The following is a 57,671-nucleotide window of genomic DNA, read 5'->3' on the forward strand; positions in this document are numbered from 1 at the left end:
ACAGTTTTCACCTGATCCATAAAGTCCGGATGATGCGTAGGACGGAAACGGGTAAAAATAGGTTTACACACATGTGATGCAAACTGATCACAAAAGGTTATAACAAGCACAATCGCCAGCAAAATCAGAATAGATTCCCGCCACTTCTTCTTATACAGTAATACAATCAGTATAAAAGCGGCTAACGGCAGCCATACTGCCTTTCCGGAATACAACCACATAAAGCGGTCGAGGAAAGGAGAATCGCTGCCGTTAAGCATAAAGAACAAATCTCGTTCGTAAACTAATATTTTTTCTACCATCAGATTCTTTCAATGTCTTTGGTTGGCATCCAACCAACGTTTCCGTCTTCCAACGCAATTTCACTCCAATCACCTAACGTACTTTTAACGGAAACTCTAGTTCCTTCATGCAAGACGAACAGATCTGTTCCACTGGCATCAGGAGAACTTTTCACTGTAACTGTAGGAGCAAATACGATCGCATACGAACGGTTTACTAATTCAGCCTTCTGATTAGCAGCAAATATGTTTGTCATGATTACGCAGAACAACAAAAGTAAGCCTACGTAAAAACCGGCTTTCTTCAAACGGACCTGTCTCGAGAAGAAGAACAGGATCAAACAACCAATGAACAGAATAAAACAGACTATTCCCATTTTAGCCCATGAATCGGCTGCTCCCATATTTTGAACCGAGTCAAACCATCTTGCCAGGAAAAAGCCGTCGACTGGTTCGATCTTATCGACAGTATTCTGACGAGCCATCTGCAGGTTGAAACGGATATCGCTGTCTCCCGGATCGAGCACCAATGCCCGTTCGTAATTCAGAATTGCAGAAGCGGTCTTACCGGCTTTATAATAGGCATTCCCCAGATTATAATATATTTCAGGAGAATCTCCGTTACTTTTCAATATGCTTTCATACAATTCAATCGCTTTCCCATAATCTTCCTTCGTATATGCAGTTTCAGCTTCTTTGATTACCGCATCCTGTGCGTAAGCAGTCCATGCCAGACACTGAATCAATAGGAAAAACAATATCTTTTTCATATTTATATTCGTCTTCATCTTATTGTTTTTTTATTGTATTCTCCATCTTACCAATGGCGTCTACGGTTAATTCATATAATTTATCCATAGCATCTGAAGCCTGTGCCGGAGCATAACGGGCAAACTCACAAGTATTCAGGATATCCATAAACTCATTCGTCAGCGTATCGTCTACACCATATTTCGACAGTTCGGTTTCCACATTGTCTTTAGTAAGACTAGCCTGCGGGATATTCAGCTTATCACTCAAATAGCCCCATAAAGCGCGGAGAACTTCATCGTAGAATTCTTCCTTTTTGTTTTCCTTCATCAGCTTGCCGGCATTTTTCAATCTCCTTACGGCAATCTTGTTCGCTTTCTTAGTTCTAACCAACGCTATATTAGAGTTTTCTTTTACCTGCTTGCGATAGATAAAGAAGAAAACGATAAACAATATACCCGGTACGATGTAACACATGTAATACATAAAAGAGCCGAAGAAAATATCGTTATTGGCAATGAAGTTAAAGTCCTTCACTTTCAGGTAGCGGATATCCTTACCCAGATATTTCACACTTTCCCGATTACTGAAATTAGATACAGCCGGAGAAGAACCGCTTCCTTCTTTACCTTGTTCTACATGCAGTTTATAAGTTTCGGATTTCAGAGTCTTATAAGTTCCTGACTTCGGATCGAAATAAGAGAAAGAAATAGCCGGTATTTCGAAATCACCTGCATAACGGGGAATAGCCATGTATTCAATCGTTTTGCTTCCGCTCACGCCAGCTTCCGTTGTCTTGGTATCCGTCTCTACCTTCGGGTCGAAAATATCAAAATCATTAGGGAAAATAACTTCCGGATTTTTGATCAGTTTGATATTTCCATTACCTGAGATCTTTAACTTAATGGTAACAGCATCATTCGTTTTTACGTTTGTCGAATTGATATCGGACGTCATGTTGAAATTACCAACCGCACCGGAGAATGAAGCCGGTTTACCGGATGGCAACGGTTTCACATCGATCGTTGCAGGATTCGACACCAGCGTCTTCTGTACATTATCATACATATCCCTGAATTCATCAAAAATACTACGTACTTTCCGTTGTGTCGGGACACTGATTACTGCATCGAATTTACCGCTCTCTATGGTAATTTTACCTGCACGTTGCGGATAAAGAACCGTCTGTTTCATTACAACTGTAAAATAGTTGCGACCGTTGTAATGATCCTGCGACCATTGTGGATCCGGTTGTTCTATCTCCTGCGCCAAGAAACCTTCAAATTCAGGAAATTTGACACTCGTTATATTACACATTCGGGCAGCGTACAACTTAAATGATACCAGGAAACCTTCCTGTTCGTATACATTCCGATTGGAAACTTCCATCCTTACGAAATAATCATCCTTACCGATAGAAGCAGCCTGTCCGCCATTTCCACCATCCGCTTCGGCTGCCTTATCCGGCGGAAGCACTTTAATCGCTAATGCATTGGATGTATAATTGGCACCTTTTACCTTGATTGAAGCCGGTTCGATATTAAATGTACCCTCTTTCTTCGGCATCAGAATATAAGTAAATGTATAAGCGACTTCTGATGATACATTTCCATTAATAATCTGAGTACTTGAACTTGTAGCCAAAGAAGGTCCCATCAGTACATCAAAATCCGGAAGTTCCGGCACACGCAAGTCACTGGCTTTCGCCTCTGCGTTTACTGTATACGCTAATCTGAATTGTTGCCCCATCACGACAGCATTCGGAGCAACAGCCTTGAAGGTCACGTTACTGGCGGCCTTTGACATCACTCCTGCTGTGAGAAAGAGAACGAATAAGAAAGCTAATCTTCTCATTATATTGTTGTTTTTTCTGTTTTCAGTATCCAAATTACCATTCTTTATCTGTCTTACGACGTTGTTGTTGTTCAGCCTGAGCCTTCTTTACCTTTTCCTGTGTATTCTTTTCATCTTGTAGGAAGGCATCCAACATTTGCTGCGCATTATCCTGACTCATCTGTTCGTTCTGTTGCTGTTCCTGCTGAGTCTTATCTTCTTTCTTGTCGTCTTGCTGCTGCTGTTGTTGCTGTTGCTGCTGATCGTCTTTATTTTCCTGATCTTCTTTTTTATCCTGGTTCTGCTGATCCTGATTTTGATCCTGGTTTTCGTTTTGTTGATTTTCCAGCAACTTCTGGGCCAAAGCCAGATTATAACGCGTCTCGTCATCTTTCGGATTCAGGCGCAAGGATTGTTTAAATGCTTCTACACTCTTCTGATATTCCTTGCTCTGCATACTGATATCTCCCAAGTTATGGAACACGCTGGCAAGACGGGCTCTTCCCTCTTCGGTTTCAACCATCTTTTCTGCCTGACCAGTCAACAATTGATATTGCTCAGCAGCTTCCGGAAACTTCTTCTGCTTATATAAAGAGTTTCCTAAATTGTAAGTACCTTCAACGGAACGGGGATTTACTTCCAGGCTTTTGCGGTAAGCGATTTCCGATTCGGTAAATTTTTCCTCGGTGTACAACTTATTACCCGCACGTACATTTTTACGCTCAGCTTTCTGGGCAAATACAGCTCCTGAGCAAAACAGAAGCGCTCCCATCCATATCATTGATTTTCGTATACGTCTCATCTTATCCATAGAATTAAGAGAACAATTTTACTTTTCTGAAAATACGGTTCTTCCTGTCTAATGTAAGGAAGTCAGCAATCAGCAGGATCAGTGCGATCCATGCCAAAGTCTGAAATTGTTCGTTATATTCGGAATATACTTTACTGTCTAATTCCGACTTATTCATCTTCTCTATCTCCGTCTGCAATGCTTTCAATGCAGAGTTCGTGTTGTCGGCACGGACATACATACCATGTCCTGCTGCAGCAATCTCTTGACACATTTCTTCGCTCAACTTGGTGATAACGACGTTGCCGTCTTTATCCTTCATATAGTTGTTTGCTCCTACCGGAATAGGCGAACCTTTAGGGTCACCCATACCGACAATGTTGACATGAATATTTTTTTCCGCAGCAGCGGCAGCCGCTTTTACGGCATCGCCCTCATGGTTCTCACCGTCAGTTATCAGGATAATCGTCTTATCCGATGTTTCGCTCGGAGTAAACGAGCGCATAGCCAAATTAATAGCAGAACCGATAGCCGTACCCTGGGTCGAAACCATCGACGGGTTGATGGATGACAAGAACATCTTCGCCGAAATATAATCGGAAGTGATCGGTAACTGGGTAAATGCATCACCTGCAAAAACGATCAGCCCCATCTTGTCATCTTTAAATCCATCCGTCAGTTTCGACAACATCTGTTTTGCCTTATCCAAACGGTTGGGCGAAACATCTTCGGCCAACATCGAATTAGAGACGTCCAGACAAACCATTATTTCGACGCCCTGACGTTTTACGGTTTCCAGTTTAGAACCAAATTGCGGCCCCGCAATAACAAAGATAACCATTGTAATGGCTCCGAACAATAGCCAAAACTTCAGATGCTGGCGTTTCGGAGATACCTCCGGCATCAACTCTGCCAGCAATTCGGGATTACCATATTTCTTTATTGCTTTTTTCTTCAGGATCATTGCATACACATAGAATGCAATAAGTACCGGAAGGATAAAAAGCAAGTACAAAAAGTCCGGATGTGCAAAACGAAACATAAGCCTTTATATTTACGGTATATTTCTTAACAATGTATTTCTCAATAAAATCTCAACCAGAAGCAACGCGAATAACAACAGAGCCCAGTTCTTATATTCTTCCTGTTTCTTGCTGTATTGCTGTACGCTGATCTTGGTCTTTTCCATTTTGTCGATCTCTGAATAAATCTCCTTCAGGCTGGTATTATCCGTTGCACGGAAATACTGTCCGCCGGTTGTTGCCGCGATCTGCTTTAATGTCGGCTCGTCGATCTCGACAGGAACATCCTGGTATTGTATACCGAATGCTGTCTGGAAAGGATAAGGAGCCATGCCCTTTGTCCCTACACCGATTGCATACACGCGGATACCGAATGTCTTGGCAATTTCGGCTGCCGTAACAGGGGCAATTTCACCGGCATTGTTCACACCGTCGGTAAGCAGAATGATCACTTTCGATTTGGCCTGGCTGTCTTTAATACGGCTCACCGCATTGGCTAGTCCCAAACCAATTGCTGTTCCATCCTGGATAATACCCGGCTGAACATCCTTAAAGAGATTCAACAATACAGTATGGTCGGTAGTAAGCGGACACTGCGTAAAACTCTCAGCCGCAAATACAACCAGTCCGATATTATCGTTAGGACGGCCATTGATGAAAGAAGCGGCCACATCTTTGGATGCTTCCAAACGGTTCGGCTTCAGGTCCTGTGCCAACATACTACTCGAGATATCCATTGCCATCACAATATCAATACCTTCCGTAGAAGTATTCTGCCAACTGTTTGTAGACTGCGGACGTGCCAGTATAATAATAAGTACTGCTACTGCCGCCATTCTCAGGATAAAAGGGACATGCCTCAGATACACCTTCCAGGAAGTTGTTCCCGGTGCATCGAATGCTTCCGAAGATGATACCTGCAAACTTGCCTGACTTTTACAGAGCTTCCAGATATACCATCCTATCATCGGGATAAGCAGCAATAACAAATACAGATATGTAGGATTTGCAAATACCATTTTATTCTTTTGTTATATTTGAATCGTTAGTATCAGTTGCCTCTTTCTCTTCTGTTTCCGGAGTTACAACTTCTTCAATCTTAGTCTGGTTGATGAAGAGATAGGCATTCATCAAACTCAGGTCGTTTTCATCCGGTAGCGGGTTCATCTTCGCGAACTTCACATAATCGGACAAATTCAATATTTGTTTCAGATTTTCAAATACGGAATCAGCGTCATGTTGCTTACGGATAATATCAAGAATTTCACCGGAAGTCATTTCCATTGCGTTGATATCGAAACGTTCTACGATATAGCGACGCAATGTTTCCGTGATCAATGTGTAATACTCTTTATTACGACCCTGCTGCCACAGCTTCTGCTGTTTGATCTCATCCAATTCCTTAATAGCCTGTTCGTGAGGCGGAAGCTTGGGTTCCGGTTTCTTAAACGGAATAAGGGATTGTTTGTTACGCAAGCGCTTGATAATGTATGCAATCACACAGATCAGGAAAAGAGCCAGTAAAATGCCGTAGATTATCGGATAATAATCAGCCAGCACGAAAGGCGGTTTCCAGATATCTTTTATATCATAGAACTCTTCCGGTTTGTCTACATTCACAGGAATGGTCGACACTTTCAACGCAATCTGGTTCGAATAAATAGTATCTACTCCGTCTATCACTTTGAACGGGGGCAACAGATACAGTGAAGAGTCGAAAGAAGTGACCAGAATATCCTGCTTGATCAACAGGCGGTCATTCTCGATCACTGACGAATCGGCCTTCGAAAGTTCGAGCACCTCTACCCCACGCATCAGTGTGTCGCCCGGTATCACGATCTGAACCGGCTTATCCTTATCTGTCGTAACCGTCAAATGTAAAACAGTCTGTTCTCCGATCAGAATGGCAGCAGAATCGACCTTTACATCGATTAAGGTCTGCTGCGCAAACATCTTCCCTCCTGCCAGCAAAAACAGGAGAAGGAACAGAAAGCTTTTATTTATAAATTTCTTTTGCATGCTTAATTACGTTTATCAAAAAGAGCAATCAGAGCTTTCACATAATCATCTTCCGTACGAATAGAAACGGAGTCGACCCGGCATTTCTTGAACGAATCGTTCATGGCAGCCTGCCTGCGATCCCACCATTCTTTATAAGCCTCGCGTACACGGGCCGAAGAACTGTCGATCCAACGTTCTGCTCCAGTTTCTGCATCCTTCACTTTCATTAATCCGACTGACGGCAGTTCTGTCTCACGACGATCGTACACCTGGATAGCCACAACATCGTGTTTACGGTTGGCTATTGTCAGCGCATCTTTAAAACCACCTTTATCGATAAAGTCGGATATCAGGAAGGTCGTACAACGTTTCTTTATGGCGTTAGTCAGAAATTTCAATACCTGGCTGACATCGGTCTTCGTATCCTGAGGCTGGAAGTCGATCAGTTCGCGAATGATATAAAGAATATGTTTTTTCCCCTTCTGAGGCGGAATAAATTTCTCGATCTTATCAGAGAAGAAAACCACACCGATCTTATCGTTATTCTGTATGGCAGAAAACGCCAGTGTAGCTGCAATCTCCGTAATAACCTCTTTCTTCATTACGTTCACGGAACCAAAGTCTCTACTGCCGGATACGTCGATCAGCAACATCACGGTCAGTTCGCGCTCTTCTTCGAACACCTTTATATAAGGGCGTACGTAGCGGGCGGTCACGTTCCAGTCGATATCGCGGATATCGTCGCCGTATTGATACTCGCGCACTTCGCTAAACGCCATACCACGGCCCTTGAAAGCCGAATGGTATTGTCCCGCAAAAATATTGCGAGACAAGCCGCGAGTCTTTATCTCAATTCGACGAACTTTTTTTAATAGTTCACTTGTTTCCATCGTAATCCTTTTAATTTTTTAATCACTATTCCTGGATTATTTCTTCCGACCGGAAAAAGTATTCCTTCCGGGAGAAAAGTCAATTGCATTCGGAAGGAATTTTATTTCCTCTCGGATGGGATTAAAATTAAGGCACTTCTACCTTATTAAGGATTTCACTGATCACCTCTTCGGAGGTCAGGTTGTTTGCTTCCGCTTCATAGCTCAGACCAATACGGTGACGCATCACGTCGTGGCATACGGCACGGATATCTTCCGGGATCACATAGCCTCTGCGTTTGATAAATGCATAAGCGCGGGCAGCCAGTGCCAGGTTGATGGAAGCACGGGGAGATGCACCGAAAGCGATCATGTTCGACAAGTTTGCCAGTCCATGTTCCTGCGGGAAACGGGTTGCAAATACGATGTCGACGATATAACGTTCGATCTTTTCGTCCAGATAGACTTCACGAACCACTTTGCGGGCTTCCAGTATTTCATTCTTTGTCAGGATCGGTTTGATATCCGGTTTCACGCCTGAGATATTCTGACGGATGATCAACTTTTCTTCTTCTTTCTTCGGATAGTTGATAATCACCTTCAACATGAAACGGTCGACCTGTGCTTCAGGCAGCGGATAAGTACCTTCCTGCTCGATCGGATTCTGGGTTGCCATAACCAGGAAAGGTTCCGGCAATTTATAAGTATTTTCACTGATTGTCACCTGACGTTCCTGCATGGCTTCCAAAAGAGCACTCTGAACTTTAGCCGGAGCACGGTTTATTTCATCCGCCAACACAAAATTAGCGAAGACCGGGCCTTGTTTTACCTGAAATTCTTCGCTTTTCTGACTGTAAATCATTGTACCGATCACATCGGCCGGCAGTAAGTCCGGGGTAAACTGTATACGACTGTATTTGGCATCGATCAGCGACGCCAACGTTTTAATGGCAAGCGTCTTTGCCAATCCGGGAACCCCTTCCAGCAGGATATGCCCGTCGGAAAGCAGACCAATCAATAATGATTCCACCAAATGCTTTTGTCCAACAATTACCTGGTCCATCCCCATCGTAATCATGTTTACAAACGAACTTTTACTCTCAATTCGCTCGTTCAACTCACGAATGTCTACTGTCTGACTCATAGATTTTCTTATTTATATTGTTATTGATTCTTGCTTGTTTTTATAGCTGCACAAAATTAGAAATGTTAAATTCGTATTCTTCACTTTTGCAGTTAAATAATACTAACCCAACAACAACTATTTTGTTTTATTTTACTTAAAAGAGTGGAGTTTTGTTACAAATTTCCAGCCAGTATTTCCGTCTGGCGTGCAGCAGCTTTGTCTATTGAAGCACGACTATGTTTATCGATACCATACAACCTCGGAGCAGGTACCTGAATCTCAGTGCCAACCGGGATGTTATTAGGATCTTTAATCACTGCCTTATTATAATCATACAGATAGACCCAGAATATTTTGCTGCCATAATACTCCAGTGAGATCAGGGTCAAGCGGCTACCTGTTTCTATTTTTACTGTTGCCAACACCTCCGGGGTTTCTGCCGGTGCTTCGGGAGCTATTGCAGGTAATTCAGCTGTAATAGTATCTTTGTCTTCCTCGATTTCTGTATTAAGTTCTGGTTCCTGAAGTGTATCGACCGAAGCAACTGCCTGATCGGGTAAAGATCTACCAGTTAACGCTTTCGTCGGTATTTCAGGTCCTAAGAAAAAACTCCGGTTAAGATACAGCAATGTACTACCGGCAACAATGATGCCAACAATGCCAGCCGCCACAACCCATTTTATCCAAGGAGAAGTAGACGGTTCTTCATCTTCAAACTGATAATCGGTATCCGAGAAACCATTAGCCAAAGGAATCGGCATAGGTTCTTCTACCGGTTTTTCCGCAATAGGCTCTACTATTTCAGATGGTGAAGGCTTGCTTTCGAATGGTGGCTCCGGCTCAGCATCCGAAGTATCTTCCGACTGTATTTCTTCTGATTTAATCTCTTCCGGTATAATTTCCTCTTCTGACGATTCCGGCACTTCTGATGACTCAGCTATTTCTTCCTCTTTTTCATCTGTGTTTTCCGGAGCAGGTAGTACTTCCGGCTCTTCAACAGGTGAAGTGTTTTCCGGGATAATATCCTCTACCGATTCATCTTCGGCTTCTTTCTCTTCTATCTCCGCTGACACATCCAGATCTGTAAAATCTACGTTTTCATTCAACTCGGTCGTTTCAAAGAATGAAAATGGCTTATTTACTAATTCGCGCAACTCCTTATCAGGAAGAAAAGAGAACTTATAATGTGCCGGAATCAAAAAGCGTTCTCCTGTATTCACATGAATACTTTCCCGTTTCTCTACCAAAACAACTTTAAAGGAACCAAGTCCCTTCACTTTAGCTATCTTATCGGTAAAGACACCTTTTGATACGATTGCAATAAATTCTCTTAGAAACAGTTCAGCACTGCTCCTGTCCTTTCCTGTACGTTCGGCTAATAAAGCAGCCAGATCTTGTATTGTCAGCCGACTATTCATTGTCGCTTAATTCTTTTAGTTTAGATTTGATGGTAGCTCCCGGTTTAAATACCGGAACGAGCTTGGGAGGTACCAGATAACGTTTTCCATTTGCCGGATTGACAGAGATGCGTTCTGCCTTCTTCTTTATCTCAAACAGGCCTAATCCTTGCAAATAAATAGCATCATTATCTACCAGCTTCGAACCAACCACAGAGCTAAAAGCAGACAGCATTTCGGTTACTTCCTGTGCAGTCCACCCCAGTTTTGCAGACAACTCTGTTATTAGCTCCTTGTTTTTCATACTTACCTCATCAATAGATTCAGCAGCGATATTAGTTATTTTTTTGTAAACAGACAAACTTATTAATGGTTTTTATATCAAAGAAACACTTTTCCGTAAAGGTCAAAAGCCTGTGATTCTTCGATAATTACGTTATAAAACTCTCCTGGATTTAGCGATAGTTGTTTAAAAACAACAACTTCCGGATCGACCTCCGGAGAGTCGAATTCGGTACGTCCGATATAACAATCTTCTTCCTCCCGGTCGATTATAATTTTAAAGGTTTGGCCTACTTTGGCCTCATTTATCTCGTTAGAGATCCTTTCTTGTATCCGCATCAGGTAGTCTAAACGTTCCTGTTTAACTTCATCGGAGATATCATCCGTATAATTCTTGAATGAATAAGTTCCTTCTTCATGACTGTAAGCAAAAGCACCCATACGTTCGAAACGCGCTTTCTTTACAAATTCGACCAATTCCTCGAAGTCCTGCTCCGTTTCACCCGGATGTCCCACCATTAATGTCGTTCGGAGATGGATGCCCGGAACTTCTTTCCGGATACGTTCAATCAATGCGTATGTTTCTTCCTTCGTGATATTACGACGCATCTTCTGTAACATATTGTCGCTGATATGTTGCAAAGCGATATCCAGATATTTACAAACATTATCACGCTCACGCATCACCCGCAACAGATCATAAGGGAAATGGGAAGGATAGCCATAATGCAAACGAATCCATTCTACTCCGGGGATATCCGAAATACGTTCAACCAGTTCGGGTAATGCATATCTTTTATATATATCCAACCCGTAATAAGTCAGATCTTGGGCGATAACCTGAAATTCCTTTACACCTTGTGCAACAAGCAGACGTACCTCCTCTTCTATCTGTTCCATCGGGATGGATTGATAGTGCCCGGTACTAATAGGAATGGCGCAATAGGAACAGATACGATTACATCCTTCTGCAATTTTTAGGAAAGCATAATGTTTCGGGGTGGTCAACACACGGTCGGAAGCTAATTCACGATGATAGGATTTGCCGATATCGGATATGAGTTCCTTCCAGTTGAACTTTCCGTAAAAATGGTCTACTTCGGGTAACTCCTGCTTCATTTCTTCCAAGAAACGCTCGGTAAGACATCCCATCACATATAATTGACCGATCTTTCCTTTCTTCTTAGCTTCACCCAATTCCAGGATCATATTGATCGATTCTTCCTGGGCATCACCGATAAAACCGCAGGTATTTACCACAACGATCTCTCCGTTTATCTTATGTGGGTCATGTTCAACTGTATAACCGTTTGCGACAAACTGACGCATCAACTGCTCCGAGTCAACCAGGTTTTTCGAACAGCCCAGCGTGATAATATCTACTTTATTTTTTCTCATCTTATCTATTACGAACAAAGAGTAACTAATTCCCCTCTTGAGAGGGGGAAGGGGGTGTGTAAAATCAGTATCAAACACGCTATAATCACACACACCCTGCCCCCTCTCAAGAGGGGAAAAGTTACTCTTAAATATTATTCTCCAAATAATGAATTTACAAATTCCTTCTTGTTAAAGACCTGCAAATCTTCAATACCTTCACCCAAACCGATATATTTTACCGGAATACGGAAATGGTCGGAAATACCGATCACCACACCACCTTTAGCTGTTCCATCCAATTTCGTGACAGCCAATGCATTCACTTCGGTAGCTGCAGTAAATTGTTTAGCTTGTTCAAAGGCATTCTGTCCTGTTGAACCGTCCAATACCAGCAAAACTTCGTGAGGAGCATCAGGAATAACCTTTTTCATCACGTTCTTTATCTTGGTAAGTTCATTCATCAGGTTTATTTTATTATGCAAACGACCGGCTGTATCGATAATTACAACGTCGGCATCATTTGCCTTGGCAGAACTAAGTGTGTCGAACGCCACAGAAGCCGGGTCGGAACCCATTTTCTGCTTTACGATGGGAACACCTACACGTTCACTCCAGATCACCAACTGCTCCACTGCAGCTGCACGGAATGTATCGGCAGCACCCAGGTAAACATTTTTACCGGCTTTCTTGAATTGATATGCCAGTTTACCGATCGTTGTTGTTTTACCTACTCCGTTCACACCGACAACCATGATAACATAGGGCTTCTTATCTTCCGGGACAATAAAGCTTTCAGCATCTTCCGTGTTGTTTTCGGTAAGTAATGTCGCAATCTCGTCACGCAACAAGGTGGTGAGTTCCTGAGTAGTGACGTACTTATCCCGGGCTACACGCTTTTCGATACGTTCGATGATCTTCAACGTAGTATCTACACCGACATCGGAAGTAATAAGTACCTCTTCCAGGTTATCCAATACTTCATCATCAACCTTACTCTTTCCGGCAATAGCCCTGGTAAGTTTAGAAAATACATTTTCTTTTGTCTTAGATAACCCTTTGTCTAAAGTCTCTTTTTTTTCTTTACTGAAAAAGCTAAAAATACCCATATATTAATCCGCTTAATTTATTTCTGCTTAGAATGAGGCTGCTAAGTTACAACTTTTTTAGTTGACAGTTGACAGTTGGCAGTGGAAAGTTATTTAAAAACATCTGTCAACTCAGCCGTTTCTTCCTTTATAGTCTTCGTAGCCGAACGTCCGATAAAGTACCAATTCATCGTCTTTACTCCAGAGAGCCAGTGATGGATGCGGTATCCCGTTAAACATCGAAGTCTTCACGATGGTATAATGAATCATATCTTCAAAAATGATCTTATCACCGACTTTCAGAGGTTCGTCAAACGACCAATCCCCCATATAATCACCACTCAGGCAGCTATTTCCCCCAATACGGTAAGTCGGCTTTCCTTCCACCCTGTCGGTTGCATTACGAATAACCGGCTTATAAGGCATTTCCAGGCAATCCGGCATATGACAGGTAAATGAAGCATCTATAATGGCTGTTTTTATCCCATGATTTTCTACGATATCTACCACAGTAGTCAACAGGAATCCCGTTTGCCAGGCAAAAGCGCTTCCAGGCTCCATAATAACCTCTAAATTAGGATACTTAGCCTTGAATGATTGAAGTAAAGCTATCAGATGTTCCGTATCGTATCCTTTACGTGTCATCAAATGTCCGCCTCCCATATTCAGCCATTTGATATGCGGTAAAAAACGGCCGAAGCGTTTCTCGACTTCCGATAATGTTTTCTCCAGATCAAATGAAGTAGACTCACATAACGTATGGAAATGCAGCCCTTCTACCCCTTCCGGCAATTTGTCACCTAACAGATCGGCAATGATTCCCATCCGCGAACCGGGTGCACAAGGATTATACAAATCGGTTTCAACATCCGAATACTCCGGGTTAATACGTAAGCCGCACGAGATACGATTCCCGTCTGCTTGTACCATTGGATAAAAACGCTCAAACTGCGATAATGAATTAAATGTGATATGACTACTGTACTTTAGTATAGCAGGAAAATCAGCTTCCGTATAAGCCGGCGAATAAGTATGTGCCGGACTTCCCATTTCCTCGAAAGCCAACTGAGCTTCAAATTTCGAACTGGCAGTCGAATAGGGTATATATTCGCGGACGATAGGAAAAGATTTCCACAGGGCAAAGGCTTTAAAAGCAAGAATAATATTCACTCCGGCCCGTTCCTTTACGCTCTTGATAAGAGCCAGGTTGTTACGGAGTAGCTTCTCTTCCATCACATAGCATGGAGATGGTATTACGTTGAAATCGATCATCTAGTTTCTTTATTCATAAATAAATTGCAAAGATAATGTTATATTCAGAATATCCCAGTATTAGCAGGGAGGAAAGAATGACATGTGTTGGCGGCCGACAATTTTACACTTTTCCTCATGTGAGACCTTAACCTTCACCGTAACTGCCAGTCTATCAGCAAGCTTACATCAGGGAAAGGTAAAACCTATTCCTTTAAATCTAAAATGTGAGGCCTATTTTACTATTGTTAAGCGGGCAAACTTCAATAATAATTGTTTTTGTCCGAAGTGAGTGAATGCCACCGTTGCTTTGGCATTGCCTCCATCTCCCTCGATAGCTATAACCTCGCCTTCACCGAAACGATCGTGCCGAACCTTAGCCCCGACAGATAAACCGGAAAGGTCGGATGAAGGTGTTGCAGACGTGGCCGGAGCCGAAGTTGCTGTTTCCACCTTTGTAAGACGTTGACGTTGCGCGGCCTGGGCAACAGGAGAAACAAAAGAGGGCTCCTCTTTTTCTACTGCCCGTGGTTGCTGGAAAGGAGATGCAAATGCCGGACGCTGGAACTGTTCGCGAGCCGCAGCAAAAGTATCTGACGACGTATCTGTCGGAAGTTCCAGGAACTGGACATCGATATCTTTCAGGAAACGACTGGGGGAACACATGGCACTCTGTCCGTTCCGAAAACGGCTCTTGGCATAGGTCAGGACGCAATTCTCTTCGGCACGGGTAATCGCAACATAAAACAACCGGCGCTCCTCCTCCACTGCACGAGGATTATCTTTCGCCATTTGCGAAGGGAACAGATCTTCTTCCAGGCCTACCACAAAAACATTCCTGAACTCCAATCCTTTGGCAGCATGAACAGTCATCATAGTGACTTTATTAGCTTGTTCATCTTTATCATTATCCTGATCCGTCAACAGGGAAACTTCAGAAAGGAAGTCTGCGAGAGACACTTGTTCTATTCCTTCTTCGCGACGGAGTTCACAAAACTCTGCAATACCTTTCAGTAACTCTTGTAAGTTTTCCTGTTTACTGATCCCTTCCACCGAACGATCCTGAAAAAGTGTACTGACAATTCCACTCTCCTTGACTACCATAGCAGCCATTTCTTCGGCAGACAAACGAGTATTCTGTTCAATGAAACGTTCGATCATTTCGCGGAAATCACTTAATCTTTTGGCTGTACCGCTATTGATCTGCAAACCGTAATCGATGGGAGCATTCAATACCGTCCAGAGGCTGACATTATTTTCAGTAGCAGCACTAACCAATTTGCCGACAGTGGTATCGCCGATACCACGTGTAGGATAATTGATAACCCGCTTAAAAGCTTCTTCATCATGCGGATTAACAATCAAACGCAGATAAGAGATAATATCTTTCACCTCTTTACGCTGATAGAAAGACAGACCGCCGTATATCTTATAAGGTATTCCTCTTTTGCGAAGCGCCTCTTCCAAAATACGAGACTGGGCATTTGTCCGGTACAGGATGGCGAATTCAGAATAATCATAATCTTTGCGCATCCGCATTTCATTGATCATAGCGGCCACAGCGTATCCTTCTTCATAATCCGAATAGGAAGAAGAAACACGGACCTTATTTCCCTGTTCTTTCTCCGAATACACATTCTTGAATATCTGTTCTTTATTTTTATGGATCAAGCTGTTTGCTGCATTCACAATATTCTGTGTAGAACGATAATTTCGTTCCAGTTTAAAGATACGGCAACCCGGATATTGATTTTTGAATTGCAGGATATTATCGATATTGGCTCCGCGGAAAGAGTAGATGCTCTGAGCATCATCTCCCACCACACAAATACGGCGGTGTTGCTCACAAAGCTTCTGGACGATCAAATGCTGGGCAAAATTGGTATCCTGATACTCGTCGACCAATACGAACTGAAAAAAGCTACGGTATTTATCCAATACCTGCGGATGATCGCGGAACAGGATATTCGTCTGAAGCAACAAATCGTCGAAATCCATCGCTCCTGCCTGTAGGCAACGATTCTGATAACGCTTATATATTTCACGCAACAAAGGGACTTTCGAATCTATATCGTGTTGCATCAACTCCTTGGACTGCTCGTAAGCCTTCCAGGTAACCAGTGCATTCTTAGCATTCGAAATACGGCTTTGTATCATTCCGATACGATACACTTTGTCATCCAGCTGCATCTCTTTGATAATAGCCTTCAATAAACTTTTCGAATCGGCAGCATCGTAAATAGTGAAATTGGAAGGATAACCGATATGTTCTGCTTCATAGCGAAGGATACGTGAGAAGATCGAGTGGAACGTTCCCATCCACAACCGGCGTGCCGTCTGGTCACCGGTTATCTTGGCAATACGTTCTTTCATTTCACGTGCCGCTTTATTGGTAAAAGTAAGTGCCAGAATGCTTTGAGGTGCCAACCCCAGATGTACCAGATAAGCAATCTTATAAGTAAGTACTCTTGTCTTACCGGAACCGGCGCCGGCAATCACCAGCGACGGACCCTCGTTATATATAACAGCTTCGCGCTGACTCTCATTCAGTTGATCCAGATATTCTTCCACGTACCTTCTCTTTTTAGGAATACAAAGGTACTAATTTTTATTTATCCGAACACTCCAGATCGTCGGGTTTGGCAGCAACAACACTTACTTCTGAAAGTTCGATTTTTTACTAATATAAAATTGAATATCTACTACCACTCTATCACTTATTAGCCACAGGTTTTGTTTTTCAAGCCTAAAAGGCATGATAGTCGCCTTTTTTATCTATCACTCATCTATCACGACACTATCACACTTTTACTTATTACAGTTGTTTTGTTTTCCTTGATCCTTTCAGTATTATTTAGGCTTGAACCTCTGTATCTATACAATTATTGTATTTTACTATATACATTTTTCCCGTAGGTCTATTACTTTTCATGCAGGAATGCTTACTTCTTGTGCTTGAGATGCCCATCTTAACACTGTTTACACCTGGGTCTCAACGATTCTCACACCCGGGTCTGTATAATATCGACACCCGGGTGTCGGACAACATAAGTCCATATTCCATTGAAAATAAGTCATATACTTTTATAAAATAGATTCAGACCTGGTTGTTTCAAAACGAGATAGTGATAGTTGCGTGATAGATGAGTGATAGATAAAAGAAGTAACTATCACGCTTTTTTGGCTTAAAAAACAAAGCCTATAACGAATAAGTGATAGAGTGATAGTCTGATATTTATCTGACATTTGTATGACAATTCGTTATTTAACGAATTTCATGAAAATAGATGCGATTGTTACCGGTCCGGATTACAATAAATTCTTATCTTCGGGCGTTAATAAAAGAAAAACGATGAACACACGGTTAGCAGCAAATCTATCGGTTATTTTTACAGCCTGCATGCTTGTACTATCATTCAGTTTCGGCTTTCACAATTATTCGGAAACACAGAAAGCAATCGTTTCGGATCTGAACCAGGCATTGCAGCAGACCATTATGCAAAATTCCGAACAATGGATGAATCAGGATACACTCAAGACTTATTCACGCTTGTCTACCCTTTTCGGAAATCCGGTTTCTATCGAGAGTTATAATAAAGATTTTGCCGAAGCATTGAAGTTTGAGCAACTGAAAGAGAAAAGCGGTATTATCGTTCACGTAAAAAATAAGAAAGCGACGGATAAATCTATTGCATACGTAACTCCTGAAAAAGATCAGACACAGAATTACCTGGCAAGCGATACCGTTATCTGGCTGAGCGCTAATCTGAATCTCCCCGAAGCATCACAGGAAGAATTAGGAATCTCTTTTCAAGGATATATCAATTATTCGACTAAGGATATTCTGGCACTTACAGATAAACGGACTCCTTTAGTACTGCTGATAGCTGCTATCCTGTCCGGTGCCCTTTCTTTCTTTTTATTTCGTCGCAGAAGCACAAGTCTGCCACAAGAAGAGAAAACACTGGTTTTCGGTAACCTTACATTCTCTTGTCGCCATGCCTGCTTCTATAAAGAAGACCGGGAGAAATTGAAACTTACCCCGCAACAATACAAAATCATGGAAATGTTTTTCCTTTCCTCCTCTCATATCCTGCCCAGAGTAGATATCTGTGATACGCTATGGCCGGGTAAAGACAATGCCGACGAAACGCTGAACACTTTGATCCGCCGCTTGCGTCCGTTGGTGGAGGATAACAGCAATCTGAAAATAACGACCGACAGAGGAAGAGCTTATCAGTTGGAAATAAAAGAAAGCCTTGCGGTATAAAAGTTATTCATTTTATATTTATGAAACACATACGTATTATTCTTTTCGCTCTTTGCAGCCTCTGTTGCCTAACTGGTTTACAAGCACAATCAGAGCAATTAAAAGCCAATATTCAGGAAATTATCAAAGATAAAAAAGCCCGGATAGGTGTAGGTATCATATTAAATGGTAAAGATACTGTTACCATTAATAATGAAGACCCGTATCCGATGATGAGTGTATTCAAGTTTCATCAGGCATTGGCGGTACTCAATTACCTGCAGCAAAATAATCTACCTCTCGATACCCCAATACGGATTGAGAAAGAGGATATAATTGAAAACACTTACAGTCCGTTACGCGATAAATATCCCCAGGGCAATATTTCCCTTCCGATCAGCGAGCTTTTGAAATACATTATTCAGCTAAGTGACAATATTGCCTGCGACGTCTTATTCAAATATATAGGCGGTCCTTCAGTTGCGGACAAATATATCCGCTCATTAGGTATACAGCAATTCTCCATTGTAATCACCGAAGATGATATGCATCAGGATTTATCTGCTTGCTACCTGAACTGGAGTACACCATTAGAGGCTACCCGTTTATTAGAAATTCTACTTACCCGGCCATTATTTAAAGATGAATATCAGGAATTCCTCAAAAACATCATGATCGAATGTGAAACCGGAAAAGACCGTCTCCCCCAGCCATTATTAAAAACAGACGCAGTGATAGGACACAAAACCGGTACTAGTGATCTGAATGCAAAGGGACAATTCATTGGAACAAACGATATCGGTTTTGTTCTGCTCCCGAATGGAAGCAGATACACTGTTGCTGTATTCATCAAAGATTCGAATGAGAGCATGGAAACAAATGCAAAGATCATAGCCTCTATATCTGAGGTGATTTATAAATATTTTACTGAGTCTTATAACTAATTCAGTACACGCTTAAGCCTGCCCAAACCATCGATCAGAAGTGCTCTCGGACAAGCGATGTTGATGCGGATAAAATCTTTACCAGCTTCACCATACATATTCCCGTCATTTACCAACAGCTTTTCCTTATCCAGCAAAGCTTTCACAATTTCTTCTGAAGATTGTTTCAGGGCAGAACAATCTACCCAAACCAGATAAGTGCCTTCCAATGGTAAAACTTTCAAATGGGGAAGATACTTTTCAAAATATCTTTTCAGATAATTGTAATTATCCAGCAGGTATTGTTTAAGTTCTTCCAGCCATTCTTCGCCCTCATTGTAAGCAGCTATCAAGGCTTCAACACCAAAAGGATTCACATCGCAGACCTCGTTGGCATTGATGGCCTTGTCTATTTTCATACGTACATATTCATTAGCTGAAATAATGTTTGCTATCTGTAATCCCGCCAGGTTGAATGCCTTACTCGGTGAAATGCAGGTAACGGAATTCATCAGGAAGTCTTTCGAAATGGAGGCAAAAGGTGTATAAGTATGCCCCGGAAAAACCAATTCGCAATGAATCTCATCGGCGACAACCAATACGTCATTCCGAAAACAAATCTCGCCGATACACGTCAGTTCCTCCCGAGTCCAAACCCTGCCTGCCGGATTATGCGGGTTACATAAAAGTAATAATTTGACTTTTGGGTCGGAGGCTTCTCTTTCCAAACCTTCGAAATCAATCCGGTAAGTTCCATCGATATAAAGAAGAGGACTGACGACCACTTCGCAACCGTTATTTCGAATAGAGGAGAAAAAGCAATTATAAACCGGTGTCTGCACCAATACACGGTCACCCGGCAGGGTGAGTGCTTTGATTACGGCAGACAAGGCCGGAACTACCCCTGAAGTATAAATAATCCAGTCTTCCTCTATTAGCCAACCATGCTGTCTCATAAACCAGTTCGTTACAGCTTCATAATAAGCGGCCGGCACTTTGGTATAACCGAAAATACCATGTTCCACCCGCCTGCGCAATGCATCAACCACACAGGGAGCCGTACGGAAATCCATATCGGCTACCCACATGGGCAGGACATCCTCTTCTTTCGCCGTATCCCATTTATAGGAGTTACTTCTGCGACGGGGAATCAACTCGTCAAAATTGTATTTCATTGATTGAAGCAAGTTACGTTATCCCACAGTTTCAGTTCACAGTTTGCCGGCTTCAGGATGTTTTCATCGATGATGATTTCATTGTAATATTCAGCCGTGATACGTCCGGTACGCGGATTCTTCACACTATGTATCGGGCTATTAATAGTTGCCTGCACACTGCTATATTCAAAACAGAGATCAGCATCATCCGCCATTGTACAGTTCTCCATTACCAGGTCATGTGCATAGCAAAGGGCTTGTGTCCCGGATATCTTGCAATTTACCAAGCGTAAGTTGCGTGAGTGCCATCCCAGATATTCACCGGTCAGTTCGGAATCATACACGGTCACATTTTCAGTGTTCCAGAAAGCATCTTTCGAATTGATAACGGCATTACGGATTTCTACATTCTTACAATACTGGAATGAATAGTTTCCATTCTGACTGTAATTCTCAATATGGATATTCTCTCCGTGCATAAACAGGTAATCTGCTTTATCGATCTGTACATTCTTCAGTTCTACGTTACGGCAATGCCAGAACGTTTCCAACGCATTGGATAGTCGCACATTCTCTAACTTGATCCCATCCATATCACGGAACATCTTCGGAGCTTCCACAATAGTGTCACTCATTTGCAGGTTCCGTGAATACCACAGGGCAGCGCGTGCACCATCGGTAAAAAGGCAATTCTTCACGATAAAACCATCATTATGCCAAAAGGGATATTTACCCTCGAAACGGCAGTTTACCGCAATGATATTACTGCATTCTTTTAAAGCAGATTCGCCAGTATGAATCGTTACATTTTCCAGTTGTAAATCGTGTGCAGCAAATAAAGGACGTTCGCCTTCATACTCTTTGTTCTTAATAATTTCCATAATTTAATTAATTATTTTTCATGTTACAAAAGTAGCTGGTCACAAAGAGATTATTTGTAGACGAATTACGGGTAATATAACCCAAATTACAGATTGTGTTCTCTCAAGTTCTCCGGAAAAGGTTACAATACATATTAAAGAAATCGCTTTCTTCTGACATAAATAATCCCCATAATAAGAAGACAAACACTAACAGTAAACCAAAAGATCGCTCTACGACTTATTACAGAGCGATCTTTCTGTGTATAAACTTGCTCAACCCTGCATCCGGTTTCTCCCCTCCTTTTTCAATGAAAGATGCAGGAAACGACGCCGCTTATACAAAATAGCCTGATCGAAAACCAATCCCGAACTTTTCAAACGAGAGAGCAGCTTCTCCGGACCTCCGACAACATAACAATCCGCAGCTTCCCCTTTCCGGTGCTGGCTCGCAGGAACGCCACCCGCCAGACGGTTTACCGTTTCACTGCGATATCCGCTCAGGATAGCAATCGGAGCTTTATATAATTGGCGTAAAGGCTTCTGGTAACCAATTTAAACTTCATTGCCATAATACTAATATATTTGTAGTTTTATGCCCGATACCGGGACACACTGACAATATATAAGAGTAAGAAAAACATATCCTGCCATAATAAAGACAACTCAACACTTTATTGTCATATAAACGGATAAATGCTACCTCAAAACTGCTCTTCATTGTCATTATTGTAGTGTCATCATCTTCGGCTTTATTAGATTTATTTCACACAATGTTTCCGTTTCCAGGGAATCCGATACTTCAGTGAGGCTTTTTACCTTTGTTTTTTATAGACTTTTTATAGTCACGATGAAACTTATCTCCCGGATCACTACCCAGAAGCGTCTCTTTATTCAATCGGAGAAGATCCTCCGAAGTAAGAATTTGTGTCCGCAACTTATCCCCCAGGTACCCGACCGTCCAGGAATAAGGAAAAACCAGCAACAGAGAAAAGGCCAAATGAAGAAAAGAGGGATTCGGGCTGTTCTCCGGATTTTCCAGTTGCCCGATAAAACGCTGGATGATCTCAGGTTCCTGCAAATCGAACTGCAACGTGCCGAGCACCGTCTTTTCCAATAGGAAGTTAAGCGTACGCTGCCAGTCACGGGTAAACAGATGGGTCAAAAACAAACGATAGCGGACGTTCATCACGTCCCATTCGCAAAAAGCTGCCTTGTAAGCCAGTTGGAGATAATACAAACGCTGGGCGGGTGACAACTCATTCAGAATTTTTTGAAACTTACTAACCGATGGGGTCTCTTTGCCGAAAAGGGCTTTTAATTGTTTATACATATATTATATGTTTTACCGGCAAGGGGAAATTCCCTCGCCTGCCCCGGCTGACAGGTACACGAAAAAAGCAGGAAAGTATGTCAAATGTTACTTTGACACACCTTCCTGTCAGGGTTGTGGCTTCAAAAGTTTTTAGGAGGAAGTTTAGGATGTTGGTTCTTTAGGATAAGACTCAGCTTTACCATCTTTACCAAATTGGATATAGATATCTTCTACTCGCTCTTCAGACTTATCGTCAAAATTCGCACCTTCCGGTAAGGTTAACCGAAAACCGTTTCCATCTAATATATAGCCCTCAGGGATTTTCAGGCTTGAAAGTTCATCCTCGTCACTCCAATCCACATGGGTAAAGAAATTTATATGGGTTCCATCATCTTTCTCGACAATTAAATCAGGTATTAAATTCTCTAAAGCTACACCTTCAATGCCTTCTTCTACATTTTTCAATGCCTCTAACAACCTCTTTGCATCCTCTTCTGTATAAACACCCGGTACGCGATATTCAGAAACACCCTCCATTGGGTTGGTATCCCAATCTTTTATCGTATATCCTCCGCCGACACCGCCACCATCTTGAAGCGTCAAATGCAACTCCATACAATCTCCGGCAAACAGTTCTTTTTGGGAAGTAGTTCCGGACAAAAGCTCCAAATCATCCAAAGTTCCGGTATAAGATTTATTCCCATCATCATCATCATTGATTGTAACAATAAAAAAACCTAAATCATTATGAATGCCGATATTTCCCTCTTCAGTTTTCGAATCAACCTCTATTTCATCGTCCAGAGAACCAAATTTAAAAGGATGTACATAGAAGGAATCAGCAAGTGCATTGGAGGCTCCATCTTTCTGCCACTGCCATGTAAGGCTTTTCTCAGCACCCTTCTTTATACAATTTCCGGCATCGGTATCATCGGTATTCTCCCAGCCAAACGGATTAAATGTCGCAGTTTTAGATAAATTAGGAAATTCAATAGTACATTTATAAAATGGTGTTTTAGTTCCATTGCTTGTATAATGTGTCACTGTCAACAACTTTATCTTGCTTATCGGGCGTTTAAAATACAAGGCAACGTCCTTTCCCGACTCTTTATAAACAATCGGTCCCTTTTGCGTGATAATAAAATTTTCGAGTTCGGTTTCTGTATTTGTACCAAAAGAGACTGTACTTTTTAGTCCTCCTTTAGTATCTTCTGTTAATACCCCAGTCAGACTTCCATTTAGACGTTTAACTCCTTTTGGTTCCGTCCAGGCATAAAAAGTATGTTTTGAAGTCTCATCTTTCCACATAAGTTTATTCCCATCTGCAACACGTAAGACACCGGCTTCACCGGAAGGCGCTTTATAAGAACTAAAATCGTATTCCAAACTCTCTTCTGAACCAATCTCCATCCAAATATAAAATGTACCAAAATCATGTTCGTTCGAGTTCAAGACAAAATAATTGTCTAAATTCTCACTTGCGCGTGTCGATATACCTTTCGATTTCTGTACCGCACCGGTGAAAAGAATCTCTTCCGGATTATCATTCACATTCTCCGGAAGGATCTTCTCTTCTTCACTACATGCTACCAACAGGCAGCTTAATAGCATACATATATATAATACGTTTCTTTTCATTCGGTTTATTCCGTTTTATGTGATTATTTTATGTAATTAAGATCGCCTGCATCGGGAACACTTTCGTCTTCTTCACCCACCATATTTAACGTTGTAGATATTTCTATTGTATTATTCTTTTCTTTAACCTCATCAGGTGCAACCCCAGCTAACCAGCCTACTATACAAAAATCATCTATGGGGTTAATGCCATTATTCACCCTTACATACACCCTGTTATTATTCACATCTACGTCGGTATCTTTGTTTTCATGACGAATACAACCAAATGCTCCTCCTATTGTATAATATGTTTGGGACGATCCTGTTTGTTCTCCTATTGTCGAATTTACTTCGCCTTGAGCCGTACAAGAACTAGTATTAGCCCCCAGTGAATAACCGATCAAACTTCCGGTCGATGAATGTCCAATAGATGATGATCCCCCTAGATAAGCATGACATATTCCACCATGTACATTGCCATCATACTGGGAGTCTTTTATTTCTATATGTATATGTTCATCCCCTCCGGTAGCCCCCAAATGATGACCACGCATGACACCTGCCAATCCTCCGGTATAATTCCATACGCCATCGGCTTCGGAAGCATCTACACCTGCCCGAATCTTACAATTCTCAATGCTACACCAGGAAAGACCGACCAAACCACCGGTATAATTATGTCCGCTGGAAACTTTCATACCATTCTCTACTGTTATTATACTTTCACCATCAAGCATGGACACACCCCTTAACGATCCATTTTCACCCCCGGCATTCTGTCCGATAAGTCCTCCAAGCATCAGGGTCGATGATGTACCGGGATCTTGTTCTTTTCCGGTTATACTGACAGTTATTTTTCCAACGGTAATTTCCGATATATGAGTATCGGAACTGTTTCCGACTAAAGCACCAATGGCTACTTCTCCATTGGGTAAGTCTGATGTAAGATTCACATTAATGTTTTCCAACCGTATACCTTCTATCGTCGAACTCTTACTTTTAAAGGCTAAAGCTCCTATAGAATTTATGCCATCATCCTGCTCAACAGTTTCATACAACTGAACCTCTTCGAGTCCCAGATTCTTCACTGTAGCTCCACGGATTATACTAAATACAGGTTTATCCTTTATATTCTTAAAATAATGCTTATTACCATCAAAACTTCTACCCATTTCCAATGCTACCGGATTGAATTCCTGATTGGCAAAATCAATACATTTCAACAGCACAACCTCATTATCTATCACATCTAACAATTGAGTTTCTTTTTCATCTTCTCCTATTTGACATGAATACTCTTTACCGGCACTTATAGCGTTCAAAAATTCCTGCAATTCAAACGAGTTTAGCTTAACAACGTCATCCCCATCCTGTTCCCAATCATCCGCATCGCCATCCATTGTAATATGCCCTCCCAAATCATTCATAGAAACCACATACGATTTTCCGGCTTCCAGTTTTTGCAAACCCTCGCCACAAGTAGAAGCGTTTACATCCTTCCAGCTAAGCAAAGGACGACCCGGACGAAGGCTTAATGTCGCCGTACTGTAATCACCCGGTGGCAAAAAGAAAACAATGGCATCCTGCCCTTTTGTACCTTCTGTATCTCGGGTTGTTGAGGCTATCTGATTTCCCCTAACCGTAATCGATGTTTTATCAGTATTATTGCCAGACTCTTCTCTTGTAGATGGGCTTGCAACCAATTCTTCGGTAAAAGCAAATTTAAAACTTTGAGCACCTCCCTCTGTTCCTACTGCCATAAGCTGAAAAGTATTCGTGAGCGGTTCCTTATCCCCATTCGGATTTGCAATTTCACTAGTCAGCCACAATTTGTCGGGGATATAACCGGTGTTTAAAAAATCTCCAACATCCGTCAATACCAATCTGGTGCACTTATGTTCGAATTTCAAAGAAACAGCATGGCCGTATTCGTTTACAGTGACCTCTTTTGTCATTAGCGGATCCGATTGAATAGTCAACGTATCCAGCGAAACAGGCAGAGTCGCTTCATTCATCCTGAGCATACCGTCGAACCCGGGATAGTAAAATGCAGCAAACACGGCTGATTCCGAATCGAGTGGCCAGCACAAAACTTCACCCGAATTATTCACCCATTTATCTCCCTCCTGATTATATTCCAGGAAACAACAAACAGAACTTATAAATTTTCCGCTTTTAACACCAGGATCATTTTCCGTTTTTCCGTAAAAATTAGCAATTATCTGGATTTTGTCTCCATCCTTAAATGCTACTTTTTCGTCAAACTCAATAGAACTCCCTCCTTCCTCTCCTGTCCGGGTCAAAAGAGTGCGTTGGGGTAGTTCCATCACAAATTCCACCGGAACACCCTCGTTCTGTCCCGGATTCCTTTTTTCAGCCCATGGTTCATCTGTACAACCCAACAGGCTATAGCATATTATGCTGTATATGATTAAAATATATTTTTGCATATCAATTTGTATTTTCTTCTGTATTCTCCTCTACCTTTTTTGATTTATACACAAAGAGATTAGTTTTGATTGGAGCAGCACTAAAGTCATCGACCCCCTCTTTCTTTCCCCAAAGATGTTTATCATCATGAATCGCATCTACACCTAAATACAAAGCTCCCTCAAATCTACATGTTTTTGCAGAACCACTAGAAACCGTTCCGGCCAAGGCACCTACATTTCCTGCATCACAAGAGATATTTATATTTGTCACTGTACAATTTTCAACGGTACCCCCTGCGATGGTTCCGGCGATAGTACCAATATTATCGCTACTGGTCAAATTGTCCTTTTCTATGGTTATACCATCTATTTTCAACCGTTTCACGGTTCCGCCTTCAGCCAACTTACCGATAAATCCGATATTATTATCATCATTACGAGTTGTACTTTTCTTAAACTTTAAACCGCTTAGTGTATGATTGCGACCGTCTAATGTGGCGTTGAATGTTTTAATAAGATACTGATAAGATTCTTCCAAGCTGGAACAATCTATATCTTTGTTGAGATAAAAAGTCCACTTGCCGCCGTTATTTTCTCCATATTTAGACAAATTTTCATTATTACCATCATTATTACCATCATTATATGCCTCCATCCAACCTTTCAAATCCTCTAAATCATCGATACCCCTACTTTCTATTTTTACCGTCACATCATCCCATTCCACAATCTCATGCGGATAAATAGCCGGTTCCACTCCCTCTAATTTAACAGTTATCGGATATCGGGTACCTCCGGTCAAAGGTTTATGAACCGCTAAATCTTCGGCGGGTCTTACATACTGTACCGTACCGTTATCATCAGTCATTTTGATATAATCAATTTCTGCCTCCGGAGGTAATATCACAGAGTAAACAGTTTTGCTTTTACTCCAGGATGTTCCAGCCAACTTATACGCATCACAGCGGTTGGTTGGAAATTCTAAATGATCATCAGCACCTGTTTTATCCATAGAAAGAGAAAAGTTCCCTCCTTTTTTATAAGTCACACGTGCATTTATGGAGTGTTTTAAATAGACTGTTACCTCCTTGCTTAAAGAAGAACCTCCACTAGCATCATCATTCTTGGTTCCGCCTTCAAGAGGAGTATTCAAATGCTCAAATCCTTCTCCCGGAAAGATCAGCAACATGGAACAAGCATGTTTAAAACTAAAAATGAACTCTCCGGTAGATGTAACGGTTCCGCTATTGACTGCAACTAACAGGTCTATTACTTTATTCTTGTCGTCCTTATTTAGATTTGTAAAACCATCTTCATAATAAAGACTTATCGGGTATGAAAAATCACCAGATGATTCATCTATACCAGTAGATTCATCAGCGCCCTTATTATGTTCATTATAAGGATAATAAGCCAATGTGCGTCCCAGGTTAGTCATAGAGGGTATCTTAATATCTTCATTTTGAAAATACCCCTTTTTACCTCCGACATGTGTTAAGGGAATATTAATCAACCGATCTTCATCCGTAGATCCTCCAACGCCATAAAGTGAGTATATTCCGATTTTAGCCTTATCTCCTTCTTTAAAACCTCCATCTTTATTGGATGTGGGAAGATATGAGTAAAGTTTATCCATCTGTGTACCATATATATCACAGGGAGGTGTTGATCCAACGTCTTCAGCCTCACCACCACCGTCACCTTCAGTTTTCGTTTGTACCGTCGTCGCATCACCTATCGTGGCAATAGCTCTCAGATAGGTGTGCGTTCCATCTATAATTTCTGTATCCGACTCTTCTGTACAAGCCGTACAAAAGAAAAAGCCGAAACAAAAGAGTAATCCGTATTGTAGTATTGGTTTCATAATTATTCAGTATCTTTTTTAAAACTAGATTCTCCTTTTTCATTAATTGTATGACCATTCCATTGAAACGTATGAGACGACGATAACGATGTCAAGAACTCATTAAATGCCTCATCACAAACATCCGTTAAGTCTTTCCAGAGATAAAAAGTCCAACTGTCTCCATTTTGCACCCCATATTTCCTCAAAATCCAAATGTTCTCATCTGAACTGCTTAAACTTGAGATCTTACTAAAAGCGTCCATGCACTCTCTCAATTCCTCAGTAGTACGAATACCAACCTGACCAACCGATAAATCTTTATCCGGCAACACATTCCATTTCTCAACCAGAACTGGTTCAAAATAAATATTACGATCATTAAAATTCCCTAATTCAGCTTCAATAATCAAATGATATCCGGCAAGAAACTCTAATGGCTTCGTTATGCTATTCTCTATTTGCATAGATGCATTTAGTGGACCAGTATAAGTTACACCACCAACTTGAACACTTAATTTGGGTCTATCCTCATCTCCAAATATTTGAGGTGGAAATATCCAGGCTTTTGTAATATATGAGCCATTTTCAAACTCACCGTTGAGCTGCTGATCTGATTTACTCTTTCCGGCAATCACTTTTCCTGTCAACCGATTAAACGAAGCAGACTTTAAAATCACACCGGATAACGTCACATTTACACCACTTTCTTTCAAAGAAGATTGAACTTTCTCTTCTTCTGAGAATATCACAAACGTCACTTTAGACATCTTATGCTCCAATTCAAAGTGTAGTGGATTTAATATCTCTCCTTGTTGTTTACTAACCTCCAATTGCCCCCATAAAATATCATTACCAGTTCCTACTATCTCCGGAGCTGGAGCAGCGTCATACTTGCTGTACCCACTGCCGTCGTCCCCAGTTGGAAAGCTTATAGTTTGTGAAGACGTAGGTTTTTCTCTTACATTATATTGAATATTATCCAATATAAAGTGGCGACTTTTCAAATTAATATCACCCCATGTTAATTGATCCTGAGGCTCCTTAGTTTTATAAGGACGCCCTTCCCAATCCTTATCGCTTACATTGTTTTCAGTTCCTGTTACATCAATAGTTGTATAGAAGTTGTCTGCACTACTCTTTTCTACATACGAAAAATAATAAGTAACCTGAGCTTTATCGTCTGTATCTATATCAACATCATCCTTTATTTCTCCATCAGCTTTAGTTTGTTGTTCCTCGTTGATTGAAACGATTATTTCCAATGCATTTTTTTCATCTACTACCGGACCATACGGCCTCTCGTCCGAGCAAGCAGAAGCGAACAAACAGATACCGATTGCTACGATCATTTGTATTGTTTTCATATTTCTCCTCCTCCATCTGGTGTTTTCGTTTCCGGATGTAAATTCGCACTTCCTGTCGCATTATTCCAGTCTTTTATCTCAGCTGACAAAGGAATTGCAATGTTTCCATCTTCACTTAATTTCAACTTTAAGGTTGTTATACAAGACTGCTTCAATGGTATAGCTTCCTTCGGAACAAACCTATATGTATTTATACCGCCATTAGATTTTACTTGAAAATGTAGAAAATCCCTATCGTTTATAAGATTATTTTCAGGTAAAGGAATGATAGCTAAAAAGACATAGGTTTGCTGATCATTGGATGTTAACGGCGACGACTGCTTCCACATTGTCACGTCTGTCGGATCTCCTTTTCCTACCACCGTGCGCAAACCATCATTCGTTATTGTTTCAGAATACTTTAGTTCATATTCAGTCTGTACATTTTTCAAAGTAGCCGATAGCAATGCATCCCTATCCAATCCCCCGAGACCAATAGGAACAATGATTTCCGCTTTTACCATAACAAATACATGATGGAAAATCAGTCTTATATCATTATATTTCTCGTCCAGCAGCATACGGTGGTGTGCCAGCAACAGATCTGCATTTTTAAAACCAACTCCATCATCGTTACCTTGATCTGTCGGTATTACCGGCAAATAAGAATCATTCCCCTCTTCTATGCTTGAAGAAGGCCGGTTCGGGACATAAGCCGCCTCAAACACATAAGCCAAAGATGTCGGTTTGAAGTCCTCCCAACTTACGGGATCCTCTTGGTCATCACCAGACTCTACACCACCCGTTGTTTCGGAGTCACCGACAGATTCGAATGGATAGTCATTGCCTTCCATATCTCCTCCATTATAAACAAAAGCCTGTGCTTTATCAAACTCCGGTTCAGAAAAGAACACTGTATTGACAAGTCGTATTTGATCTCCCTCTTTAAAAGTTGTATTCAGATAACTTTCATCTCCAGCACGAGTGGATATAGCCGATCCAGCAATCGATGCCGACAATCGGACCTCTGCGTCCTTGACTTTATCTCCCGGCATCATTTCTTCAGAGGTACACCCCCCCATCGAAAATAGCCAGACAGACAGGATCATATATTTTAGTTTATCCATACAATTTACTTTTTAAATCATTTATATTAATCTTTCGAAGTAGCCTGATCGTCTTCAACTTCTTCCCAGGATCCCTCTACACACTCTTTGCCCCAAATTTTTATTTCCGCCCAAATGGCACTCGTACTAGAACCGTCATCTAACTTGTTTACATTCACATTTAGAATAACATGAGTGCTGCGAATTAGGGATTTCAGACCCTTGATTTCAGCAGTGTAGTCCATTGAAGGTCCCCCCTCCGGTCCCATTCCGAACGTGATGGTATAAACTTGTTCGTCAGCCTTGCTTTTAAACGGATCTGTATAATAACTTTCATGCAAATAAATAGGGCCGTATGTTGTTGTCTCTTTTGCTTTTGCTTTTACTTTTAATTCAAAATCCCGTTCATTCACCGCTGGTTGATGAAAATCCTCTTCACCACCTAGAACATCCGGCACTTCATAGTCTGTTATATATTCATCCATATTCACCCCATCCTCTGGTAAGTTGGTCATAAAATCAATCCAGTCATTCCATGCTTCATCATTACTGAGATGTGGCAACAAATAAGACTTTGTTGCAATCGAGGATATTGAATAAGAGTTAATGACCAAATCTTGTTGGGTGTTATTCTTAAAATTGAAAGTAAACTTGATTGCAGCAATTGCGATATGACATTCCAAATTTACATCCGTATCTTTAACATATACTTCATACCGTTTGGATGTAAAAGGAATCGGACTCCCCAAATCTTCAAAAACAAAATTATCCAATAGTTCTTCATTCCAAGTTCTACCAGTCCTGATGTCCTTCAAATTCAATGACGATATGCTTTCTGCATTTCCTAACAGATAAACCCATTTCGTTCCATCTTTTGTCACCGGAATGTCATAAGAGCTTTTAGGACGACTAAAAGGAGATAATGCGTTATATTCAACCTCTCTAGTATCCTTATCCACCACTATGATACGTAAGTTCGTTATTTCCTCCCGTTCAGGAATATCTTCAGCCTTTGTCTCCATCCCTGGTATGACTGCTTGTATCCTCAGGTTGACCATCGAATCCGGCAACACTTGCTCTTCTGCTTCTTCCTGCGAACAAGAAGAAAAAAGCAATAGAAGGAGCCAGATCCAACAAGGGCAAAGGATATGTATTATTTTTCTACTCATAATGCCGACAAATTATTCAATCGTACAACCCAATCATTGATAATAATATGAGCATTCACCCACAGATGATTCTCATCCAGGAAGAAGATCATCGACCATTCGCTTTCGCGATCCAGGAACTCCTGATCCTCCATCCCCGCATACAAATCACTCTTCAATAACAACAGATAGTCATTCAACGGTATGTTGACTACTTCACTGCCGTTCTGCTTGTTCGTGATAATCAAACGCGGATGATTCCCTACTGTCAGGCGAGATGTGGAAAACTCAGCATAAGCCACAGTTACCTTCGAAGCGTCACCTCCGGTATCCCCTACCGTGCGTTGTCCCTGTGCCCAGGGCAAGTAGGTAATAAATCCGTTCGTCAACAGGCTATTATCGTAGGCAAACAATGTATTGTCGTCATTCACAATCCGGAATGTGAAATCATCGTCCGACACCGGCTGGCCGTTCATCTGCTGAAGAATGATGCGGATATTATTCGTATTCTTCATCATATAGAGAGTCTCTTCCTTATAGTCTCCCTCTTCTATTGTCATATCCAGATCTCCGAAAAACAGACCGTGCAAAGCCTTGTCGGAAGTCAATTTATTATGTTGCATCAGGACAGACAAGTCGGAAAGTCGGTTGTTTGTTGCATCCGGTTCAGCCGTTACGCTAAAAGAATGGTCGGCACAAGCCAGACCTCCATAAGCCACAAAATGATATTTACCGGCTTCCAAATCGATCGGCATGCGATAGTTTTCATCGCTAAGCACATCGGTTGTCTCAGTGTGGGTAGCAACATAATTCCCCTCTTCATCATAAATATAAAGTGTCAGGCAATCCACCTTACTTGGGAAAGCATTGGCATATTCCATGTTGTAATCATACACAAAACGCAACAATACGCCGTGCGGACATGGCTCCGGATCGTCGTCGTGAATAAAGTTACACGAAGTGAACATGACAATCGGTAACACCCATAAAAATATTGAATATAAATGTTTCATTGTTATTATTCGTCTAATGATTATTTGTTTACTGTTCTTGCTTATCACCAAAATTTATTTCATATTCACGCACTACCCACGGAAGAACCTCCACTGTCAGCTTTAAATGCGGAGTTGGATCCGGTTTAGGTTCCGGATCAGGGTCAGGGGTTGGTTCGGGATCCGGGTCAGGATCAGGATCGGGTGTTGGATCAGGGTCTGGTTTTTCCGGATCTTCCGGATCAACTTCATCCGGTGTATTCGGGTCCGGATAAGTACCCTCGGGATAACCGAACCGGTAGATAGCATCCACCTGGAGTTTATACACATTATTACGTACGACGGCAAATTCCATCGGGCCCATAACGGCTGCTTTCCGATTATCGTTATGCCGGTTCCAGTAATAATAGTAAGTATAATAATTCCCGTCCCGAGTATCAGGGGCATAAACGGTGAATCCGGCCTGCTTCAATGAAGAACCGGAGTTTACAGCTTCGCAAGCCTTTTTCAATTCCTCGTTTTCTCCGGTGGCCGCTGCCTGTTCTACGGCTTCCCAGTCACCATAAAGTTTGTTGTCGAATACATAGATCTTTCTTCCGGCTTCCTGCATTTTTTCCAGTGAACTGCCTTCGGCTGCCTTAATGACTGCCTTGAACATTATGCCGGTAGTAATTCCGTTTCGCTGCCGTTCGACATTCGGTATGGTGTTTTCGGATGCATATCGCCAGATATGATACCCGTTATGCACCTGGTCGTTGTTCCACGATTCGTCTTCATCTTCTTCATTGTCAGCTATATCGCTCAGACGGGTAAATACCCGGTCGGCCGGTGACTCCAGGTTATAGAAAAAGTAGTCGGTCTTGTCCGGCCAATTCTTCTTTGTGTATGAACGTTTCCGGGTTGCATCTGTATCGACCACATAGTTGACTGGCGTTTCCGTTCCGCTGATTTCCGGGTTGGAGATACCGTCGGCTGCGTTGGAGACACGTCGCCAGTAATAAAAGCTTTTGCTCATGTTGACCAGGGCAACATCGGTCAGCTGGATATACACTTGCGGATTGCGACTGTAAGCAGTCGAACCATCTGTTTTGTCATACACACGATAGATATTGTTCGACATCTTCGCCCTGTAATCGAAACGAGCCACAGAACGTTCCACCCGAATGGTTCCCAGGCTCCAGGGTGTACCTTCATCCCGGTAGTCAGGCCACGAACCGGGGAAGTAGGCTGTATGGGGAATAGCATTCGACATGAAAAAACGATTATCCTGCCATGCCCGGCTATCTTCGCTCTCACCCTCCGCGATCGTGTACGATCCGTTCAGGAAATCAGTCATTGCCGTTCCGGCAGTCAACTGTCCGGCAGCACGCTTCAGCGCATCGCCCGGGTTACAAAACAGGTAGACCCGGATATCTCCTGCCCGGTTATACTCTTCCAGCCGTGCCAACGACATACTGATTACATACGTATTGGAAGGTTTCTGTGTGATGGGATAATTCCCGGAATGGATATATTTTCCCTCCTTGTCGGCAAAAAGCAACAGGATTTCTTGAATGTGGTTTTCCCGGTCTTTGCCGATCTCCTTGCCGTCTTCCGACGTCACATAATCGTCATCATCCGGATCTGTCGTAGCACTCCGCGTCGAAGTCCCTTCCGAACGAAATCCGACCGTGAATTTTATATATACAGGATCCGTCACTTCCGATGTATCCTGACCATCCGACGACATCTCATCGCTGCAACCGAACCCGATCAGGAAAAGCAGTATCCATAAGAATGATGTACTGAATATTTTCATTTTTATTTATACTTTTCACGTTCACATTTTGATGTTATTCATTCCGCTTGGCAGCGATCTGTTTCAGATTTTCTTCCGCCTGTCCGGAAACAGACGTGTTTTTCAGATCCGACAGTATCGTCTCCGCTTTATCCAGTTTCCCCTCTAACATGGCGATAGCTGCCAAAGCCAACTGTTTCTCCGGAGAGTCAACGGTCTTACTGAGATAGCGTTTTGCCTGTTCCAATTGACCGTTGCCGATAGCCGTATTGGCTGCATTCAGATTCGAAACGGGATCGTCCGGATACATGCGAACAGCGATCTCGAAGACCTCATTATACTGCCGGCTGCCCGGTTCGTAGGTTTGTGCAACCTGGAACATTTCACTCAAGCTAAGCTGCTTCGGATCAGTGTAAAGTAACTCTTTCGCCTCTTCGACCGTGAAGTTGCGGATCGTGTACTTCACCGCATAGTCCGAATGGCGAAGGGCCGGATAAACATCACGCAACAGGATCTTATAAGAAGTACCCCCGTTCAGCGTCTTGAGCTTCCATTCCTTTTTATCCAAATCAGAAGGTTCGTCCGCGCGGATGATGGCAAGCAGTTCGGCCTTGTCCGGCAACGACATCGTTTCCAACCGTTTCTCCAGCCCTGCCCAGTCTTCCGGTTCGAAGTCGACCGTAAAGGCGGCCTGGTCGAAATGATACAAGCCTTTTACGTAATCACGCAAGGCCTTGGCGCGGTTCTCTGCCAGGTAGGCATTGTTGGAGTAGCTGCCTTCGGGTGAAGCGTATCCTTTGATATACACCTCGGTGATAGTGGCGTACTTATCATTCCGTACCGACTCGACCGTCTCCCGTATCGCTCTCAACTCCTGCGGGTTATTGCGATAATCAGGATAAATGGTGATCTTGTTGACCGGGAAATCGAGAAAAGCGCTTCCCTCTTTCGCTCTGGCTTTTACTGCTTCGACTTTTGGCGTTTGATAGCAAAGGAAGGGTTTCAGGACAATTGGTTCTGCCAGGTTGATGGCGAACAAGGGGGAACGGGTACTTTGCAAGGAGTCCCACCCGCAACCGCATTCATCGGTGATAAGGGCTACTTCCGACTTTTCCATCCAGCGGGCAAACGGAGTACGGGTCTGGTAGTCCACACTCTGTTCCTCACCGTTGCGGCGGCGCAACTCGATTTCTCTGTTTTCTATAAAATTACGGCCTGTACGTTCATATAATATATGACGGCTGCGGCCATTGATGATCACCGGGGTGAGTGGTCGTATGCTGTCATCGCGGACGATCACCGGCGTACAGACGATACTGCGGTCGCCTGCCACTTCGATCTGACTGAGGTCGAGTGTCATGCCGATCACCAGCGATGTATCGGCCTTTTCCACGATCTTGTCCCGGACAACGATTTCCTGTGCGCCGGCGGTTAAGGCTGAAAGTAGCAGGCCGGCGGTTATAAAGGGTATGTTTTTCTTTTTCATGCGTCTTAAAGATTTAGAATTGATAAATCAAGCTGACAGCCGCTTGTGTAGGACCGAAATAGTGTTTCTTGACGGTCTCGATCTTGTTGCCGCAGTTGGTGCAGGGATACTTATCCGATTCGAGGTAGAGATAACCCACACCGACAGTCGCTTCCATATTCCAGTGCTTGGAAAGGATCCAGGAATACCCGTAGCTGATGCCCACACCGGCTCCCCAACCCTGGTGACGTTCGTTCTCCGTTCCCAGGAGCTTGATGTCAGAGACGTTGTACAACAGGTATGGTACATGCAATCCGATAAAATGTTTATAGAATGTTTCGCAGAACCAGTAACGTAGTTCCGGATGAACGCGCAGATGCTTAAGGGATTTGCCGTAGCTGCCGTCATCGTGCTTTCCGTCGAACGGATTCAGGCCGACCTCGGCTTCCACGCTCCAGTGACGGGCCAGGCGCACTTCCGCACCCAGGTTAAATGTTGCCGTACCCAAATAGGGAATGTTGGTTTTGATACCGGCAACCGATCCCATGCTCTCCGACAGTTCGTTTTGTGCCGAAAGGCCAAAGGCCAGGAGGCTGAAAATCAGTAAAAAGAAACTCTTTTTCATATAGTTTTGTTTTATTGGTTATTATTCTTGTTTTTACTTTTGGATATGGCTGTCTTTATTCAGCCGTTTTTTCAGGTCGCTGCCTACACAGAATTTGACGGTGGCAGAAGGCTCCAACATGCAGGGTTCCCCATTCTGGGGATTGCGGACGGGACGTGTTTTTTGCCTTTTAGGCAGGAATGTTCCAAAGCCTCGGATGGATACTTCTTCGTTTTGTTCCAGTGCTTCCGTTATGGATTCCAGCAACGTATTGATGAACAGGTTCACTTTGTATTGAGGGATCCCCAATTTCTCAGATACTCTTGATTCCAGGGTTCTTTTATCCATACTAGTGTGTGTTGTTTTGTTTGAACTTATTTATGAAATAAGTTTTATCAGCCCGGAAAAACCACACTGAGAAAGAAAGACTGAAAGACAATAGGATAGTTTTTCTTTTATTTTATCTTTCAATTGTGTTTAAAAGAGTATAAATCCACTGTTACTTTCACATAACAGCTGTTAAAACACAAGGAAGGGTGACCGATCATATTCTCATTTTATCAAATTCAATATAAACAAGCTATTACCGGCAAAAAAATTGTAAATTACAGACAAAACGCTAATACCAGATTTTCTTTACTACCCATACACATAAAAAACATGATGATTTTTTCTTTATTTTTTCTAATCTTCTTACCTTTGTGGACATCTAGTATTAGGTATTAAGACAAAAGCGAATAAGAATCAATGTTCATTTCGTAATTGTTCTTATTTCATAAATAAGTGACCTCTTATTTCATAAATAAGTAGCTTCAACTCCCCGCCAATTTATGCGTTTCTGCTTATCCAACAGTATTTTACAAATCTGGTTCGTTATCTTTTGATTCGCCTGATCGAGTTCCGGCTGGTCGAGTCGGTTGAAGTAGCCCCGCGTCGTTTTTTCGTTCGTATGCCCTAATGCCTGACTGATCACGGCGATATCCACATGCAACCGACGGGCTTCGGAGGCCCAGGTATAACGCATCACATACGAGGTAAGGTTATTATGGATACCCAATAACTGCCCCACCTGTTTCAATGTTTCGTTATGGGAAGACAGCATGGACTTATACTGCTGGTAAGTAGCCGAGGCAAACATCACAGGGAAAAGGTAATCGCTCCCCGGTGATTCATATTTACGGATTATCTGCCACATGCCAGAAGTGATCTCGACACGTATCTCGATACCGGTCTTATGACGGTTGTACACGATAGCCTGTCCATGGATATTCTTCCGCGTCAGGTGCACCATGTCTACAAAAGGCATGCCATACGCCATAAAGCTGAATAGAGCCAGATCCGTTGCCAGGGTCAGATCGGGACGGTCACGAAAATCGGCTGTCGCCATCTTTTTCACCTGCTGGTCCGACAATGGCTTTTTAACCGTCATATCGCGTTTCAGTCTCAGTTTGTGGAACGGATGCAGTTTTCTTTTAAACGGTTTGTCGTCGAAAGCAGCATTGTATATCGCCCGGAGACTGCTCAGGTAGCTGTTGATCGTATTGATCTTTAATCCTTTTGCCTGTAAGTAAGCCTGAAAATCGTTCACCTGAGTCGCTGTTACGTCACAGACCCGAATATCCCTGTTTCCCAGGAAGACAAAGAAATGATGACCGGCTGCCTGATAAAGATCAGCCGTACTGTCTTTTCCCATCAGTCGCTTGCTTTCTGCCCGTCGACCGACATATTCATGCAGAAAAAGCCCTTTTTTCTTCTGATTGTTTTCTTTTGTTATTGCCATACATGATTGGTTATATTAGTAAATCAAAATGTTATACTTTTACAGGAATTAAAATCAAATATATCATTTTATTCCATTATTTGTAACATCACTTTTTCCATGGAGAACGCTTTCAGGGTAATTTCACCCTGTTCCGCTCCCATTTCTTCCCCTATAAACCTTTTTTGCACGGTCATAGTTCTCTTCACCCGGCTCATAATTTATTTTTTCCGGCAGCTGATACAGATTTACCCGGCAGAGAAATTGAATTACCTGCCGGGTGACGGGAATACACCGGCAGGTAAAAGCAAGAAATGGTCTCTTCGGATAAGAAAACGGATCGAAATCTTCCCTTTTTATCTCTATAACGAGAAAAAACCGAACTCAACATCTAATGACAATATGTTTGTCTTTCGGTGGTAAAGGCTAACAGGTACTTTAATTTTCCGGCAGGTCATCAGCAGATAAAGAACAAAAATTTATCAGTTCAGCTTTTAGGTTATCTTTCTGTATTTACTGAACGCCGGGAGAAACGCATAAAAAAAGATATCCTTAACCAAGCCTTCATACAGAAGACTGGCTAAGGAGATAAAATAGCAAAATGTAAATATGAATTAGTTATTCTTCCAGCAATCCTTCCAGGTAACGTTCCGGTGACAAACCGATGCGTTGCATAAAACCGGCAAGGGCACTAAAGTTCAATTCTTCTTTTTCACTGTCGAGCAAAGTGACTTTACGGATAGCATTCAACGGCAAAGAAATGGGAACGAAAGGTCTCAATTGTCCATCCTCATACCGGTAACCGGCATCGACCGGACTACGAAGGACTGCCAGCCTCCATTCTTTCTCCGGTGCACACGACGGTTCCTTTACTTCCAGACAAGCATTACATAAAAGCGAAAAGAAGCGGGAATCGGATGTAAAGCCACTGTGCTCATCATCGAAAAAGAACTTATCGTATTCACGTTCCATCTGCACAATAAAGTTATCGAGTATCTGTCTTTCATCGTATTTACAACGAACCAGAAACATGTTTTCGAAAAGGCAATGTTCCGCCAGTTGCTCATAATCGAAAGACAAACGCAGGTAGGCTTGTTTAGCGGATTTTACCATTTCCGGGAGCTCCGTTTCATTTTCATAGAAAGACAATTTATAAATATCCATTTCCGGCCCGATCAGCATACGACGCTTCTCACGAAAAAAAGGAATAGCCTGTTTGCTCTCTTCTGCCGGAATCCCTTTTTGTATTTCATACTCTCCTATCGCCTTCCGAAGCAGTGACAATCCATATTGATATTCTTCCTGAAGAACGGTATATAATAAATTATCAGCCTGTAAAATAAGTGCCGGTTCCCCGGTTGTCCCCATGCATCCTTCGACGAAGGAATGCAATGATATATAAGCATATAAATCCATTAAATTAATATTTTTTACGGGCAAAGATACACTATAATTCAGAGAATTACTACCTTTGTTACATCTATAAACAATTCTAATAACCAATTACAACAAAATGAAACGTCGTGATTTCTTAAAGACCAGTGTAGTAGCTGGTGCCGCATTATCCATAGACTTTAAAGGGCTGCAAGCAGCATTGTCAACCAACACAATGGCAGTAGAGCAGGCTCCCGAAATGGTAGCTGTGATGGGTGGCGAACCTGAGGCTATGCTCGATAAAGCATTGGAGACCCTGGGGGGAATCGGTAATTACATCAAGAAAGGGCAAAAAGTGGTTATCAAACCGAACATCGGATGGGACCGTACACCGGAACTGGCTGGAAATACCAACCCGCAACTTATCAAAGCATTGGTAAAAAAATGCCTGGCAGCCGGAGCAGAGAAAGTAACTGTTTTCGACCATACCTGCGATAATTGGCAGAAATGTTATGAGAGCAGTGGTATAGCTGCAGCCGTGAAAGAAGCCGGAGGTATCATCATGCCTGCCAACGATGAGAAATATTTCAAAGAAGTATCCATCCCCAACGGAGTAAAAGTAAAGTCTGCCAAGATACACGAAGCACTGATCGAAGCGGACGCCTGGATCAATGTGCCTATCCTGAAGAATCATGGCGGGGCAAAACTTTCCTGTGCCATGAAGAATTACATGGGTATCGTATGGGACCGTCGTTTCTTCCATCAGAACGACTTGCAGCAATGTATCGCCGACATCTGTACCTGGCAAAAGAAACCGGTTCTGAATATCGTGGATGCTTACCGTATGATGCACCAGAACGGACCACAGGGCAAAAGTGCAGCCGATGTAGCGACATTGAAATCAATGATTGTATCTCCTAACATCGTTGCAATCGACACGGCAGCCCTCGCTTTATTCAACCAGGTAAAGAAACTGGACATGGAAGCAGTGGGCCATATCGGCAAAGGCGAAGAGCTTAAACTGGGATCTACGGATTTGAAGAAAATCAATATCAAACGTATTAAAATATAAATGAAGCGACCTAATTACTTAAAAGGACTGCGGGTATTCCTCGCAGCCCTGTTTTTCATACCTATACTTCTTTTCTTTCTGGACTTCACAAATAAGATGCCGGTCGGTGTACACAAGTTACTGCATGTACAGTTATTGCCGGCTATCCTTGCGGGCATGTTCGGAATTGTAGCCGTATTATTTCTCCTGACATTGGTATTCGGACGTATTTACTGTTCGGTATTATGTCCTGCGGGAGTTTTCCAGGATATCATCAACCGCCTGTTCTGCATAGGGAAAAAGAAGAAAAAAGGGGTACGGCGATTTAAATATCATAAGCCATTGAACTGGGTACGATATGTGTTGCTGGCGGCAACTGCGATAACAGCCCTACTGGGATTCTCCGGTTTATGTCTGTTGCTCGATCCGTATAGTAACTTCGGACGCATTGCGGCAAACCTGTTCCGTCCTTCTGTTATGTGGGGGAATAATGTATTGGCCGACTGGCTGATGAAAATGGATAACTATTCATTGTTTCATGTAACGATCAGTACAGTAAGTATTGCCGGCCTGGTGTCAGGTATTGTGACTCTGGTTATTTTTGCCGTTTTGGTTATTTTCCGCGGACGTTTGTTTTGTAACTCATTATGCCCGGTAGGTGCATTGCTTAGCCTGGTGTCACGTTATTCATTCTTCCGTATTTCATTCGATAAAGAGGCTTGTACCCATTGCGGAAACTGTGAACATACCTGCAAAGCAGAAGCGATCGACGCTAAGAATCTGACTGTCGATACTTCTCGTTGCGTGGATTGCTTCAACTGCGTTTCTTCTTGTTCCAAAGGTGGTCTGCAATATCGTTTCAACCCTCCTTTCCGGAAAGAAGAGAAAGCGATTACTGAAGCTGCAATGAAAATGGAACAGCAACCGGCAGTAAACAGCCGCCGTACTTTCCTGGCAACCGGAGCAACTGTTGCAGCCACGCTGCCAATCGTATCGGCTATTGCGGAAGGTGTCGAACAAGCTAAAGGTCATGGAAACGGAAATGGTAACAGAAAGAGAAAAGGACGCAAAAAATGGCCGCCCATCACCCCTCCCGGATCATTGAGCCTGGAACGTTTCAAAGACAAATGTACGGGATGCCATATCTGCGTCGTGAAATGTCCGAGCCAGGTATTACGTCCTGCCGGACTGGAATATGGTTTCGATTATCTGTTGAAGCCACGTATGGCTTACATCAGCAGTTATTGTAATTATGAGTGTACGATATGCTCGGAAGTTTGTCCGGCAGAAGCTCTCAAACCAATCACTGTGGAAGAAAAGAAATCGTTACAGGTGGGTATTGCAACCTTCTTTATCAACCGGTGTATTGTGAAGACGGAAGGAACTGATTGCGGTGCCTGCTCCGAACACTGTCCGACACAGGCTGTACACATGGTGCCTTATGAAGGGACACTGACCATTCCGCAGGTAAACCCTGACTTATGTGTAGGTTGTGGCGGATGCGAATCGATCTGTCCGGTGCGTCCGATGCGGGCTATTATCGTAAAGTCGAATGTAGTGCATCAGACCATTGTTTTACCGGAAGAGGAAGAAGTCAAAAACGTAGAAGTCGATGACTTCGGATTCTGATAGAAAAATACTACCTTTGCTGCAAATTTTGCAGAATGAAATTCGAATTACAACACAACGATACTAAAACAAATGCAAGGGCGGGCTTGATTACTACCGATCACGGGGTAATCGAGACGCCCATTTTTATGCCTGTCGGAACACAAGGCACAGTGAAAGGCGTCCACATGACCGAGTTGAAAGAGGATATCAATGCCCAGATCATCCTCGGTAACACCTATCATCTTTACCTGCGTCCGGGTCTTGAAATCCTGGAGAAAGCAGGCGGATTGCACAAATTCAATACATGGGACCGTCCTATCCTGACCGATAGCGGAGGTTTCCAGGTGTTCTCGCTTTCCGACAATCGCAAATTGCATGAGGAAGGAGCCGAATTCCGTTCGCATATCGACGGTTCGAAACACCTCTTCACCCCGGAAAAAGTAATGGATATCCAACGCATCATCGGTGCCGATATCATTATGGCTTTCGATGAATGCTGCCCGGGAGATGCGGATTACGATTATGCAAAAAAATCTTTGGGGCTGACCGAACGCTGGCTGGACCGTTGTTTCGAACGCTTCAACTCTACCGAATCGAAATATGGTTACGGGCAATGCCTCTTCCCCATCGTACAAGGTTGCGTATATCCTGACCTGCGCCGTCATGCTGCTGAAAATGTGGCAAAGAAAGGTGCTGACGGAAATGCCATCGGTGGTCTGGCTGTCGGCGAACCGACAGAGAAGATGTATGAAATGATCGAGGTAGTCAATGAAATACTGCCCAAAGACAAACCCCGTTATTTGATGGGAGTCGGTACGCCGATCAACCTGCTGGAGGGAATCGAACGTGGTATAGACATGTTCGACTGTATCATGCCGACCCGTAACGGACGCAACGGACAGATCTTCACGCAATATGGCACGATCAACCTGCGCAACAAGAAATGGGAAAACGACTTCTCCCCCGTTGATCCGGATGCACACTCGTATGTGGATACGCTTTACAGCAAAGCATATCTGCATCACCTGATCAAAGTGAACGAACTGCTGGGCCTGCAGATCGCTTCTATCCATAACCTGGCTTTTTACCTGTGGCTGGTAAAAGAGGCACGCAAGCATATCATAGCCGGCGATTTTGCCACGTGGAAAAGCGGCATGGTACAGCAACTAAATAATAGATTATAATGAATTTTAAATTAAAACGGATAGATTGGTATATCATCAAGCAGTTTCTCGGAACATATGTTTTCGCGATTATTCTGATTATCTCTATCTCGGTGGTTTTCGATATAAACGAGAAGATCGACAAGTTCCTGAAGCCGGATGTACCTTTGCGGGCAATCATCCTGGATTATTACATGAACTTCATTCCGTATTTTGCCAACCTGTTCAGTCCGCTGTTCACGTTTATTGCGGTAATCTTTTTTACCTCCAAGCTGGCAGATAACTCGGAGATCATTGCCATGCTTGCCAGTGGAATGAGTTTCCGGCGACTTATGTTGCCGTATGCTATTTCGGCCGGGATCATTGCGATTGCCAGCTTTGTACTAAGTGCGTTTATCATCCCCCCGGCTAATATCACACGTATCGATTTTCAGAATAAATATATCCGAAATAAGAAGGTGGAGTCTGCCCGTAACATCCAGATCGAAGTGGAGCCGGGTGTGATCGCATATTTCGACCGTTACGACTCGCGTCCGAATATGGGTTACCGCTTCTCGCTCGAACATTTCGAAGGAAAAAAGCTGATCTCTAAACTGACAGCCAATTCCATCAAATACGACTCTTTGTATAAATGGACTGTTATCGACTATATGATCCGCGACTTTGAAGGAATGCGCGAACATATCTCCGAGGGCTCCCGTAAGGACACGACACTGACGATCATCCCGTCCGACTTCCTGATCTCCGCAACCGACTGTGAAACGATGACGTCGCCGGAACTGGCCACTTACATCGAACGCCAGAAAACACGTGGTATCGGGAATATACAGACTTTCCAGATCGAATATCACAAGCGTTTTGCCTCTATCATGGCAGCGTTTATCCTTACTTCCATCGGAGCCTCCCTTTCATCGCGTAAGATCAAAGGAGGTATGGGACTGAACATTGGTATTGGTCTGGCATTAAGCTTCTCATATATCCTGTTTACGACCGTCACATCGACCTTCGCCATTAACGGCTATGTAAGCCCGATGGTAGCCGCCTGGATTCCTAATATTCTTTATACGTTTATTGCCATTTATTTGTATCAGAGGGCACCGAGGTAAAGGATAACTGAACTATAAAATAAGAAAGGGTTTCGTATCAGATACGAAACCCTTTCTTATTTTATTAAATTATATTCAGATTACTCAAAATACGACTTCCAATTCATCCACAATCAAAGTACTTCCAGCAGCACCCATAAATTTGTCACCATCTTTACTAGATGAACAAATCAGAGCTAACTTATACAATTTGGTTGCATCATAAGTTTTACCTGCCTGAAATTTAAATTCAAGACTAAATGGTGTATATTCAGCTTTCGCAGTTCTGTCTTCCAATTCTGCTACTGCTACAATTTTATCTGATGTTCCGATTGTGTGACCATCTAATGATTCGCTTTCGCTTGAAACTTCATACAATACTCCTTTTATGCTACATTCGTCTGTTAATTCAGGATGTTCTACAATATTATTTTTATCCGTAGCATCAATGTATAATTCACCCGGAGTATATTTATAATATCCTTTAAACAACAAAGGCTTCTTATCACACATTATACCGAACTTAGTACTAGCTAACTGGTCAAACAAATTCAGTTCAAATTTTCCAGAGAATAAAGAACCAGAAGTTAAAGCTGGTGCCATACCAAAGGCTGCACCTTTTGTATCCAAAGTGATCAATTTGGCAGCTGCATTTCCTGCTTTTGCGTCATTTGTTTCAACAACAGGTAACCCCCCTTCATATCCAAAAGCACATAAATAAGCCCCTCCGGCCGAACTGGTTGCAAGTTCAGAGAGAGGCTCTGGTGAAAAGTATTTTGATTTTGGATTGGTTCCATTTCCTGCATCCAATTCTGTCCACTGATCTAAAGAGTAAATACGTTGTTTACCTCCCACTGACACAGTATATTTTGCCATTACAATACCATCCTCAGATGTCACAGTATAAGTAACAGGTGATGAAAAATCCTGAGCAACTCCACTGGCGGGAGTAATAGTTGCTTTATCCGAAACTTTGATAGTAGGAACTAATGCAGCTAAGACTTCCGGCTGAATATCATCAGCAACCATAAAAGTAATATTAGTACCATCGATAACCGGTTGCTGAGTTACCGCTTCATTATCGAAAGTAACTTCTGTAATTTTAGCTTCCGAGCTCTGATCAGCAGCCAGCTTCGTACCGCTAAAGTCTACTTTGACTGTGATGGCGGCACCTTCCTGAGTTGCTTTTACGTTGATTACCATTTCGAGCTTTTCGCCAACGATCGTTCCGTTCATTACAACATCACAATCGCCAACGACAGGCAAAGACAATTTTTGTTCACCATCGAATTTACAGGCGTTTTCACCTTGCATCTCTGCATTACATTTATCAACAGAGATGTTTCCAAGAGCCATTGCACCGAAACTGAAATTCTTCAGTTCCATCTTGATCTGGTTATCACCAACTTTGGTTACATACACTTTCTGAGGAAGACCTTTGCCTACATTTGCACCATCCAGGTCAACATCCAGAGCACCTTTATACACTCCGTCAAATCCTGTTCCGATAGGTTCAACCTTGTCGTCATCGCTACAACCGATGAACAAATTCAGCATACAAAGCATGCTAAATACATACAGTAATTTTGTTTTCATAAATTTTTCTAGTAAACTAATACCATTTAATTAGTAATAATACATTCATTAGTCAGCACGAAGATAACGAGATTTTTTGACAAATGGGCTTAAGTTTGGTTTTCTTAAAGTTCTAATTATTTATGTAAAAACAGCTTCACTGATAAAGACCGTTTAAAAAACAAGGGGTAAAAACACTTATTAAGAAATAAAAAGCAGAGCTTCTTATTTACTTTTAATGAATCAATAGAGATCCGTTATTATTTCCCTTATAAAAAGTTTTTGCCAGTATAGTGACAAAGTTATGCCACTCTATTGGCAAAATACTGCGTTTTAAACGCAGAACTAATCAAAGCAAAGAACAATTCTATTATCAGAAATAAAAAAGGAGCTATCGCTTAACGATAACTCCCATTTTATTATCTAAATAATGATAAACTTATTTCGTAAAGCCCAAACCAAAATCAACAACTGTTGCACTCTCAATTACAGGTGTAACCATTTGAATATAAGGTGCAACTTCAGCAGGCAGTAACGGTATTACTACCGGCAATACCTTTGTAATAAGATCTTTGGACACATAGAATTGTGCACTATTATTTTCAACCTTCATATTAATAGGTAAAGCATAATATTCTCCATTTTCCACTAACAAAGACTTTATAGCAGCTGCCATTTCTGCCCCCATCATCGTTTCGCCCATAGTCATTATGCTCTTATTAATAGCTAAATATAATTGGCCATCTTTTACATAATAACGAGGATCAAGCAAACCGATTATACCTGCAACACTACTATTCCCTGCAGCAGTAGTTTTAAAGGCAATGCCTAATTTACCATCTTCACCATAAGTGACAGTTACAGATTCTACTTTTTGAGCGATAAGTGCCCCTAATTGTTGAACCATTCCTGAAATCATAGCGCTCGCTTCGCTTGTCGGCTCAATATTAGCAAAAACATCAGCCATACCGTTAGCAATTGTCAAATTCCAGGCACCTACAACCGGAGAGGTTATTTTCACAGATGCAGTAATAGTCAATTTACCAGATTTAACTGTACCCTGAATAGATACAACGCGGTCTGAATTTGAATTTTCACCTGTTAAGGTATAGCTGTCGTCAGCTGCCTTTGTTAATTTGGCATCTACCTTAACTTCCGGTTCACCAACAACAACATTACCTAAGGTAACAGATGCTGCTTCAGCAGAAGTGGCATCCACTTTAACTGTTTCCGTTGATGAAGCCTTACCTTCTGTTCCGTTCAAAATTAATGTTTCTGCCTTATAAGTAGCAGATACGGCCTTCCAGCCGTCATCCGACTTATCATCGTCATCATCACTACAAGCAGTAAAAAAACTCAATGTGCAAAGCACTGTAAATAAGTACAATAAATTTTTCTTCATAACTTTCTTTTTTAATAACTAGCGTCTTAAACAATTAAGAATAATATATTTTTATTTAACGTCGCGAATATAGTTATTATTTCATTACACAAATAAAATAATCAAATACTTAACAACAGATGAACCAATTCTCTATAAATAATGACTAAAAATATCTGCCGGAAAACTTAAGTCCAAACATAATTAGAGGTAGATGTAAACGAATTTATACCTACCTCTGAATCGGTTTTGTTACAATTTCATATGTGACCCGTCGCAAAACGGTTGGTTCTTTGAATTACCACAACGGCAAATCGCCGTTCTTTCCATGATCATTTCTTTTCCATCGGGTGTAATCAGTTTTACCGGACCTTTCACTAACAACGGACCTTTATCCATTGCTTTCAATTCTACTAAAGGTTGTTCTTTGTTTTCCATAACTCTAATTCTATTGGTTTATATTATGTAAGCTTTATATAAGAACAACAACAAATTTGCATTTGTTTAGTAAAAACGGTAAATAGCACTTATTCGACCACCAACATTTTGTCGTTGACAGCGACTTTGTCGCCACCGGTAATATAGACCTCCTTCACTACCCCGTCTATCGGGCTACGTATCTCGTTTTCCATTTTCATGGCAACCAATACGCAAAGCGGAGTTCCGGCTGTCACTTCATCGCCGGGTTTCACATTCACTTTCAGGATCACGCCCGGCATCTGTGCAGTGATCACCTGGCGACCGACAGCCACCGACTGGATACGCGACAGGCGCATCTTCTTCAGTTCGTCGATTACCTGTACCTGAAAATAATCGCCTTTATTCTTTACTTCATACACATCGTCGGACACATTGGATATCTGAACACCGTGCGATTTATGATTGAGGATGATGGAATAGATGCTATCCCCTCCCACATTATAATCTACATTATATATCTTGCCGTTTACGGAGACTTTCTTTACCGGGCCGTCTTCCAGTATTTCCACCTTGAATTCGGTGTCGGGCATATCATTCACTGTTGCAAAATAGGTTGCTAATGCTTTTGACATAATCAGATCCTCCTTTTAATAGTTATTGGCAGTCATCTGCAGTTTACCGTAATATTTCCATAAAGACTCGCCTACCAGCGGAACTGTTGTCATACGGGCAGAGGCCTCCTTCTCCTGTTCGAAATGCTTGATGGCCGCAGCAATTACGGCAACCAGCGGATCGTTGTTCTGACGACGTTTCAGATCTTCTTTATCGAACTTGGTGTCGATGAAAGTAGTATCGTAATTCCCTTTCAGGAACGTCTCGTTATGTAAGACACGCTGATGGAACGGGATCGTCGTTTTGATCCCCAGAATCTTATATTCCCGCAACGCACGTGCCATATTGGAGATGGCAGATTCGCGGTTACGTCCCCAGGTACACAGCTTGGCGATCATCGGGTCGTAATGCAAAGAGACTTCAAATCCAGCATAAGCGGCACTGTCCAGACGTACATTACGTCCTTCGGGCGCTTCACGAACCTTGATGACACCCGGCGAAGGCATAAAGTTATTCTCCGGGTCTTCCGCATAGATACGGCATTCGATGGCCGCCCCTCTGAACTCTACATCTTCCTGTTTGTATGGCAACGGATTACCGGCAGCCACCAGGATCATATCGCGTACCAGATCGACACCCGTAACCTCTTCCGTCACCGGATGTTCCACCTGCAGGCGGGTATTCATTTCCAGAAAATAGAAATTCTGGTCTTTATCCATCATAAATTCCAACGTTCCGGCACTGTAATAACCGATCTTCTTACAAGCCTCCACAGCAACAGCCAGCATCTTCTTGCGCGTCTCTTCCTTTACAAAAGGTGATGGCGATTCCTCGATCACTTTCTGGTTACGGCGCTGGATAGAGCATTCACGTTCATAGAGATGGATCACATTCCCATATTTATCTCCCAAAACCTGTACTTCGATATGATGCGGATTCTCAATATATTTTTCAATGTAAATAGCATCATTCCCGAATGAATTTCCGGCTTCGGAGCGCGACAGACGGAAAGCTTCTTCCAGCCCTTCTTCATCACGAACCAGACGCATGCCTTTACCGCCTCCGCCGGCCAATGCTTTCAGCATGATCGGATAACCGACCTCTTTAGCCACCTTGCGCACTTCGGCTATATTGTTAACCGGCTCTTCTGTTCCGGGAACGACAGGTACGCCGGCTGCCTTCATGATCTTGCGGGCTTCGGTCTTGATCCCCATTTTGGCAATAACATCGGCACTCGGACCAATAAATATGACGCCCTCTTCTTCACATCTGCGGGCAAAATCTGCATTTTCAGATAGGAAACCGTATCCCGGATGGATAGCGGCACCGGTCTTCTTGGCGATTGCCAGGATCAGGTCGGGTTTCAGATAAGAAGTGTCTGTTTCATCTTCCGAGATACAGTAGGCTTCTTCGGCATATCGTACATGCAAGGCGCCCCGGTCTACATGTGTATAGATCGCAACGGTCGGTATATTCATTACGCGGCAGGTACGAAAGATTCGCATCGCAATTTCGCCGCGATTGGCTACTAATACTTTCTTTATCATAATCGTTCGCGTATTAAAGTGGTAAATTGGAATGTTTCTTCGGCGGATTGGATTGCCGCTTATTAGCCAGCAGTTCGAAACTGCGGATCAGGCGGGCACGTGTTCCCGACGGTTCGATGATCTCGTCCACATAGCCCAGTTCGGCTGCGCGGTAGGGATTAGCGAATTTCTCACGGTAATCATCCTGCAATTCCTTGCGTTTCTTTTCTACGTCTTCGGCTTTCTTCAGTTCTTTACGGAAAAGGATATTCACAGCACCGTCCGGTCCCATGACAGCGATCTCGGCAGTCGGATAAGCAAAATTGATATCACCACGGATATGTTTGGAGCTCATCACATCATAAGCCCCGCCGTATGCCTTGCGGGTAATGACCGTTACTTTCGGAACTGTCGCTTCACAATAAGCGTAAAGCAATTTTGCCCCGTGGCGGATAATACCTTCATATTCCTGGTGAACACCCGGAAGGAATCCCGGCACATCCACCAATGTCAACAGCGGGATATTGAAAGCGTCGCAGAAACGGACGAAACGGGCCGCCTTCACGGAAGCATTTATATCCAACGTTCCTGCCAGGGCAGCGGGCTGATTAGCTACAACACCGATCGTTTTTCCATTCAAACGGATATATCCGATAACGATGTTCTTGGCATATTCTTCCTGTACTTCAAAGAAATTATGATCGTCGGCAACCGACTCGATCAGTTCTTTCATATCGTAAGGCTGATTCGGATTGGTCGGAATCAGATTATTCAACTGTTCATCGATCCGGTTCGCACTATCGGTCGTCGGGATGAACGGAGGTTCTTCCATATTATTACTTGGAAGGAATGACATGAGTTCGCGTATCTTCAGGATACAATCCATATCGTTATCTCCTGTGAAATGAGCGACTCCGGAACGACTACTGTGCACTTCCGAGCCTCCCAATTCCTGCATCGTCACTTCTTCCTGTGTCACACTCTTTACTACTTCCGGCCCCGTAATAAACATATAGCTGGAATCTTTCACCATAAAGATGAAATCGGTCAGAGCCGGCGAATAGACTGCACCTCCGGCACACGGTCCCATGATCGCACTGATCTGTGGAATAACTCCCGATGCCATCGAATTGCGCAAAAAGATTTCTGCGTAACCTGCCAGCGAACGTACACCTTCCTGGATACGTGCTCCGCCTGAATCGTTCAGACCGATCACCGGTGCACCCAATTGCATCGCCATATCCATGATCTTACAGATCTTCCGTGCATATGTCTCGGAAAGAGCACCGCCGAATACCGTAAAATCCTGGGCAAAGACAAATACCGTACGTTTACCTATCAAGCCGTAACCTGTCACTACCCCATCGCCCAGCGGACGCTGTTTCTCCAGTCCGAACTCTGTACAACGATGGGTTACAAATTTGTCGACTTCCACAAAGCTTCCTTTTTCAAGAAGTAATTCGATTCTTTCACGGGCAGTCAGTTTACCCGCTGCGTGTTGTTTTGCGATACGGTCTTCGCCGCCTCCCAGCTCTGCTTGATGATTCAGAGCTGACAATTGTTCAATTTTTTCTTTCATGGCGATTGTCGGTTTATTGTTTGATGAACTTAAATTTTAACTACGGTGACATATACAAAAGTAAGAGCTACATTCCTCTTAAACTGTATCATATATTACACAGCATATATTCCATGATCTTAACGCCTTTACAAGATAAACATTTGAACGCACGAAAGAGTTACAGAAACCGATCGAATTTATCGATGTATTTATTGACAAAATTTATATAGTAGAACTTATAAGGTACAAAAAAACCTCTCAATCCCAATTAAATGAGGTTGAGAGGTCAAAGTAATGAACAAAAACAATCTTTTAGCAAGACTTGCCTGTCATAATATCTAATACCAATTTATCTGTTTCTTCCATTCCACGGGAGCCTATCGCTGTCAGGTTCGAGATAGATTTATCCACATCTTCGTCGATAATACCTTCAACAGGAGTTACCACCTTATTCTCCATCGCCATCAAAGCAGAAATCATAGCAGTAGAAACACCACTCGATACTTTCAATGCACAACTGGGCTTAGCCCCGTCGCAAATCATACCTGTAATATTTCCGATCATATTCTTGATCGCATACGAGATCTGTGTCTTATTACCGCCCATCAAGTAAGTAATACCACAACTGGAACCGGTAGCCGCAACCACACAACCGCAAAGGGCAGACAACCGTCCAAGACTCTGTTTAATATAAATAACCATCAGATGGCTAAGCGTCAGGGCACGTATCAGCTGCTCTTCCGAACAATTGATATCTTCAGCAAAAGATAAAACCGGTAATGTGGCTGCAATACCCTGGTTTCCACTACCGGAGTTACTCATAACCGGAATCATGGCTCCGTCCATACGGGCATCGCAGGCGGCAGCCGTCATTGTCAACATATGTGTATAGGCTGAATCACCCATATATTTCCGTCCGTATTCTCCGGATACAGTTTTACTGACGGTATGACCGTAATGGCCTTTTATGGAGGCTTGCGCGGCTTTTTTATTCAGATCGGCTGTTTCAATGATAAAACGTATTTCATCGAGTGGCATTCCCATCGCAAACTCGTAAACGGTAGAGAAGGATAATTTCAGTTCCTCTTCATGGCATACAGCGTCGCAGGATATATCTTTTCGCAGATCTGTCAGCACCACTCCGTTTTTCTCTACATATATTATATGTGTATGCTCGTGGCAAATGATGACCTTGGATGTTTCCTCCCCGGCGGTACAAATAACCTCTATATATAATTTGTCGACATTTTCTTTTAGAGCGATATGGATAATCTTATTGTCAATCATAGCTTTCCCGGCTTCCAATGCTTCCGGGGTTATATCCCGCAGGACTTCCAACTCATAAGCCGACTTTCCGATCAGCGTACCCAAAGCGACAGCAATAGGCAATCCTACCATTCCGGTTCCGGGAATTCCCACTCCCATCGCATTTTTCAGAATGTTTGCACTAAGCAACACTTCGATCTTTTCGGGACAGTGTCCTAAAACTTCGGCAGCTTTAGCAGCAGCCAACGCTACAGCAACAGGCTCCGTACAGCCAATAGCAGGAATTACCTCCTGATGTATAAGGGATATTATCTGTGATTTTGTTGTATTATCCATGATAATTATGTTTTACGCGTTAGATTGCGACAAAGGTAATGATTTTATTAATTCCCAGACTTTATATGATCAAAATTATCACTTGTTTTCAGTTGAAACGACAGATACCAAATGATTTGTAATTTATGTTATACGTTTCGCTAAATTCAGAATGAATATAATAAATTCGCAGCGCCCAACGCCATAGGGGGGAAACTAAATGAATTAAAAATAAAAGATTGTTTATGGAAAGGAAAAAAATTGTTTTCTACGGGTCAGCGATACTCGTAGCGTTATTATTAGTGGCTAAAATACAGATATTTGAATCACCTCCACCTTCTTCACCACCGGAAATCCGGATATCTGAAAACGATGATTTGCTAGGGCGCGCACTTCCCTCACTCGAATATATCCGGACTCACCAGCCGGAAGGTATTTCCGATTTACATTCCGTATCTGTCTATTCTCACAACGACTCACTCAAACTGGATTATTGTTATTCCGATACGCTTATCACCAAACTTATCTCTCCGACTTTTGTTCCCTCTGTCCAAATTCGTCAGACGGGACATCACTATCAGACATTCCTTGCAACGATACCGGAAGATGAAGATAGTTTTTTCAATATAGAATATCCGGAATTATGGGTACCTACAACCATTTATGTAGTATTCCTCTTAATCCTGTTATCAGTGCGGGGAGTTTGTCTCACAGCAGGAATAGTTCGCCGGAAGTGGGTGTATACAGACAAGAGTAAGCCACAACCTCTTCCCTGCCGTTGGGGTAAAGGTCAGTGGATACAAATAACGGATACAGGAGTATATATATGTATCAGTGTATTTATTATGACCGGGCTGCTCTCCATGTCACCAATTCCGAAATGGCTAGGTGACAGTCATTGGAAAAAAGAGGAGAGTAAAATACATCCGCCTCTCCGCTTGGAAGGTTTTAGCCTGGACCCCGGCAAACTACTTCAACCGGATGCTTATGGCATATCGGCTACAGGTGGTGAAAAAGTTTGTATGCTGAAACTGCGTTCATATCTGGATCGGCCATTGGTAGAAATCATCCGGCAAACAAACGACGGCCTAATACAACCGGAATACATCTATGCAGCAAAAAGTACTCCACGGCGTTTTATCGTTACCCGACCGGATATTCTCCATTCATTGGAAAAACTATACGGCACGCCTATTCCTTTAGTAAGGATGTCTTTACTGGAGGAGTATGACGAATATTACCACCCTGGTTCTGATCTGAAAAGATTGCCTTTGCCTGTATATAAGGTTGAAATAGATAACAAAGTGCAGGATCTTTACTATTTTCCTTCTTCTACACCGACATATTATCACTATAATTCGAATACGAAGTTACGAAAGAAAATATCATCTTTACCTGATAAGTGGTAAATGCTTTTATAAATATGTGGGTACGTCAAAAGTTGCTTTGACGTACCCACTTTTTCTTGAATCTTTCCGGTTTTATCAGTTATTTATCTACACCAACCGTTTCAACCGTAAAGGTTTCTTCTTCCGTTCCATTGCCTCGCCCCTCTTCCAGTCGTACGCTGAAAACAGCTTCACCCGTTTGCAACTCTTGCGAAGCATGTACTGTCACTTCATATGTTACAGGCTCATCTTTTGAAACCCTGGCTATCCGGACAGGATCGGATATTTCCAAATGTTGCCCCTCTCTGATTTTCACTATAGGAAGTACATTTACCGCTTCCTGAAAACTGTTATTTATGATCACGAAGGAGATACGGCAAGTTTCCCCTGCATCGATCTTCTGGTTATAGGTAAGACTATCCTCTTCCAGCAAAATATCTTCAATCCGGAGGTCAGGAAGAAGCACATGGGAGGAAGGTGTATATTTTGCCGGTCTGCTCCGCTCTACATATGTTTCACCCGTATTGGCAGCAATCGATGCTCCGGCAATCCCACCGACTGCCGTACCGATGAACGAACCGATTTCACCTCCCCGATCATCATCGATTGCCTCTCCGATCAACCCGCCAAACATCCAGCCGATAAAAGAACCGACCTGTGCACCGAAGCCAGCCCTGTCTTCCGAGCTCATATTCCTCATAGACCCGCAACCAGGCAGCACCAACAAAAAAATCATCCCAATGAGAAGTTCTCTTTTCATATATATCAACTATTTCGTTACAGTTTACCGGAGAATAAGCTCTCCTGACTTATTTTTATGACAGTCTAAATAAGAAAAACCCCCACCCGTTTCACTTTTTTATAACTGTTTATTCTTTTCATCAAGAAAGCAAAAACCTACTTACCAAGTAAGCCCCAATCTACTTATCGAGTAGTCTTCCGTCTACTTAGTAAGTAACCCTATACCCTACTTATCAAGTAAGTTGAAGGCTACTTACTAAGTAAGTTTTAACCGAAAAGTTACAGGATGTTATTCGGATAAGTAATATCTTTGCCGCCTGAATTAAAGTGATATGACGACAACCCCTATAATCTCTCCGATCGCGGATCTGCAACGCCAATTGGATCTTCTCCAAATGGAATACGAATATGAAAAAGAAACTTACCGACAACAATCTGAACGGATCGGTATACACCGAAAAATACAACAGGGACTTTGCTGGTATCCTGTCATTTCCGGTAAAAGCTATTACAATTCGCTGAATCAGTTGGTTATAGAGGTAGAACGCAGGGATGATAAAGAGATAGAACATAATTTCGAGTATGGTCGTCCGGTATGCTTTTTCACGACGAACGGGACAGGGAATCCACGTTATTTCAATTTCTCAGGTATTATCAGCTATGTACAGGAAGACCGGATGGTCGTTATCTTGCCGACACCTTCTGCATTATTCGATTTGCAGGCGGCAGACAGTTCATTAGGTGTCCAGCTTTATTTTGATGAGACAAGCTATAAAACGATGTTCCAGGCATTATCCAATGTAATGAAAGCCAAAAACAACCGCCTGGCTGATTTACGGGATATACTGATCGGCAAGGCACCAGCCGGACGCCGCAGCCTGTTTCCAATCCGCTTTCCCTGGCTGAACACCGCCCAGGAAGAAGCAGTCAACCACGTATTGGCAGCCAAAGACGTTTCGATCGTACACGGTCCTCCCGGAACAGGAAAAACGACCACACTCGTGGAGGCTATTTATGAAACATTGCATCGTGAGAACCAGGTATTGGTTTGTGCACAAAGCAATACGGCAGTCGACTGGATCTCGGAAAAGCTGGTCGACCGGGGTATCAATGTGCTCCGAATAGGTAATCCTACCCGGGTAAACGACAAGATGCTCTCATTTACCTACGAACGCCGTTTCGAATCACATCCCGACTATACCGAACTGTGGGGCATACGCAAAGCCATCCGCGAAATACAATCGTCACTACGTAAAAAGAATCATAGTGAAAAGGAAACAGCCCGCAACCGGCTTTCCCGACTTCGTTTCAGAGCGACAGAGCTGGAGGTTAAAATCGACTCGGAACTGTTCGGCGAAGCCCGTGTCGTAGCCTGTACGCTGGTCGGTTCCGCCAACCGGGTACTGACCAACCGCAATTTCACCTCACTGTTCATCGATGAAGCTGCACAGGCACTCGAAGCTGCTTGCTGGATCGCTATCGGTAAAGCCGACCGGGTCATCCTTGCCGGCGACCATCATCAGTTACCTCCTACAATTAAATGTATAGAGGCTTCACGCGGAGGACTGGATCGTACCCTGATGCAGAAAGTAGCCGGCAACAAACCGGATACGGTCTCTTTACTGAAAATACAATACCGCATGCACGACGATATCATGCGTTTCCCTTCCCACTGGTTTTATCAGGATGAATTACAGGCTGCTCCGGAAGTAAAGAATCGGGGAATACTGGCCTACGACACGCCGGTTGTATGGTACAACACGGCTGACTGCGATTTTGAAGAAGACCAGTTATCCGAAAGCCTGAGCCGCATCAATAAACAGGAAGCGGTATTACTAGTAGAACAGCTGCAAAACTATATCGAAAAGATCAGCAAAGAACGCGTACTGGATGAAAGTATCGACTTCGGACTGATCTCCCCTTATAAATCACAGGTACA

General features: G+C 42.6%; 48 protein-coding genes (2 of these 48 running past the window's edge). 8 read left to right on the forward strand and 40 right to left on the reverse strand.

Translation table 11 applies throughout. The features are described 5' to 3' along the window. The 15 genes from BQ7394_RS11350 to BQ7394_RS11420 form a co-directional block, all read right to left on the reverse strand. Nucleotides 1-302, reverse strand: partial view of a phosphatase PAP2 family protein gene (locus BQ7394_RS11350; RefSeq protein ID WP_075557541.1) — the 5' portion only. 385 nt of this gene lie to the left of the window's left edge; only the first 302 of its 687 coding nucleotides appear in the window; it begins with the start codon at nt 300-302; its stop codon lies off the left edge, out of view. Beyond that, a complete protein-coding gene (locus BQ7394_RS11355; RefSeq protein ID WP_075557542.1) occupies nt 302-1,069 on the reverse strand; it encodes a tetratricopeptide repeat protein in 768 nt (255 codons plus the stop codon). Before BQ7394_RS11355 ends, BQ7394_RS11350 begins: the two co-directional genes overlap by 1 nt. 1 nt (nt 1,070) lies before the next feature. Continuing rightward, entirely contained in the window at nt 1,071-2,885 is a 1,815-nt protein-coding gene (locus BQ7394_RS11360) for a BatD family protein (RefSeq protein WP_075559988.1), read from the reverse strand. 34 nt (nt 2,886-2,919) lie between these two features. Continuing rightward, nucleotides 2,920-3,666: a tetratricopeptide repeat protein gene (locus BQ7394_RS11365; RefSeq protein WP_210436531.1), complete on the reverse strand. Its 747-nt coding sequence runs from the start codon at nt 3,664-3,666 to the stop codon at nt 2,920-2,922. Between the two features lie 13 nt (nt 3,667-3,679). After that, nucleotides 3,680-4,696 (reverse strand): vWA domain-containing protein, encoded by a 1,017-nt coding sequence (locus tag BQ7394_RS11370; RefSeq protein ID WP_075557544.1) that lies wholly within the window; start codon nt 4,694-4,696, stop codon nt 3,680-3,682. Between the two features lie 12 nt (nt 4,697-4,708). Then, the gene (locus tag BQ7394_RS11375; RefSeq protein ID WP_075557545.1) at nt 4,709-5,695 is read right to left on the reverse strand and encodes a vWA domain-containing protein; all 987 of its coding nucleotides are present in this window, start codon (nt 5,693-5,695) and stop codon (nt 4,709-4,711) included. Between the two features lies 1 nt (nt 5,696). Next, entirely contained in the window at nt 5,697-6,695 is a 999-nt protein-coding gene (locus BQ7394_RS11380; protein WP_075557546.1) for a hypothetical protein, read from the reverse strand. 2 nt (nt 6,696-6,697) lie between these two features. After that, a complete protein-coding gene (locus tag BQ7394_RS11385; RefSeq protein ID WP_075557547.1) occupies nt 6,698-7,567 on the reverse strand; it encodes a DUF58 domain-containing protein in 870 nt (289 codons plus the stop codon). Between the two features lie 127 nt (nt 7,568-7,694). Next, nucleotides 7,695-8,690 carry an AAA family ATPase gene (locus BQ7394_RS11390; RefSeq protein WP_075557548.1) on the reverse strand — a complete coding sequence of 332 codons (996 nt, stop codon included), beginning with the start codon at nt 8,688-8,690 and terminating at the stop codon, nt 7,695-7,697. Between the two features lie 155 nt (nt 8,691-8,845). Continuing rightward, entirely contained in the window at nt 8,846-10,090 is a 1,245-nt protein-coding gene (locus tag BQ7394_RS11395; RefSeq protein WP_075557549.1) for an HU family DNA-binding protein, read from the reverse strand. Then, nucleotides 10,083-10,373 carry an HU family DNA-binding protein gene (locus BQ7394_RS11400; protein ID WP_075559989.1) on the reverse strand — a complete coding sequence of 97 codons (291 nt, stop codon included), beginning with the start codon at nt 10,371-10,373 and terminating at the stop codon, nt 10,083-10,085. Before BQ7394_RS11400 ends, BQ7394_RS11395 begins: the two co-directional genes overlap by 8 nt. 77 nt (nt 10,374-10,450) lie before the next feature. Next, nucleotides 10,451-11,749, reverse strand: a complete 1,299-nt coding sequence (gene rimO, locus BQ7394_RS11405; RefSeq protein WP_075557550.1) for a 30S ribosomal protein S12 methylthiotransferase RimO — start codon at nt 11,747-11,749, stop codon at nt 10,451-10,453. A 134-nt stretch (nt 11,750-11,883) separates the two neighbouring features. After that, a complete protein-coding gene (gene ftsY, locus BQ7394_RS11410) occupies nt 11,884-12,837 on the reverse strand; it encodes a signal recognition particle-docking protein FtsY (protein ID WP_075557551.1) in 954 nt (317 codons plus the stop codon). Nucleotides 12,838-12,948: 111 nt separating this feature from the next. Beyond that, a complete protein-coding gene (nspC, locus tag BQ7394_RS11415) occupies nt 12,949-14,088 on the reverse strand; it encodes a carboxynorspermidine decarboxylase (RefSeq protein WP_075557552.1) in 1,140 nt (379 codons plus the stop codon). Nucleotides 14,089-14,301: 213 nt separating this feature from the next. Further along, nucleotides 14,302-16,638 carry an ATP-dependent helicase gene (locus BQ7394_RS11420; RefSeq protein ID WP_075557553.1) on the reverse strand — a complete coding sequence of 779 codons (2,337 nt, stop codon included), beginning with the start codon at nt 16,636-16,638 and terminating at the stop codon, nt 14,302-14,304. 781 nt (nt 16,639-17,419) lie between these two features. Between BQ7394_RS11420 and BQ7394_RS11425 the strand changes: the two genes are divergently transcribed. Together BQ7394_RS11425 and bla are read left to right on the forward strand one after the other, a co-directional pair. Then, the gene (locus tag BQ7394_RS11425; protein ID WP_075559990.1) at nt 17,420-18,337 is read left to right on the forward strand and encodes a helix-turn-helix domain-containing protein; all 918 of its coding nucleotides are present in this window, start codon (nt 17,420-17,422) and stop codon (nt 18,335-18,337) included. Nucleotides 18,338-18,357: 20 nt separating this feature from the next. Further along, a complete protein-coding gene (bla, locus tag BQ7394_RS11430) occupies nt 18,358-19,260 on the forward strand; it encodes a class A beta-lactamase, subclass A2 (RefSeq protein ID WP_075557554.1) in 903 nt (300 codons plus the stop codon). On the opposite strand, the gene BQ7394_RS11435 is transcribed toward bla, so the two are convergent. From BQ7394_RS11435 to BQ7394_RS11515, 17 genes are all read right to left on the reverse strand, one after another. Beyond that, a complete protein-coding gene (locus BQ7394_RS11435; RefSeq protein WP_075557555.1) occupies nt 19,257-20,414 on the reverse strand; it encodes a MalY/PatB family protein in 1,158 nt (385 codons plus the stop codon). The genes bla and BQ7394_RS11435 overlap by 4 nt on opposite strands. Further along, the gene (locus tag BQ7394_RS11440) at nt 20,411-21,277 is read right to left on the reverse strand and encodes a DUF3737 family protein (protein ID WP_075557556.1); all 867 of its coding nucleotides are present in this window, start codon (nt 21,275-21,277) and stop codon (nt 20,411-20,413) included. The genes BQ7394_RS11435 and BQ7394_RS11440 overlap by 4 nt, the downstream gene beginning before the upstream one ends. A 255-nt stretch (nt 21,278-21,532) precedes the next feature. Continuing rightward, a complete protein-coding gene (locus tag BQ7394_RS11445; RefSeq protein ID WP_075557557.1) occupies nt 21,533-21,811 on the reverse strand; it encodes a D-Ala-D-Ala carboxypeptidase family metallohydrolase in 279 nt (92 codons plus the stop codon). A 247-nt stretch (nt 21,812-22,058) separates the two neighbouring features. Further along, on the reverse strand, nt 22,059-22,589 hold the full coding sequence (locus BQ7394_RS11450; protein ID WP_075557558.1) for a hypothetical protein: 531 nt from the start codon (nt 22,587-22,589) through the stop codon (nt 22,059-22,061). A gap of 144 nt (nt 22,590-22,733) precedes the next feature. After that, complete coding sequence (locus tag BQ7394_RS11455) at nt 22,734-24,209, reverse strand: fimbrillin family protein (RefSeq protein ID WP_139317700.1); 1,476 nt, start codon at nt 24,207-24,209, stop codon at nt 22,734-22,736. 23 nt (nt 24,210-24,232) lie between these two features. After that, nucleotides 24,233-26,641: a fimbrillin family protein gene (locus tag BQ7394_RS11460; RefSeq protein WP_075557560.1), complete on the reverse strand. Its 2,409-nt coding sequence runs from the start codon at nt 26,639-26,641 to the stop codon at nt 24,233-24,235. Nucleotide 26,642: 1 nt separating this feature from the next. Next, nucleotides 26,643-28,487: a fimbrillin family protein gene (locus BQ7394_RS11465; protein WP_075557561.1), complete on the reverse strand. Its 1,845-nt coding sequence runs from the start codon at nt 28,485-28,487 to the stop codon at nt 26,643-26,645. Nucleotides 28,488-28,489: 2 nt separating this feature from the next. Beyond that, nucleotides 28,490-29,833, reverse strand: a complete 1,344-nt coding sequence (locus tag BQ7394_RS11470) for a fimbrillin family protein (RefSeq protein ID WP_075557562.1) — start codon at nt 29,831-29,833, stop codon at nt 28,490-28,492. Continuing rightward, nucleotides 29,830-30,939, reverse strand: coding sequence for a hypothetical protein (locus tag BQ7394_RS11475; protein ID WP_075557563.1), 1,110 nt, complete (start codon nt 30,937-30,939; stop codon nt 29,830-29,832). The genes BQ7394_RS11470 and BQ7394_RS11475 overlap by 4 nt, the downstream gene beginning before the upstream one ends. Before the next feature lie 26 nt (nt 30,940-30,965). Continuing rightward, on the reverse strand, nt 30,966-32,087 hold the full coding sequence (locus BQ7394_RS11480) for a hypothetical protein (protein ID WP_075557564.1): 1,122 nt from the start codon (nt 32,085-32,087) through the stop codon (nt 30,966-30,968). Further along, complete coding sequence (locus tag BQ7394_RS11485) at nt 32,084-33,079, reverse strand: FimB/Mfa2 family fimbrial subunit (RefSeq protein WP_082211864.1); 996 nt, start codon at nt 33,077-33,079, stop codon at nt 32,084-32,086. Before BQ7394_RS11485 ends, BQ7394_RS11480 begins: the two co-directional genes overlap by 4 nt. Nucleotides 33,080-33,107: 28 nt before the next feature. Beyond that, the gene (locus tag BQ7394_RS11490) at nt 33,108-34,856 is read right to left on the reverse strand and encodes an Mfa1 family fimbria major subunit (RefSeq protein WP_167369472.1); all 1,749 of its coding nucleotides are present in this window, start codon (nt 34,854-34,856) and stop codon (nt 33,108-33,110) included. Nucleotides 34,857-34,890: 34 nt separating this feature from the next. After that, complete coding sequence (locus BQ7394_RS11495) at nt 34,891-36,321, reverse strand: DUF3868 domain-containing protein (RefSeq protein WP_075557565.1); 1,431 nt, start codon at nt 36,319-36,321, stop codon at nt 34,891-34,893. A gap of 13 nt (nt 36,322-36,334) precedes the next feature. Continuing rightward, the gene (locus tag BQ7394_RS11500) at nt 36,335-36,925 is read right to left on the reverse strand and encodes a DUF3575 domain-containing protein (protein WP_075557566.1); all 591 of its coding nucleotides are present in this window, start codon (nt 36,923-36,925) and stop codon (nt 36,335-36,337) included. Between the two features lie 33 nt (nt 36,926-36,958). After that, nucleotides 36,959-37,252 (reverse strand): HU family DNA-binding protein, encoded by a 294-nt coding sequence (locus tag BQ7394_RS11505; RefSeq protein WP_075557567.1) that lies wholly within the window; start codon nt 37,250-37,252, stop codon nt 36,959-36,961. 448 nt (nt 37,253-37,700) lie between these two features. Then, the gene (locus BQ7394_RS11510; protein ID WP_075557568.1) at nt 37,701-38,684 is read right to left on the reverse strand and encodes a tyrosine-type recombinase/integrase; all 984 of its coding nucleotides are present in this window, start codon (nt 38,682-38,684) and stop codon (nt 37,701-37,703) included. Nucleotides 38,685-39,281: 597 nt separating this feature from the next. Further along, the gene (locus tag BQ7394_RS11515) at nt 39,282-40,079 is read right to left on the reverse strand and encodes a hypothetical protein (RefSeq protein ID WP_075557569.1); all 798 of its coding nucleotides are present in this window, start codon (nt 40,077-40,079) and stop codon (nt 39,282-39,284) included. Between the two features lie 79 nt (nt 40,080-40,158). Between BQ7394_RS11515 and BQ7394_RS11520 the strand changes: the two genes are divergently transcribed. From BQ7394_RS11520 to BQ7394_RS11535, 4 genes are read left to right on the forward strand one after another with little or no spacing between them, the layout of a single operon-like run. Further along, nucleotides 40,159-41,109, forward strand: coding sequence for a DUF362 domain-containing protein (locus tag BQ7394_RS11520; protein WP_262497554.1), 951 nt, complete (start codon nt 40,159-40,161; stop codon nt 41,107-41,109). Further along, nucleotides 41,110-42,717 (forward strand): 4Fe-4S binding protein, encoded by a 1,608-nt coding sequence (locus BQ7394_RS11525; RefSeq protein ID WP_075557571.1) that lies wholly within the window; start codon nt 41,110-41,112, stop codon nt 42,715-42,717. It begins immediately after the preceding gene. A gap of 35 nt (nt 42,718-42,752) precedes the next feature. Then, nucleotides 42,753-43,883: a tRNA guanosine(34) transglycosylase Tgt gene (gene tgt, locus BQ7394_RS11530; RefSeq protein ID WP_075557572.1), complete on the forward strand. Its 1,131-nt coding sequence runs from the start codon at nt 42,753-42,755 to the stop codon at nt 43,881-43,883. Next, nucleotides 43,883-44,968, forward strand: coding sequence for an LptF/LptG family permease (locus BQ7394_RS11535; protein ID WP_075557573.1), 1,086 nt, complete (start codon nt 43,883-43,885; stop codon nt 44,966-44,968). Before tgt ends, BQ7394_RS11535 begins: the two co-directional genes overlap by 1 nt. A gap of 84 nt (nt 44,969-45,052) precedes the next feature. Here the strand turns inward: BQ7394_RS11535 and BQ7394_RS11540 are convergent, their stop codons facing one another. The 7 genes from BQ7394_RS11540 to BQ7394_RS11570 all read right to left on the reverse strand — a co-directional run bounded on the left by BQ7394_RS11540 (nt 45,053) and on the right by BQ7394_RS11570 (nt 53,624). Then, nucleotides 45,053-46,504: a PCMD domain-containing protein gene (locus BQ7394_RS11540; RefSeq protein WP_235848732.1), complete on the reverse strand. Its 1,452-nt coding sequence runs from the start codon at nt 46,502-46,504 to the stop codon at nt 45,053-45,055. Between the two features lie 457 nt (nt 46,505-46,961). Then, nucleotides 46,962-47,924 (reverse strand): hypothetical protein, encoded by a 963-nt coding sequence (locus BQ7394_RS11545; RefSeq protein WP_075557575.1) that lies wholly within the window; start codon nt 47,922-47,924, stop codon nt 46,962-46,964. A 231-nt stretch (nt 47,925-48,155) separates the two neighbouring features. Next, nucleotides 48,156-48,341 (reverse strand): CDGSH iron-sulfur domain-containing protein, encoded by a 186-nt coding sequence (locus BQ7394_RS11550; RefSeq protein ID WP_075557576.1) that lies wholly within the window; start codon nt 48,339-48,341, stop codon nt 48,156-48,158. A gap of 89 nt (nt 48,342-48,430) precedes the next feature. After that, nucleotides 48,431-48,955, reverse strand: coding sequence for a biotin/lipoyl-containing protein (locus tag BQ7394_RS11555; protein ID WP_075557577.1), 525 nt, complete (start codon nt 48,953-48,955; stop codon nt 48,431-48,433). 15 nt (nt 48,956-48,970) lie between these two features. Next, a complete protein-coding gene (gene accC, locus BQ7394_RS11560; RefSeq protein WP_075557578.1) occupies nt 48,971-50,482 on the reverse strand; it encodes an acetyl-CoA carboxylase biotin carboxylase subunit in 1,512 nt (503 codons plus the stop codon). Between the two features lie 13 nt (nt 50,483-50,495). Then, nucleotides 50,496-52,040: an acyl-CoA carboxylase subunit beta gene (locus BQ7394_RS11565; protein WP_075557579.1), complete on the reverse strand. Its 1,545-nt coding sequence runs from the start codon at nt 52,038-52,040 to the stop codon at nt 50,496-50,498. Between the two features lie 294 nt (nt 52,041-52,334). Then, nucleotides 52,335-53,624 (reverse strand): L-cysteine desulfidase family protein, encoded by a 1,290-nt coding sequence (locus BQ7394_RS11570; protein ID WP_075557580.1) that lies wholly within the window; start codon nt 53,622-53,624, stop codon nt 52,335-52,337. Between the two features lie 224 nt (nt 53,625-53,848). On the opposite strand from BQ7394_RS11570, the gene BQ7394_RS11575 reads away from it, so the two are divergent. Further along, complete coding sequence (locus tag BQ7394_RS11575; RefSeq protein ID WP_235848733.1) at nt 53,849-55,012, forward strand: hypothetical protein; 1,164 nt, start codon at nt 53,849-53,851, stop codon at nt 55,010-55,012. 79 nt (nt 55,013-55,091) lie between these two features. On the opposite strand, the gene BQ7394_RS11580 is transcribed toward BQ7394_RS11575, so the two are convergent. Continuing rightward, the gene (locus tag BQ7394_RS11580; RefSeq protein WP_075557581.1) at nt 55,092-55,751 is read right to left on the reverse strand and encodes a glycine zipper family protein; all 660 of its coding nucleotides are present in this window, start codon (nt 55,749-55,751) and stop codon (nt 55,092-55,094) included. Nucleotides 55,752-56,064: 313 nt separating this feature from the next. On the opposite strand from BQ7394_RS11580, the gene BQ7394_RS11585 reads away from it, so the two are divergent. Further along, nucleotides 56,065-57,671: the 5' portion of an AAA domain-containing protein gene (locus BQ7394_RS11585; RefSeq protein ID WP_075557582.1), read on the forward strand. Its footprint extends 310 nt past the window's final position; the window shows 1,607 of its 1,917 coding nt (coding positions 1-1,607); its start codon is at nt 56,065-56,067; the stop codon falls past the right edge of the window.

The sequence above is a fragment of the Parabacteroides timonensis genome, assembly GCF_900128505.1.
Taxonomy (GTDB): Bacteria; Bacteroidota; Bacteroidia; order Bacteroidales; family Tannerellaceae; genus Parabacteroides; species Parabacteroides timonensis.

Excerpts from the sequence above, each read along its gene's own strand:
- BQ7394_RS11355 (WP_075557542.1), bottom strand. The coding sequence starts at position 1,069 with ATGAAGACGAATATAAATATGAAAAAGATATTGTTTTTCCTATTGATT.
- BQ7394_RS11360 (WP_075559988.1), bottom strand. The coding sequence starts at position 2,885 with ATGAGAAGATTAGCTTTCTTATTCGTTCTCTTTCTCACAGCAGGAGTG.
- BQ7394_RS11365 (WP_210436531.1), bottom strand. The coding sequence starts at position 3,666 with ATGAGACGTATACGAAAATCAATGATATGGATGGGAGCGCTTCTGTTT.
- BQ7394_RS11370 (WP_075557544.1), bottom strand. The coding sequence starts at position 4,696 with ATGTTTCGTTTTGCACATCCGGACTTTTTGTACTTGCTTTTTATCCTT.
- BQ7394_RS11375 (WP_075557545.1), bottom strand. The coding sequence starts at position 5,695 with ATGGTATTTGCAAATCCTACATATCTGTATTTGTTATTGCTGCTTATC.
- BQ7394_RS11380 (WP_075557546.1), bottom strand. The coding sequence starts at position 6,695 with ATGCAAAAGAAATTTATAAATAAAAGCTTTCTGTTCCTTCTCCTGTTT.
- BQ7394_RS11385 (WP_075557547.1), bottom strand. The coding sequence starts at position 7,567 with ATGGAAACAAGTGAACTATTAAAAAAAGTTCGTCGAATTGAGATAAAG.
- BQ7394_RS11390 (WP_075557548.1), bottom strand. The coding sequence starts at position 8,690 with ATGAGTCAGACAGTAGACATTCGTGAGTTGAACGAGCGAATTGAGAGT.
- BQ7394_RS11395 (WP_075557549.1), bottom strand. The coding sequence starts at position 10,090 with ATGAATAGTCGGCTGACAATACAAGATCTGGCTGCTTTATTAGCCGAA.
- BQ7394_RS11400 (WP_075559989.1), bottom strand. The coding sequence starts at position 10,373 with ATGAAAAACAAGGAGCTAATAACAGAGTTGTCTGCAAAACTGGGGTGG.
- rimO (WP_075557550.1), bottom strand. The coding sequence starts at position 11,749 with ATGAGAAAAAATAAAGTAGATATTATCACGCTGGGCTGTTCGAAAAAC.
- ftsY (WP_075557551.1), bottom strand. The coding sequence starts at position 12,837 with ATGGGTATTTTTAGCTTTTTCAGTAAAGAAAAAAAAGAGACTTTAGAC.
- nspC (WP_075557552.1), bottom strand. The coding sequence starts at position 14,088 with ATGATCGATTTCAACGTAATACCATCTCCATGCTATGTGATGGAAGAG.
- BQ7394_RS11425 (WP_075559990.1), top strand. The coding sequence starts at position 17,420 with ATGAACACACGGTTAGCAGCAAATCTATCGGTTATTTTTACAGCCTGC.
- bla (WP_075557554.1), top strand. The coding sequence starts at position 18,358 with ATGAAACACATACGTATTATTCTTTTCGCTCTTTGCAGCCTCTGTTGC.
- BQ7394_RS11435 (WP_075557555.1), bottom strand. The coding sequence starts at position 20,414 with ATGAAATACAATTTTGACGAGTTGATTCCCCGTCGCAGAAGTAACTCC.
- BQ7394_RS11440 (WP_075557556.1), bottom strand. The coding sequence starts at position 21,277 with ATGGAAATTATTAAGAACAAAGAGTATGAAGGCGAACGTCCTTTATTT.
- BQ7394_RS11450 (WP_075557558.1), bottom strand. The coding sequence starts at position 22,589 with ATGTATAAACAATTAAAAGCCCTTTTCGGCAAAGAGACCCCATCGGTT.
- BQ7394_RS11455 (WP_139317700.1), bottom strand. The coding sequence starts at position 24,209 with ATGAAAAGAAACGTATTATATATATGTATGCTATTAAGCTGCCTGTTG.
- BQ7394_RS11460 (WP_075557560.1), bottom strand. The coding sequence starts at position 26,641 with ATGCAAAAATATATTTTAATCATATACAGCATAATATGCTATAGCCTG.
- BQ7394_RS11465 (WP_075557561.1), bottom strand. The coding sequence starts at position 28,487 with ATGAAACCAATACTACAATACGGATTACTCTTTTGTTTCGGCTTTTTC.
- BQ7394_RS11470 (WP_075557562.1), bottom strand. The coding sequence starts at position 29,833 with ATGAAAACAATACAAATGATCGTAGCAATCGGTATCTGTTTGTTCGCT.
- BQ7394_RS11475 (WP_075557563.1), bottom strand. The coding sequence starts at position 30,939 with ATGGATAAACTAAAATATATGATCCTGTCTGTCTGGCTATTTTCGATG.
- BQ7394_RS11480 (WP_075557564.1), bottom strand. The coding sequence starts at position 32,087 with ATGAGTAGAAAAATAATACATATCCTTTGCCCTTGTTGGATCTGGCTC.
- BQ7394_RS11485 (WP_082211864.1), bottom strand. The coding sequence starts at position 33,079 with ATGAAACATTTATATTCAATATTTTTATGGGTGTTACCGATTGTCATG.
- BQ7394_RS11490 (WP_167369472.1), bottom strand. The coding sequence starts at position 34,856 with ATGAAAATATTCAGTACATCATTCTTATGGATACTGCTTTTCCTGATC.
- BQ7394_RS11495 (WP_075557565.1), bottom strand. The coding sequence starts at position 36,321 with ATGAAAAAGAAAAACATACCCTTTATAACCGCCGGCCTGCTACTTTCA.
- BQ7394_RS11500 (WP_075557566.1), bottom strand. The coding sequence starts at position 36,925 with ATGAAAAAGAGTTTCTTTTTACTGATTTTCAGCCTCCTGGCCTTTGGC.
- BQ7394_RS11505 (WP_075557567.1), bottom strand. The coding sequence starts at position 37,252 with ATGGATAAAAGAACCCTGGAATCAAGAGTATCTGAGAAATTGGGGATC.
- BQ7394_RS11510 (WP_075557568.1), bottom strand. The coding sequence starts at position 38,684 with ATGGCAATAACAAAAGAAAACAATCAGAAGAAAAAAGGGCTTTTTCTG.
- BQ7394_RS11515 (WP_075557569.1), bottom strand. The coding sequence starts at position 40,079 with ATGGATTTATATGCTTATATATCATTGCATTCCTTCGTCGAAGGATGC.
- BQ7394_RS11525 (WP_075557571.1), top strand. The coding sequence starts at position 41,110 with ATGAAGCGACCTAATTACTTAAAAGGACTGCGGGTATTCCTCGCAGCC.
- tgt (WP_075557572.1), top strand. The coding sequence starts at position 42,753 with ATGAAATTCGAATTACAACACAACGATACTAAAACAAATGCAAGGGCG.
- BQ7394_RS11535 (WP_075557573.1), top strand. The coding sequence starts at position 43,883 with ATGAATTTTAAATTAAAACGGATAGATTGGTATATCATCAAGCAGTTT.
- BQ7394_RS11540 (WP_235848732.1), bottom strand. The coding sequence starts at position 46,504 with ATGCTGAATTTGTTCATCGGTTGTAGCGATGACGACAAGGTTGAACCT.
- BQ7394_RS11545 (WP_075557575.1), bottom strand. The coding sequence starts at position 47,924 with ATGAAGAAAAATTTATTGTACTTATTTACAGTGCTTTGCACATTGAGT.
- BQ7394_RS11550 (WP_075557576.1), bottom strand. The coding sequence starts at position 48,341 with ATGGAAAACAAAGAACAACCTTTAGTAGAATTGAAAGCAATGGATAAA.
- BQ7394_RS11555 (WP_075557577.1), bottom strand. The coding sequence starts at position 48,955 with ATGTCAAAAGCATTAGCAACCTATTTTGCAACAGTGAATGATATGCCC.
- accC (WP_075557578.1), bottom strand. The coding sequence starts at position 50,482 with ATGATAAAGAAAGTATTAGTAGCCAATCGCGGCGAAATTGCGATGCGA.
- BQ7394_RS11565 (WP_075557579.1), bottom strand. The coding sequence starts at position 52,040 with ATGAAAGAAAAAATTGAACAATTGTCAGCTCTGAATCATCAAGCAGAG.
- BQ7394_RS11570 (WP_075557580.1), bottom strand. The coding sequence starts at position 53,624 with ATGGATAATACAACAAAATCACAGATAATATCCCTTATACATCAGGAG.
- BQ7394_RS11575 (WP_235848733.1), top strand. The coding sequence starts at position 53,849 with ATGGAAAGGAAAAAAATTGTTTTCTACGGGTCAGCGATACTCGTAGCG.
- BQ7394_RS11580 (WP_075557581.1), bottom strand. The coding sequence starts at position 55,751 with ATGAAAAGAGAACTTCTCATTGGGATGATTTTTTTGTTGGTGCTGCCT.